At 64.2% G+C, this 57,671-nt stretch carries 41 protein-coding genes (1 of these 41 running past the window's edge); 18 read left to right on the plus strand and 23 right to left on the minus strand.

The window, feature by feature from the left end; genetic code table 11:
• The 4 genes from RTI28_RS22945 to RTI28_RS22960 all read right to left on the minus strand — a co-directional run.
• Nucleotides 1-248 (minus strand): hypothetical protein (locus RTI28_RS22945; protein ID WP_316922574.1); only part of this gene is annotated, 248 nt, incomplete at its 3' end.
• A 125-nt stretch (nucleotides 249-373) separates the two neighbouring features.
• Nucleotides 374-1,003 (minus strand): nuclear transport factor 2 family protein, encoded by a 630-nt coding sequence (locus tag RTI28_RS22950; RefSeq protein WP_316922732.1) that lies wholly within the window; start codon nucleotides 1,001-1,003, stop codon nucleotides 374-376.
• Nucleotides 1,004-1,008: 5 nt separating this feature from the next.
• Nucleotides 1,009-1,782, minus strand: coding sequence for an SDR family NAD(P)-dependent oxidoreductase (locus RTI28_RS22955; protein WP_316922575.1), 774 nt, complete (start codon nucleotides 1,780-1,782; stop codon nucleotides 1,009-1,011).
• 9 nt (nucleotides 1,783-1,791) lie between these two features.
• The gene (locus RTI28_RS22960; RefSeq protein ID WP_316922576.1) at nucleotides 1,792-2,526 is read right to left on the minus strand and encodes a 3-oxoacyl-ACP reductase family protein; all 735 of its coding nucleotides are present in this window, start codon (nucleotides 2,524-2,526) and stop codon (nucleotides 1,792-1,794) included.
• 237 nt (nucleotides 2,527-2,763) lie between these two features.
• On the opposite strand from RTI28_RS22960, the gene RTI28_RS22965 reads away from it, so the two are divergent.
• The 3 genes from RTI28_RS22965 (at nucleotide 2,764) to RTI28_RS22975 (ending at nucleotide 6,352) form a co-directional block, all read left to right on the plus strand.
• A complete protein-coding gene (locus tag RTI28_RS22965) occupies nucleotides 2,764-3,597 on the plus strand; it encodes an alpha/beta hydrolase (RefSeq protein WP_316922577.1) in 834 nt (277 codons plus the stop codon).
• A gap of 97 nt (nucleotides 3,598-3,694) precedes the next feature.
• Nucleotides 3,695-5,221, plus strand: coding sequence for a hypothetical protein (locus tag RTI28_RS22970; RefSeq protein WP_316922578.1), 1,527 nt, complete (start codon nucleotides 3,695-3,697; stop codon nucleotides 5,219-5,221).
• 150 nt (nucleotides 5,222-5,371) lie between these two features.
• Nucleotides 5,372-6,352 carry a ribonuclease T2 family protein gene (locus tag RTI28_RS22975; protein WP_316922579.1) on the plus strand — a complete coding sequence of 327 codons (981 nt, stop codon included), beginning with the start codon at nucleotides 5,372-5,374 and terminating at the stop codon, nucleotides 6,350-6,352.
• 311 nt (nucleotides 6,353-6,663) lie between these two features.
• Here RTI28_RS22975 and RTI28_RS22980 read toward each other — a convergent pair whose 3' ends face one another.
• The 8 genes from RTI28_RS22980 to RTI28_RS23015 form a co-directional block, all read right to left on the minus strand.
• Complete coding sequence (locus RTI28_RS22980; protein ID WP_316922580.1) at nucleotides 6,664-7,074, minus strand: hypothetical protein; 411 nt, start codon at nucleotides 7,072-7,074, stop codon at nucleotides 6,664-6,666.
• Nucleotides 7,071-8,492, minus strand: a complete 1,422-nt coding sequence (locus tag RTI28_RS22985; RefSeq protein ID WP_316922581.1) for a PAAR domain-containing protein — start codon at nucleotides 8,490-8,492, stop codon at nucleotides 7,071-7,073. Before RTI28_RS22985 ends, RTI28_RS22980 begins: the two co-directional genes overlap by 4 nt.
• Before the next feature lie 452 nt (nucleotides 8,493-8,944).
• Entirely contained in the window at nucleotides 8,945-9,301 is a 357-nt protein-coding gene (locus tag RTI28_RS22990; protein ID WP_316922582.1) for a hypothetical protein, read from the minus strand.
• A gap of 543 nt (nucleotides 9,302-9,844) precedes the next feature.
• Nucleotides 9,845-11,068 (minus strand): NADH:flavin oxidoreductase, encoded by a 1,224-nt coding sequence (locus RTI28_RS22995; protein WP_316922583.1) that lies wholly within the window; start codon nucleotides 11,066-11,068, stop codon nucleotides 9,845-9,847.
• 60 nt (nucleotides 11,069-11,128) lie between these two features.
• Nucleotides 11,129-12,772 carry a DUF1302 domain-containing protein gene (locus RTI28_RS23000; RefSeq protein ID WP_316922584.1) on the minus strand — a complete coding sequence of 548 codons (1,644 nt, stop codon included), beginning with the start codon at nucleotides 12,770-12,772 and terminating at the stop codon, nucleotides 11,129-11,131.
• An 86-nt stretch (nucleotides 12,773-12,858) separates the two neighbouring features.
• A complete protein-coding gene (locus RTI28_RS23005) occupies nucleotides 12,859-14,469 on the minus strand; it encodes a FadD3 family acyl-CoA ligase (RefSeq protein ID WP_316922585.1) in 1,611 nt (536 codons plus the stop codon).
• A gap of 11 nt (nucleotides 14,470-14,480) precedes the next feature.
• Nucleotides 14,481-15,503, minus strand: a complete 1,023-nt coding sequence (locus RTI28_RS23010; RefSeq protein ID WP_316922586.1) for a ferredoxin--NADP reductase — start codon at nucleotides 15,501-15,503, stop codon at nucleotides 14,481-14,483.
• Nucleotides 15,504-15,554: 51 nt separating this feature from the next.
• The gene (locus RTI28_RS23015) at nucleotides 15,555-16,742 is read right to left on the minus strand and encodes an acyl-CoA dehydrogenase family protein (RefSeq protein WP_316922587.1); all 1,188 of its coding nucleotides are present in this window, start codon (nucleotides 16,740-16,742) and stop codon (nucleotides 15,555-15,557) included.
• Nucleotides 16,743-17,265: 523 nt separating this feature from the next.
• Here RTI28_RS23015 and RTI28_RS23020 point away from each other — a divergent pair.
• The 4 genes from RTI28_RS23020 to dmpG all read left to right on the plus strand — a co-directional run bounded on the left by RTI28_RS23020 (nucleotide 17,266) and on the right by dmpG (nucleotide 20,908).
• The gene (locus tag RTI28_RS23020) at nucleotides 17,266-18,039 is read left to right on the plus strand and encodes a glucose 1-dehydrogenase (RefSeq protein WP_316922588.1); all 774 of its coding nucleotides are present in this window, start codon (nucleotides 17,266-17,268) and stop codon (nucleotides 18,037-18,039) included.
• A gap of 81 nt (nucleotides 18,040-18,120) precedes the next feature.
• On the plus strand, nucleotides 18,121-18,912 hold the full coding sequence (locus RTI28_RS23025) for a fumarylacetoacetate hydrolase family protein (protein ID WP_316922589.1): 792 nt from the start codon (nucleotides 18,121-18,123) through the stop codon (nucleotides 18,910-18,912).
• 27 nt (nucleotides 18,913-18,939) lie between these two features.
• Nucleotides 18,940-19,869 (plus strand): acetaldehyde dehydrogenase (acetylating), encoded by a 930-nt coding sequence (locus tag RTI28_RS23030; RefSeq protein ID WP_316922590.1) that lies wholly within the window; start codon nucleotides 18,940-18,942, stop codon nucleotides 19,867-19,869.
• Between the two features lie 10 nt (nucleotides 19,870-19,879).
• Nucleotides 19,880-20,908, plus strand: coding sequence for a 4-hydroxy-2-oxovalerate aldolase (gene dmpG / locus RTI28_RS23035; RefSeq protein ID WP_316922591.1), 1,029 nt, complete (start codon nucleotides 19,880-19,882; stop codon nucleotides 20,906-20,908).
• Between the two features lie 44 nt (nucleotides 20,909-20,952).
• Here dmpG and RTI28_RS23040 read toward each other — a convergent pair whose 3' ends face one another.
• From RTI28_RS23040 to pedF, 9 genes are all read right to left on the minus strand, one after another.
• Complete coding sequence (locus RTI28_RS23040) at nucleotides 20,953-27,990, minus strand: RHS repeat-associated core domain-containing protein (protein WP_316922592.1); 7,038 nt, start codon at nucleotides 27,988-27,990, stop codon at nucleotides 20,953-20,955.
• Nucleotides 27,991-28,158: 168 nt separating this feature from the next.
• Nucleotides 28,159-35,109: an RHS repeat-associated core domain-containing protein gene (locus RTI28_RS23045; protein ID WP_316922593.1), complete on the minus strand. Its 6,951-nt coding sequence runs from the start codon at nucleotides 35,107-35,109 to the stop codon at nucleotides 28,159-28,161.
• Between the two features lie 124 nt (nucleotides 35,110-35,233).
• A complete protein-coding gene (locus RTI28_RS23050) occupies nucleotides 35,234-36,070 on the minus strand; it encodes an SDR family oxidoreductase (RefSeq protein ID WP_316922594.1) in 837 nt (278 codons plus the stop codon).
• A gap of 9 nt (nucleotides 36,071-36,079) precedes the next feature.
• On the minus strand, nucleotides 36,080-36,847 hold the full coding sequence (locus RTI28_RS23055) for an SDR family oxidoreductase (protein WP_316922595.1): 768 nt from the start codon (nucleotides 36,845-36,847) through the stop codon (nucleotides 36,080-36,082).
• Between the two features lie 179 nt (nucleotides 36,848-37,026).
• Nucleotides 37,027-38,262, minus strand: coding sequence for a helix-turn-helix transcriptional regulator (locus tag RTI28_RS23060; protein WP_316922596.1), 1,236 nt, complete (start codon nucleotides 38,260-38,262; stop codon nucleotides 37,027-37,029).
• Nucleotides 38,263-38,409: 147 nt separating this feature from the next.
• Nucleotides 38,410-40,833 carry an efflux RND transporter permease subunit gene (locus tag RTI28_RS23065; protein ID WP_316922597.1) on the minus strand — a complete coding sequence of 808 codons (2,424 nt, stop codon included), beginning with the start codon at nucleotides 40,831-40,833 and terminating at the stop codon, nucleotides 38,410-38,412.
• 234 nt (nucleotides 40,834-41,067) lie between these two features.
• The gene (locus RTI28_RS23070) at nucleotides 41,068-41,994 is read right to left on the minus strand and encodes a quinoprotein relay system zinc metallohydrolase 1 (protein ID WP_316922598.1); all 927 of its coding nucleotides are present in this window, start codon (nucleotides 41,992-41,994) and stop codon (nucleotides 41,068-41,070) included.
• Between the two features lie 8 nt (nucleotides 41,995-42,002).
• On the minus strand, nucleotides 42,003-42,758 hold the full coding sequence (locus RTI28_RS23075) for a quinoprotein dehydrogenase-associated SoxYZ-like carrier (RefSeq protein WP_316922599.1): 756 nt from the start codon (nucleotides 42,756-42,758) through the stop codon (nucleotides 42,003-42,005).
• 4 nt (nucleotides 42,759-42,762) lie between these two features.
• Nucleotides 42,763-43,200, minus strand: coding sequence for a cytochrome c-550 PedF (gene pedF, locus RTI28_RS23080; protein ID WP_316922600.1), 438 nt, complete (start codon nucleotides 43,198-43,200; stop codon nucleotides 42,763-42,765).
• 316 nt (nucleotides 43,201-43,516) lie between these two features.
• Here pedF and exaA point away from each other — a divergent pair, with 316 nt between their 5' ends.
• Complete coding sequence (gene exaA / locus RTI28_RS23085; protein WP_316922733.1) at nucleotides 43,517-45,346, plus strand: quinoprotein ethanol dehydrogenase; 1,830 nt, start codon at nucleotides 43,517-43,519, stop codon at nucleotides 45,344-45,346.
• 133 nt (nucleotides 45,347-45,479) lie between these two features.
• Nucleotides 45,480-46,139 (plus strand): pentapeptide repeat-containing protein, encoded by a 660-nt coding sequence (locus RTI28_RS23090; RefSeq protein WP_316922601.1) that lies wholly within the window; start codon nucleotides 45,480-45,482, stop codon nucleotides 46,137-46,139.
• 156 nt (nucleotides 46,140-46,295) lie between these two features.
• On the opposite strand, the gene RTI28_RS23095 is transcribed toward RTI28_RS23090, so the two are convergent.
• On the minus strand, nucleotides 46,296-46,928 hold the full coding sequence (locus RTI28_RS23095; protein WP_316922602.1) for a response regulator transcription factor: 633 nt from the start codon (nucleotides 46,926-46,928) through the stop codon (nucleotides 46,296-46,298).
• Between the two features lie 166 nt (nucleotides 46,929-47,094).
• On the opposite strand from RTI28_RS23095, the gene RTI28_RS23100 reads away from it, so the two are divergent.
• The 3 genes from RTI28_RS23100 to RTI28_RS23110 all read left to right on the plus strand — a co-directional run bounded on the left by RTI28_RS23100 (nucleotide 47,095) and on the right by RTI28_RS23110 (nucleotide 49,949).
• On the plus strand, nucleotides 47,095-47,637 hold the full coding sequence (locus RTI28_RS23100) for a PQQ-dependent catabolism-associated CXXCW motif protein (protein ID WP_316922603.1): 543 nt from the start codon (nucleotides 47,095-47,097) through the stop codon (nucleotides 47,635-47,637).
• 41 nt (nucleotides 47,638-47,678) lie between these two features.
• Nucleotides 47,679-48,344, plus strand: a complete 666-nt coding sequence (locus RTI28_RS23105; protein WP_316922604.1) for a response regulator transcription factor — start codon at nucleotides 47,679-47,681, stop codon at nucleotides 48,342-48,344.
• A gap of 534 nt (nucleotides 48,345-48,878) precedes the next feature.
• A complete protein-coding gene (locus RTI28_RS23110; protein WP_316922605.1) occupies nucleotides 48,879-49,949 on the plus strand; it encodes a 3-deoxy-7-phosphoheptulonate synthase in 1,071 nt (356 codons plus the stop codon).
• Between the two features lie 84 nt (nucleotides 49,950-50,033).
• Here the strand turns inward: RTI28_RS23110 and RTI28_RS23115 are convergent, their stop codons facing one another.
• Nucleotides 50,034-51,338 (minus strand): hypothetical protein, encoded by a 1,305-nt coding sequence (locus RTI28_RS23115; RefSeq protein ID WP_316922606.1) that lies wholly within the window; start codon nucleotides 51,336-51,338, stop codon nucleotides 50,034-50,036.
• A gap of 168 nt (nucleotides 51,339-51,506) precedes the next feature.
• On the opposite strand from RTI28_RS23115, the gene RTI28_RS23120 reads away from it, so the two are divergent.
• From RTI28_RS23120 to RTI28_RS23145, 6 genes are all read left to right on the plus strand, one after another.
• Nucleotides 51,507-51,788, plus strand: coding sequence for a peptidylprolyl isomerase (locus RTI28_RS23120; RefSeq protein ID WP_316922607.1), 282 nt, complete (start codon nucleotides 51,507-51,509; stop codon nucleotides 51,786-51,788).
• 84 nt (nucleotides 51,789-51,872) lie between these two features.
• Nucleotides 51,873-53,693, plus strand: a complete 1,821-nt coding sequence (locus RTI28_RS23125) for an extracellular solute-binding protein (protein ID WP_316922608.1) — start codon at nucleotides 51,873-51,875, stop codon at nucleotides 53,691-53,693.
• On the plus strand, nucleotides 53,690-54,742 hold the full coding sequence (locus RTI28_RS23130; protein WP_316922609.1) for a microcin C ABC transporter permease YejB: 1,053 nt from the start codon (nucleotides 53,690-53,692) through the stop codon (nucleotides 54,740-54,742). The genes RTI28_RS23125 and RTI28_RS23130 overlap by 4 nt, the downstream gene beginning before the upstream one ends.
• Nucleotides 54,742-55,764, plus strand: coding sequence for an ABC transporter permease (locus RTI28_RS23135; RefSeq protein ID WP_316922610.1), 1,023 nt, complete (start codon nucleotides 54,742-54,744; stop codon nucleotides 55,762-55,764). Before RTI28_RS23130 ends, RTI28_RS23135 begins: the two co-directional genes overlap by 1 nt.
• A gap of 13 nt (nucleotides 55,765-55,777) precedes the next feature.
• Nucleotides 55,778-57,169 (plus strand): sigma-54 interaction domain-containing protein, encoded by a 1,392-nt coding sequence (locus RTI28_RS23140; protein ID WP_316922611.1) that lies wholly within the window; start codon nucleotides 55,778-55,780, stop codon nucleotides 57,167-57,169.
• Between the two features lie 243 nt (nucleotides 57,170-57,412).
• A protein-coding gene (locus RTI28_RS23145) for a GntP family permease (RefSeq protein WP_316922612.1) crosses the window boundary here: on the plus strand, nucleotides 57,413-57,671 show its 5' end (the start). 1,133 nt of this gene lie beyond the right edge of the window; the window shows 259 of its 1,392 coding nt (coding positions 1-259); its start codon is at nucleotides 57,413-57,415; its stop codon lies beyond the right edge, outside the window.

Raw genomic sequence — 57,671 nt, forward strand, 5'->3', positions numbered from 1 at the left:
CCGCTGCCTGAAAAAGCACCAGGACTGAAATATTGAGCGGGGTTTTCGCCAGCAACACCGGAGAGCTGTGTTGCTGGCGAAGCTATGTCTGGAGGAATCGTTTTTAAAAAAGTCCTCGAAGACAGTTGCTCCCACATTTGTTGCAACGCGCCATGGCCTGTTGGATTTGAGTTGTCAGCCTTTGTTTTTTCGGCGATGCATCGCGGGGAGGCTGTTGGGCTCGACTCGGTATCGAGTCGAACCAACAAGGCGGTCAACCATGGCCTGACAGACATAGGTACGTTGCAACAAATGTGGGAGCGGGCGTAGCCCGCGATGCGCCGCGCGGGCGGCGCTCGATCTCAAGGGCGCCGCAAGCCCCAAGCCAGTCGCCTCAACGCACCCGAATCTTCGGATCCCCCGCCCCACCCCGCATGGCTTTCAAAAACCCTTCCAGCGGCGCCGGCTCGGCGACCTGCGGCAGTTGGTCCTTGTCCGGCCGCTTGGCCCAGAACCCATCCCACGACGGAAACAGCTCATGAAAGGTCCCGGCATAGGGCTCGCGCCCCGGCCAGCGCATCTTCAAGCCACCGATGGGTGGTTTGTTCAGGTCCGTGGCGTACCAGTAGCACGGCAGGCGCCGGCGGAAGTACCAGCGCCCGTCGATACGCTCGTAGTCGTCCCAGTAGAGCATCTGCATGATCACCCACTCGGGGCCGGTCTCGTGCTCGTTCTTCGAATAGACCACGCCAGTGGCATGCTCCGCGTCGCTGAACTCGATGATGTGCTGGCCCAGGTGATGCGAGGTGCCGTGGAACTGCTTGCGCATGGTCTCGTCGAGCCACGCCTTGAGGTGCGCACGGCCGCTCTGCTCGCGACCGACGCGCACGTCGGCTGCAAAGCAGTTGGCCATGGCGTCCATGTCGCGCATGTCCAGGGCCAGGGCGTACTTGCCGGCAAGCTGGCGGATGGCGTCGAGGGACTCCAGGCGGTCGATGCGCTGCAACAGCGAAACGTCGTCCATGCTCATCAGTCCAGCACCGTGTACAGGTCGGAACTGCGCCCGCCATCGACACTGAGGCTGGCCCCGGTGACATAGGAGGCTTCATCGCTGGCGAGGAACAGGATGGCGTTGGCCAGTTCCACCGGCAGGCCGACACGCTTCATCGGAATGACCTTCTCGGTGTTCTCGCGAGCCCTGGCATCACCGAGCATGCCGGCGGTGGCCGGGGTATCGACCACCCCGGGAATCACCACGTTGCAGCGCACCCTGTGCGGCGCGCCTTCGCTGGCCGCGGCCCGGCTGAAGTTGATCACCGCCGCCTTGGCCGCCGAATAGCCGGCCATCCACGCAGTGCCGAACAGGCCGCAGATCGAGGCGATATTGACGATGGCGCCGCCGCCGTTGCCCTGCATCAGGCGCATGGCGGTACGGGTGCCCCAGAAGGTGCCGTCCACCGTGGTGCTGAAGTTGGCGTGCCAGTCGGCGGTGCTCATGCTGTCGATGCCGCCCCAGGTGTAGGCCATGGCGTTGTTGACCAGGATATCGAGGCGACCGTGGCGCCTGGCCGTGTTTTCCAGGGCGGCGACGTAGCCCTGCTCGTCGCTGACATCGGCCACGGCGATTTCCGCCTGGCCGCCCTGGGCCAGGATCTTCTCGCGCACCTGCTGCAGCGGCTCGGGCCGACGGCCGCAGAGCACCACCACGGCGCCCTCCTCGGCGAAACGCAGGGCGGTGGCTTCACCGATGCCGGAGCCGGCACCGGTGACGAAGGCGATCTTTCCTTGCAGACGCTTGCTCATGTCGACTCCTCAGATAAAGGCCATGCCGCCGTTGACGGCGATGTTCTGCCCGGTCATGAAGCTGGCGTCCTCGCTGGCGAGGAACACCGCGACCCGGGCGATCTCGTCGGTTTCGCACATGCGCCCCAGGGGCACGTTCTTCAGCAGGGCCTGCATGTGTTCGTCGGGGATGCCGGCCATCATCGGCGTGTTGGTCGGCCCGGGGACCAGGGTGTTGACGCGGATGCCGCTGGCCGCCAGTTCACGGGCGATGGAGCGGGTCAGGCCCATCACCGCGGCCTTCGACGCGCAGTAGTGGCTGGGGCCTTCGCCGGTCAGGGCGGCGGTGCTGGAGAGGTTGATGATCGCGCCCCGGCGCTGGCCCTTGAGCATCAGCCGCGCGCCTTCGCGGGCGCAGAGGAAGGTGCCGCCGAGGTTGACCCCGATCACCCGCGCCCAACTCTCGTCCGGGGTGTCGAGGAAGCTGTCGAGGGCGCCGACTCCGGCGTTGTTGACCACGATATCCAGGCCGCCGAAATGCGCCTCGACCAGGCCCATGGCGTCGGCCACCGAAGCGCTGTCGGCGACGTTGCAGGCCAGGGCCAGCACCTGCTCGCCGAGGTCGGCGAGGCTCTCGGCCAGCGCTTCGCGGTGCAGATCGACCGCGACCACCCGCGCCCCTTCGGCGACGAAACGGCGCACGATGGCCTGGCCCATGCCCTGCCCGGCGCCGGTGACGAAGGCCACCTTGTTGTGCAACTTCATAGCGTTCTCCTTGGATGTACGACACGGCCCGCGGACAACGGGCCCTCCCCGGCATGATTGGGCGCGCCCGGACGGCGAACATCGTCCAACAGGACTAGTGGTCTGAACGGACGATGCCGCGCGCCCAGGCAAGGCCGAGCATGCCCGGGTGCATTCCGTGCCGGGCGTGGCTTACCCCTTCGCTCATCCACCGCGCCCGGCCGGTCTGCGCGCCCCTTCCCGGACCAGGAGAATCCAATGAACCAATCCGTAGACCTGCCCTTGCCCGTCGGCCAGTACCAGACCCTGCCCAGCGGCCTGCGCCTGCATTACCTCGACGAAGGCCAGGGTCCCGTGGTCCTGTGGCTGCACGGCAGCGGGCCGGGGGCCAGCGGGTTCAGCAACTTCAAGGGCAACTACCCGGAGTTCGTCGCCGCCGGCTACCGCAACATCCTCCTCGACCTGCCCGGCTTCGGCCGCTCGGACAAACCCGAGGACGTGCAGTACAACCTGGCGTTCTTCATCGAGTGCGTCGCCGCCTTCCTCGGCCAGATCGGCGTCGAGCGCTGCACCCTGCTCGGCAACTCCCTGGGCGGCGCCATCGCCCTGGGCCTGGCGCTGCACCAGCCAGCCCTGGCGCAGCGGCTGATCCTGCTCGCCCCCGGCGGCGTGGAAGAACGGGAAACCTACTTCCAGATGTCCGGCATCCTGCGCATGGTCAGCCTGTTCAACGCCGGCCCCATCGGCATGGCCGAGATGCGCAGCATGATGAGCCTGCAACTGTTCGACCCGTCGATCCTTCCGGAAGACCTGCTGCAGGAGCGCGTGGCGGTGGCCGTGACCCAGCCGAAGAACCTGTTCAGCACGATGATGGTGCCGAACATGGAAAGCCGCCTCGGCGAAATCCACTGCCCGATCCTCGGTTTCTGGGGCAGCAACGACAACTTCAACCCGGTCGGCGGTGCGCAGCGCATCATCGACGGCGCGAAGCAGGCGCGCTTCATCGTGCTCAACCAGTGCGGGCACTGGGTGCAGGTGGAGCACCGCGAGCTGTTCAATCGCAGTTGCCTGGAGTTCCTGCGCTTCGGTTGAACCGGCGCCCTGCCCGGCGTCGCGGCGTCCGTATTGCGCTTGCCTGAAAGCAAAGGGCCATCTATACCCTCTGGCAAGTCAACGAGGGAGGTGTGCGATGGGGGAGCAACTGCGGTTTGCCGTGGCCGGGAACGTCTTCGTGCGCGACGCACCGGAGCGCAAGGGCAAGCGTATCCAGCAACTGCTGTGGGGCGACGAGATCCGCCTGCTGGATGCGCCACCGAGCGGCGACTGGCTGCAGGTCATCGGCCGTCGCGAAAAAGGCTGGCTGCACAAGGACGAAGTGAGCGAAGAGCGCCTGCTGGAGATCAACTTCGTCGATGTCGGCCAGGGCGACGGCGCCTTTCTGGTCACCCCCGACAATCAGCTGGCGCTGGTCGATGCCGGGGCTTCGAGCAACATGCGGCGGTTCCTCTCCTGGCGCTTCAACCTGCGCCTGGACCGCCCGCTGCTCGCAGCCGCAACCACGCCGGGCACGGTGAATTTCGAGTTCGCCCTGATCAGCCACGGCGACAAGGACCACTTCGGCGGCTTCAAGTACCTGTTCGAAAGCCAGCACCTGCAATTCAAGCGGATCTACCACAACACCCTGGTGGAACGTAAGGCCGCCAGCGCCGCGGACGAACTGGGGGCCCGCGGCAAGATCGGCGGGGTGACCTGCTACCTCGACCTGATTGAATCCGGCGAGCAGCTGACGGCATTGCTCGCGCAACACCCGGACTCGCAGAAGACCTACCTCAACCTGCTGGGCGCCGCGGCCCAGCGCTTCGGCCCCGACAGCGTCCGCGGCATCACCAGCGAACAGCGTTACCTGGAAGGCTTCGACGAACAGCACCAGACCCTCGGCGGCAAGCCCCTGAGCATCGAGGTCCTCGGTCCCGTGCCGCTGGCCGGCGACGGCCAGCGCGGCCTACCCAAGCTGGGCAGCGACACCGGTATCAGCAAGAACGGCCATTCGGTGGTCCTGCTGCTGCGTTATGGCAGCCTGCGCTTCCTCCTGGGCGGCGACCTGAACGTCCCCGCCGAGTTGCACCTGCTGCGCCAGAAAACCCAGCGCGAGGCCCCCGCCGCCAGCGACGCCGCCGCACAGTGGGACGCCTACCTGCAGGAGGCGCGCAGGCATTTCGGCGCGGACATCGCCAAGTCCTGCCACCATGGCTCGGCCGACTTCTCCACCACCTTCCTGCGCGCCATCGACGCCACCGCCACGGTCATTTCCAGCGGCGACGAGGAGCCCTACTGCCATCCACGGCCCGAAACCCTGGGCGCGCTCGGCCGCTACGGGCGTGGCGAGCGGCCGTGCATCTTCTCCACCGAGCTCATGCGGTCCTCGCCGGAGTTCAAGTCCTTCAACCTGCGCAGTAGCGAACAGGCCAAGGCGCTGATCGCCGAACTGGAGACTGCCAGTGATCAGCGCAAGCCACAGATCGCCAGGGAGATCGACAGCCTGCTCTCGGCCAAGGAGCGAATCGTCGCCACCTACGGCATGATCACCCTGCGCAGCAACGGCGAACGGGTGCTGATTGCGCAGAAGCTGGAGCGTCCGGGCGGTGCCGGGGTGGAGTTCGACATGCACTGGTTCTCGCGCAAGGACGGCGTGCTGACCCTGGATGATCAGGGCTGATCGCCAAGGCGCGGTTTTCCGCGCCATCCGGCCACGACCCAGGTAATATCCCGCGCCAACGCATGCAGGCCCGATGAACGGTGTCCCGGTTCCAGTGACCCGGAGCGCTCCCGACACTACAGGCCCCCTCCATCACCGAAGGACATCACCATGGGCCGTCTGGCCGCATTTTCCCTGGCAGGCGCAATCGCGCTGCTGAACATCGACACCACGCTGGCCGCGGACGCCAGCGCCGGTACCTTCACCCTCACCCAGCGCTGCGAAGCCTTTCAGTCGTTCAAGAACCAGACCAACCCGGGCGAGCGCTCGGTCCAGCCGGGCCAGACGCTGCGCATCGTCGAGGTCAACCGCGAGCGCTACCAGTGGGTCCGGGTCGACCTGGGCGGCAAGGACCTGCGCTGGGTTTCCGCTGCCTGTGGCCGGGTCGAGGGCCTGCAGATCGCCGAGACCGGCACCCAGGCCTGTCGTATCCCCGACCAGTACGACAGCCACGTGCTGGCGGTGACCTGGCAGCCCGGCTTCTGCGAACGCGACAAAGGCGGACCGGCCAAGCCTGAATGCCAGGCGATGAAGGAAGGCGAACTCAAGGTCGACCACTTCACCCTGCACGGGCTGTGGCCGAACAAGCAGGCCTGCGGCATCGACTACGGCAAATGCGCCGGCCCCGAGCTGGACCTGAGCGAGGCCACCGTCGAGTACATCAGGCCGTGGATGCCCAACTTCAATTACGGCACCCAGTTCGGCAATCACGAATGGAAGAAACACGGGGTGTGCCAGACGGCACTGAGTGATGACGAGTACTTCCGCCTGGCCGTCGACCTGGTGAAGTCGTTCAACGACTCCAGCGCCGGCGCGTACGTGCGCGGCAATGCCGGAGGCGAGATGTCCAAAGCGCAGTTCTATTCGAAACTGACCGATGACTTCGGCAACCAGGCCGTGCAGAACAACGTGCAACTGATCTGCAGCGGCGACTACCTGAAGGAAGTCCGGGTAGCGTTGCCGAAGGACTTCCAGGGCGAGCGCTCGCTCAAGGGCGCGATCGGCCAGGCCTTCCTCTCCGCTCGCGGCAGCGATCGCAATGAGTGTCGTGATGACAGGATTCGTATCGAGGCCAGTGGGCCGGGGGCCTGATTGTTGGGACTGCCCCTGAGCCCTGCGGGAAACCTGCCTTTACCTGGATGAAACAGGATCGGCATCTTCGGTTTTCCGCGGGGCCTCATGGGGCATAGGTCTCTACACATTTTTATCGCTTCTGCTTTTCTTGCGCAGAACGTTCAGGCGCCGCCAACGCGGCCCCTCACAACTCTCGTAGCGAAATGAACAGGGCTATCCAAACCATAGAGAATGTGATGAGTAACTTTTCGAGACTCATTAGTTTTCCGATGTGGGTTGGTAGTTTGAGGATACCCCTCACAGTTGAAGGGGCATCATCTGGTGCGGGACTAAAATGGACTTTCACTCTTCAGCGTTGACAAGACCCCGACCAAGATCATCCAGGTCAGTGTTGTGATTGAAAAGAAGAATTCGAATCTTATGATCCGTTCCAGTCTCTTGGGGAAAACGTTCATATCACCCTTGTCAAGATCTCCGTTATGCATGAAGGTTTTTTTGAATACGATGAGTCCGGCGATCAGGCTGAAAACCAGGGATTTTGAAACAAGGCCATTTGTATTTATATTTCTAGCAAGGGACTGCGCGTACAAGCTATTTGGCAAGGCCCCCAGCAAAGAAGAAAAATACCTGTGGCTTACGAATAGCTTTATGCCGATATTGATAAATGCAACAAAAAACCCACCGCCTACAAACAGGAGTGCAATATTGTATGGCCATGAGTTCATGTCACTGAGAGTCATATGAAGTCGCCTTTGTAAATCAACTCACCCAGGTGTTCACCGCCCCGCCCGCCAAGTTCGCCTCCTCCCCACGCTCCCGCACCTATTCCTATACCCGCACATAAGGTTCTACCGACTGGGTTGAATCCTATTACGGCACACAGTCTTGGAGCCAGTTGGCCGCCCACCGCTCCGGCTAGATAACCGATAGAGGTAGACCCAATGAATTTCCCTCCTTCTGTCATCGCGATTCTTTCGCACTTATCTGTAAATCCTTCAGTGCATACTTCCAGAATATCCGAAAGCGATGAAACAAAACCAAGGCCAATCGCTACATATCCCCCGCGCTTCATGTATTGGGTGGCCTTTGCCATTGCATCTATGTGCCTGGCATATCCAGGTATGTCTCCAACGCCCACCTTTTTCCAGTGGTGAGCGAGGCTTTTTGTGGAAATACCCAAGGCTTTTTTCAGCGTTGGATGATCCCCTAAAGTAGTCAGGTTTCGTATTTTTCTCGAATTGAATAACTGGCCATCAAGTTCTGAAATCCATCTGTTACGGGCGGTTGTGTATTCCACGCCTTTAAATTTCTTATCTCCTCGAATAAAGGCATCCTGGACGATGCGTTGACCATCTCTCATTGTATTGGTCAACTTGTCCAAGTGCTTTTCCATCACTGTCATGGTGACGCCCGCCCATGTCGACGTGCTGCCGAGAAAGGAGGCGATGTCGCCGTGATACTTGCTCATGAAATCCGCATCTTCCGGCGTCAGGTCAGCCAACGCCACACCTACCTCTTCCGCCCCCCCCATCAGATGCGCTTCTTCTCGCATGCACATGTAGTTGCGCGGATCCGCGAGCACCACCAACTGCCCCGCCTTGACGATACCGTCGCCCAGGCTGCCATTCAGGCCATTGAACTTGCGCATCACCTCCGATGAAGGCGCATCGCCGAACAGCTCGGCGACCAACTGCTGGCGGGAGATGGATTGCGGCACGATATAGAAGCCTGGCTCGGCGGGCTCGTCGTCCTGTTCCGTCGAGAAGGGCGAGGCTGGTGCGATGGGGAATGCTGTGGGGTCAGGCGGAGTGGGTGGTGTTGTCCGGGCAGTAGCGGCTACTGCAGCCGGGCTGGCCATCCGGGTGGAACGCGCCGGCGGGTCCTGGGCGATCAGTCGATTGCTGCCAGCGGGACAACCACATTGCACCTGAGCACCATGCAGTGCAGTCGGCGCGCCATGCCACTTGAACCCTGCCCAACCCTCGACGATCGAGCCCTGCTGGCCACAGCGCGGGCATTTGCTGGTCTTGTCGCCGACCCGCAGTACGCCGCGGTTGCCTTGAGTCGAGTTGGGCAGGCTGCTGTAGCAGACAGCGCCGGTGGTGGTTTCGTCGCCGTGCAGGCCCTGGCCGAGGCCGTTGAATGTCGAACGGGTCATGGCTCAGTCCTCGCTCTTGCCGAGACGCACGTTGCTCGAAAGGCCTTCGTCGGGAATTCGTTGGGTAAGGCATTGCATGGCATGGCTCCTTGCTCATAAGCACCGCCTGTTTCTTCGGAATGAAAATGCAGCGGTGCGTGTCGGTTGGGAACCTGCAACCCTGAAAGCTTGAGGCTGGGAAAAACATCGGATGCGTCTGACAGGCATGTAGGGATTTTTTGAGAGGGGATGGACATAAATCGTGTGAGGACCCTGGTGGCCTCATCGCTGCATAGGTATCTACAGATATTTTCCGTTTCTGCCTTTCTTGCGTAGAACGTTCAGTCGATACCTCCACTCGGCCGGCTGACGGGCCTATTTGGCGGCGTTCAGGCGACTTGTGAAAGAAGAGCAGAGCCGGGAATCAAAGAGGTGTAGATACCTATGCTCATGGAGCATTGCGGTTGTGCCTTTCAGGCTTTTCGAAAGTGCAGAAAAACAGCGGCAACCAGGCAAGAAAACCCGAACACGACAAAGACACCGCACGAGAGCATGAGCGATCTGTTCTCCACCTGGCGAACATAGGCCCGCAGGAGGGGATCGAAGAGCTGGATGCCTTGCAGAGAGCGAACTCGCTGGACAATCACCTTGCCGTCGACATATTCGATATCCACCAGCACCTTGCTGCCCTTTTTCACCTGGGCCAAGGCGTAAGGTCGTTTCGCTGAGTATGCCGGTGCTCTGTCACGCATCCCTTCAGGCACCACATAGCGCACGGCAAAGTAAAACAGCGAACGGTCTTCCGACCATGGTTCCGGCTCGGTACTCACGTATCCGCTCACGGCTATCCACTGACTTTCCGATGACGGAACGGGTTTCTGCCAGAAAGCAGACATGAATACGATTGCCAATCCCGTCAATCCAAAGCCGGTGGCCCACAAGACCCTCAGTCTCAATGGGGGTGGGAGCCCCATGACCAACTTTATCCAGGCGAACATTCAACTCGACCCTTCCGTTCAGCAATATCCGTCTTGCGCTCCGTTACGATCGGCGTTGGTTTCAGGCATCCCTGTCGACGCAAGAGCGGCGAGTTCCGTCTGCGATTGGCCGTTAAGTGACTCGATACTGATTTCCACCTGTGCAGCTTATTTTCAGGCCGACTATCGAAGCGCTGCGAGAGCCAATTTGAATTCAGGAAGCAGGGAGATAGAAATAAGACGCATCCGCTCTTTGCGAGGGATGACAATAGATTTCTGGAATTACAGTTCCGACAGATTCGTAGAGTTTTTCCTACGAGAAGAAATAAATCGAGCAGCACGGTGAGTCCGTGGCCAAGACCCGGACCCACCGCACAATCATCCTCCCTCGGCCAGTCACCCCGCCGCCGGTACTCGATTCAATTCCGCATCCCCCGGCTGGCCCAGCACGCACGACGTCCCGCCCGGGGTATACATCATCGCCACGCAGCGATTGCACGCCGTGCAGCGGTTGCTGCGCCCTTCGCCGTTGGCCAGCTTGTTCACGTAGCCCGGTTCGGCGATCAGCGCGCGGCCCATGGCGACCAGGTCGAAGCCTTCGCTCATGACCTGCTCGATGCTGCTCAGGCTTTTCGCCCCGCCCAGGTAGGCCAGCGGCATCTTCACCGCGGCGCGGACCTTGCGCGCGTGCTCCAGCAGGTACAGCTCGCGAAACTCCACCACCGGGTCGGTCATGCGCTGGATAGCCATGGCCAGGGCGATCACCGGGTTCTTCTGCTGCACGCGGTTTTCCTTGGGGAAGGACGAACCGAACATGGTGGTGATCGACTCGGCGTTCATCCCGGCGCTGAGCACCAGCAGGTGCGCGCCCTCTTCTTCCAGCATGCGCGCGATCTTCGCGCCGTCCTCGGCGCTGTTGCCGGCGCGGGTGCCCTCGGTGATGCTGTATTTGCAGATCACCGCCATCTCCCGACCCACCGCATCGAGCACCGCGCGCAGCACCCGGCGCGGGAAGCGCAGGCGGTTTTCCAGGCTGCCGCCGTACTGGTCGCGGCGCTTGTTGTAGAGCGGCGAGATGAACTGGCTGAGCAGGTAGCCGTGGCCCATGTGGATCTCCACCGCATCGAAGCCGGCCTCGCGGGCCAGGCGCGCACCCTGGGCGAAATCGGCGACCACCTGCTGCATGTCGGCCTCGGTCATGGCCTGCTTGAGGAACATGCCGCTCATCATGCCGATCTTGTTGAAACCACCGCTGGCCGACAACGGCCGCCGGGTCGCGCGCTCGCGGATGAAGGTGAAGCAGCCGCCATGGGTGATCTGCGCGCTGGCCAGGCCGCCGTTGGCGTGCACGGCATCGGTCAGGGCACGGAAGTGCGGCAGGCTGGCCGGTTCCAGGATCAACTGGTTGGGCAAGGTGCGGCCATCCCGGCTGACTGCGCAATAGGCGACGGTCGTCAGGGCCACACCGCCACCCGCCAGGTTGGCATGCAACAGCGCCAGTTGCCTGGACGGCACGCCGCCTGCGCTCATGCCTTCGTTGGTGGCAGCCTTGATAAAGCGGTTTTTCAGGGTCAGCGGGCCAATGGTGAGCGGGCTGAACGGCGATTGCGTGGATTTCATGACGGGCCTCGACGGTTGGGCAAAGCAGTCGGCCACGTCGCGAGGACGTGGCCGCTGGCCTCAGAAGGTGTATTTGGCGTTGAACGACAGGTAGTCACGGTCGGCCATCAGGCGGCCCTGGGCGACATCCGGCGAGCTGAGGTAGGCGACATAGGTCAGGCCGACCTGGAAGTTGCCCAGGTACTTGAAGTCGCCACCGACGGTCAGGCGTTTCTCGTCGCGGCCCAGGCCCTGGTAGGCGCTGCCGTCGACGTTCTGCGTCCAGACTACCTTGGTGGTCAGGTCCAGGCCGTTGGCGATGGACGGGTAGTCCATGTAGGCGCCGATCCCCAGCAGGGTCGAGCCGCGGGTCTGGGATTTCGATTCGAACTCATCGTAGACCCCATCCACACCGGGCCCACCCCCACTCACCACCAACGTGTCGACATCCTCGATGCGCTGGTGCACCACTTCGCCCATGAAGGTGGTCTGCTGGGCGAGGAAGCTCGGGCCGAGGATGTACGAGGCATTGAGGTTGCCCTGCCAGATCCGCCCGGTGGTCGGCGCGCCGTTGTTCAGGTACACCGAGGCACCGTCGCGCAGGCTCAGGTCGCCGGCGTACTGCACCGAGTCGCCGACCTTGGAACTGAAGCTGATGCCGGTCAGCTTGACGTCCTCGAAGTAGCCGAGGCGGTACTGCGGCGCCGCGTCCGCGGTGCTGTGCCGGGCCAGGCGCGGCAGCGAGGAGTACTGGGTGTGCCCGCTGAAGTCGAAGAACAGCGAGCCGATCCGCTCGTGGTAGCGGTAGTGGAACAGGCCGACCTCGGTGTTCTCGGTGATCCGGTAGCGCACGCCGAGGCCCCACTGGCCGCTGTCCCGCGGCTTCAGCTCGCCGGCATAGTTGACCGCGGTGAAGCTCTGGTCCGGCAGGTTGGCGATCACGCCCGGGGCCAGCCGGTAGAACTCGGCACCAGGGCCGAAGGTGTCGCTGCCGAAGTAGTCGCCGACCGGGTTGAGCTGGGTCTTTTCCCATTCGTACTGGTAGTAGCCGACCAGGGCCAGGTCCTCGTTCAGCGACCACGATGCGGAGATCTGCCCCACCGGCAGGTAGGAGTCCTTGGCCTCGGTGCCGGGCACGTTGAACTTGGTCGCGTCCACCGGCGCCTGGCCCTGGCTGATGTTGGCCCAGAACAGGCTCTCGCCCCAGGCCACCAGGTGGCGGCCGGCCTTGACCGACAGGTACTGGGTTTCGCCGACGTCGAAGTTGCCGTAGACATAGGCATCCAGCAGGCGCGCCTTGCTGCCGCTGAGGCGCCGGGTGTCCTCGCCGAAGCCGTCGGCGCGACCGACCTTGTTCACCGTGGCCGGCGAGTCGTTGTCGTTGCGCTGGTGATAGACGTCATCGTAGAAGTGGCTGCCGCGCAGCACCGCGCCGAGATTGTCGTGCTTGAGCATCAGCTCGCCGAACAGGCTGACACGGTTGTTGATCAGCGCGCCACGCTTGAAGTTGCGCGTGCCGTCGTCGTTGTTGAGGTCGTTGAGGTACTCGTGGGCCGGCTTGGCGGTGCGCATCGAGGCGGTGTAGTTGACCGTCAGCGACGACTCCAGGGTGGTGTTCTCCCCCAGTTCGAAGCTCGGCCCGGCGCTGACCGTGCCGCTGCCCAGGGCGACGGCCAGGGCCAGCAGGCCACGCGGGGTACGGGCGATCCGGTGATGCAAAGACATGCTCCTCTCCTTTCTTGTTGTTGTTCGGACTTGCCAGCGCAGGGTGGAACAGCGCCGGCAAGGGCACATCGTCCGTTTGGTGAAACTCAGGCGCTGGCCACCAGGGCACGCAGTTCGTTCTTCGCCACCTTGCTCGACGCATTCAGCGGCAAGGCCGTGAATACCCGCACCTGGCGCGGCACCTTGTAATTGGCCATGCGCTCGCGGCTCCAGGCGATCAGCTCGGCTTCGGCCAGCGCCCGGCCCTCGCGCAGCACCACGCAGGCGCAGCCCACCTCGCCCATGCGCGGGTCGGGAATGCCGATCACCGCGACCTGGGCGATGGCCGGATGGGCGATCAGCGCCGCCTCGATTTCCGCCGGGTAGCAGTTGAAGCCGCCGACGATGTACATGTCCTTGAGGCGGTCGGTGATCACCAGGTTGCCCTGCGGGTCGAGGCGCCCGACGTCGCCGGTGTGCAGCCAGCCATCGGCGTCGATGGCTTCGGCGGTGGCCGCGGGGTTCTCGAAATAGCCCTGCATGATGTGGAAGCCGCGCAGGCAGATTTCCCCGGTCTCGCCGCCGGGCAGCGCCTGGTTCTGCGGGTCGCGGATGCTCACTTCGGTGCCCTTGAGCGCGCGCCCGCTGGTGCCGGCGATGGTCTGCGCCGAGTCGTTCGGGTCGCAGAGGGTCGCCAGGCCGCCGCACTCGGTGAGGCCGTAGGCGGTGGTCACCACGCTGAAGCCCAGCTCGTTGCGCATGCGCTCGATCAGGCTCGGCGGGATGCTCGCCGAGCCGGTGACGGCGATACGCAGGCTGGACAGGTCGGTCTCGGCCAGGCGCGGATGGGCCAGCAGCGACAGGTACAGGGTCGGCGCCCCCGGCAGCACGCTGATGCGTTCGCGGGCGATGCGCTGGAACACCGCGTCGGCATCGAACACCGCGTGGGGCAGGATGGTCGCCCCGGCGATCAGGCAGGTCAGCCAGCCGGCCTTGTAGCCGAAGGCGTGGAAGAACGGATTGACGATCAGGTAGCGGTCGCCGGGGACCAGGCCGATGACTCGCACGTATTCGCTGAAGGCTCGCAGGTTCTGGCCATGGGCGCTCATCACGCCCTTCGGCTTGCCGGTGGTGCCGGAGGTGAACAGCAGGTCGCACATGGCCTCGGGGCCGATGGACAGGGCGCGGCGTTCGGCGGTGAGTTTCTCGATGGTCAGGGCGCCGGTGAGGAATTGGCGGTAGCCGAGGTCGCGGCGGTCGCTCGCGCTGTCGGCATCGAGGATCACCTGGTGTTCCAGGCTGGCCGGGCGGTGCGGTGCGAGCAGTTCGAGGTAGTCGACATCGAGGAAGCAGCGCTGCACGAACAGCACCCGGCAGCCGCTGCGCTCCAGAATATCGGCGGCCTCGACGCCCTTCATCCGCGTGTTGACCGGCACCAGCACCGCGCCGGCGCAATGGATACCCAGGGCAGCGAGGATCCACTGGCGACTGTTCGGCGCCCACACGGCGACCCGGTCGCCAGCCTGGATGCCCAGGGCCATCAGGCCGCGGGTGATGGTCATGACCTGCTCGGGCAGGTCGGCGTAGTCCAGACGCTCGCCGTGTTCTTCGATGGCGGCGTACCCGGCGAAACGCCGGGCGCTGGCGAACAGCAGCCGGGCGATGCTGCTGGGCGCCTCGGTGGCGGTGACGGCGGGATTCAGGCTCGGATCGGTCATGGGCTCGTTCATCATTCGGGGAAGCGGATACGCAATTGCGCGCTGGTGGGCACGGCCTGGCAGGCGAGGATCCAGCCGTCGGCCAGTTCGTCGGCGTCCAGGGCGTCGTTGATCAGCAGCTCGACCTCACCGCTTTCCAGGGTGCACATGCACGACGCACAGCCGCCGACACGGCAGGCGCTGGGCGGGTTGAGGCCGGCGCGGCGCATGGCGTCGAGCACGGTTTCGCCGCTGTCCACGGCCAGGCTGTGGTCCTCGCCGTCGAGGCGCACCGCCAGTTGCGCGGCCATCGCCGCTGTGCTCGCCACCTGGGGCAGTTCCTCGCCTTCGCCGGGCAGCGAGACGAAGCGTTCGACATGCACCCGGCCGTTGGGCATGCCCAGGCTTTTCAAGGCCTCCACTGCGGCGTCCATGAACGGCCCCGGCCCGCAGATGAAGGCCTGGGCATCGACGAAGGGACGTGCCAGCTCGGCCAGTTGCGCGCTGGCCGGCACACCCTGGATCGAGTCCAGCCAGTGGACGATCTGCAGGCGCTGCGGATGGGCGCTGGCCAGTTGGCGCAGCTCGTCGCGGAAGATCACCGAGGCTTCGTCGCGGTTGGCGTAGACCAGCAGGATCCGCCCTCGCCCGCCCAGCAGCGCCGAGCGCAGGATCGACAGCACCGGGGTGACCCCGCTGCCACCGCCGAACAGCAGCAGGTCGTCGTCCAGCGAGCGCGGGACGAACACCCCCGCCGGCGGCAGGACCTCCAGCTGCTGGCCTTCCTGCAGCGCTTCGCACAGCCAGTTGGAGGCCCGGCCGTCGCGCACGCGCTTGACCGTCACCCGCAGCGGTTCATCCAGCAGCGGCGTGCTCGACAGTGAATAGCAGCGCGGCAGCCAGCCCCCCGCGAAGGGCACGCGCAGGGTCAGGAACTGGCCCGGTCGATAGCGGAAGCGCTCAACAAGATGCTCGGGTACCTCGAACACCAGCGAACGGGCATCGGCGGTTTCCTCGATCACCCGCGCCACGCGCAGGGCAAGATAGTCAGTCATGGTTCGGTACTCGGTGCGGCCTGCCCGTGGGCCACGGGCAGGCGGAGGGGCTCAGACGAACGGATCCGGGTTGGGCAGGCCCAGTTGCACCGCGCCGAAGCTGCGCCCGTAGGCCATGAAGTTGTTGGCGATATGCCCGCGGGCCTGGTGCAGGTCGCGGAAGATCCGCGCCACCGGGTTGCTGTTGTACAGGCCCGAGGCGGCCATGCTGCGCAGCAGGTCGTCGACCCGGTCGGCGCAGACGTTGGTCACGTAGGACGACTGGTAGCGGTACAGCAGGCGGGTTTCGGTGTCCGGGTACTCGCCGTTGCGGGCCAGGTCCATCAGGTGCGCGTAGTTGCGCTCCAGCACCAGCTTGAGGGCATCGACGGTGATCGCCGCCTCGGCCACGGCGATCTGCGCCACCGGGTCGTCGGCGGTGCGTGCGCCGTGCTTGCCGATATGCGCGGCGGCATTGGCGCGGAATTCGTTGATCGCCCCCTGCAGCGCGCCGATCGCCGAGGTCGACACGGCCCGGGAGAACACCTGGGCGAAGGGAATGGCGTAGATCGGGTTGTTGTTGACCAGGCGGCCGGGGGTGGCTTCGATGCGCCAGTTGTTGGTGCGCTGCACGCGATGGGCCGGCACGAACACGTCCTCGACCACGATATCGTGGCTGCCGGTGCCGCGCAGGCCGAGCACGTCCCAGTTGCGTTCGATGCGGTAGTCGGCGCGGGGCAGCAGGAAGGTGCCGTGTTCGCTGGCGAAATCGCCGTCGGCCGGGAGAATGCCGCCGAGGAACACCCACTGGCAGTGCTCGCTGCCGCTGGAGAAGCCCCAGCGCCCGCTGATGCGATAGCCGCCCTCGACCACGCTGACCTTGGCCGCCGGCATGTAGGTCGAGGAAATCAGCGCGCCGTGGTCGTCGGCCCAGACTTCGCGCTGTGCCTCGATCGGGTAGCGCGCCAGCTGCCAGGGATGGACGCCCATCACGCCGTAGATCCAGGCCGTGGACATGCAGCCTTCGGCGAGGATCATCTGGATCTCGAAGAAGGTCCGCGGGTCCACTTCGTAGCCGCCGAAGGCGCGCGGTTGCAGGGCGCGCAGCAGGCCCGCGGCCTGCAGTTCGATGATGCTCTCGTCCGGCACCCGCAGATCGCGCTCGGCCTGGGCGGCGCGCTCCTTGAGCAGGGGCACCAGGCGGCGTGCCCGTTCGATCAGCTCGATTTCTTCTTCGTTCTTGTCACGTGTGCTGTACATCGTTCGACTCTCCGGATTCGGTTGCGGGCTGGGGAGAATCATCGGGTTGGGGATGAGGGGGAATCATCGTCAAAGCGGACTAGGCGGGGGTTTCGGGATGCATGCCTTGGGTTGTTGTGGCGCCCTCAAGATCCAGCGCCGCCCGCGCGGCGCATCGCGGATGAATCCGCTCCCACATCGGTTGCAACGTGCCATGGCCTGTTGGATTTGGGTTGTCAGCCTTTGTTTTTTCGGCGATGCATCGCGGGGAGGCTGTTGAGCCCGACTCGATATCGAGTCGAACACACAAGGCGGTCAACTATGGCCTGTCAGACATAGGTACGTTGCAACAAATGTGGGAGCGGATTCATCCGCGATGCGCCGCGCGGGCGGCGCTCGATCTCAAGAACACTGACACTCTCAAGACAAGCGCCTGAAGGCCTCCCTACCTTTTCCCGCTAGTCCATTGAGACGATGCCCCACCCCGCCCCGCCCGCCATAGTCCTTCCATCGCCCCAATGGCAACCGGAAAAAGGACACCCCCATGAGCATCCTCAATCGCTTCCGCCTCGACGGCAGTGTCGCCCTGGTCACCGGCAGCGGCCGCGGTATCGGCCGTGCCATCGCCCTGGCCTATGCCGAAGCCGGCGCCGATGTGGTCTGTTCGGCCCGCTCGCAGGCCGAAGTCGAGGCGGTCGCCGAGGAGGTCCGCGCCCTCGGTCGGCGCGCCCTGGCCATCACCTGCGACGTCAACGACAGCCAGCAACGCCAGGCCCTGGTCGCCCGCAGCCACGAGTACATGGGCCGCCTCACCCATCTGGTCAACAACGTCGGCGGCGGCGGGCCCAACGATCCGTTGCAGATGCCCCCGGAGCAGTTCGACGAGATCCTGCGCTTCAACGTCTCCACCGCCTACGCCTTCTGCCAGCTCTGCGTACCGCTGATGCGCGAGGCCGGCGGCGGCACTATCGTCAATGTCAGCTCGGTGGCGGCGCGCTATTCGCAGCGCCATTTCAGCGCCTACGGCAGCGCCAAGGCCGCCCTGAGCCACCTCACCCGCCTGCTGGCCCAGGACTTCGCCCCGCAGGTACGGGTCAACGCGGTCGCCCCCGGCCCGACCCTGACCGACGCCCTCGCCGGGGTAATGCCGGCCGCCATGCGCCAGAGCATGGAAGCCAATACCCCGCTGCAATGCCTGGGCAGCCCAGAAGACATCGCCGCCGCCGCCCTGTACCTGGCCAGCCCGGCCTCGGCCTGGGTCACCGGCAAGATCATCGATGTCGACGGCGGCGCCGACTCCACGGTGTGGGTCGGCTGAACCCTCTTCCCCCTTTGGCCGGCACCTGGTGAACCCGTTGGGACCGGCCTTTTTTTCTTCCCAGCACAACGAGCCCCTCCCATGGACGCCCCCCTGATCGATGCCCTCGGCGCCGAGCTGTTCCACGCCCTGCGCAGCCGCAAGACCCTCGCCCCGCTCAGCGAGCGCTACCCGCACATCACCCTCGACGACGCCTACCGCATCTCCCTGCGCTTCCTGCAGCGCCGCGAAGCCCTCGGCGAGCGCGTGATCGGCAAGAAGATCGGTGTGACCAGCCGCGCCGTGCAGGAAATGCTCGACGTGCACCAACCGGACTTCGGCTTCCTCACCGACGCCATGCAGGTGGCCGACGCCAGCGAGGTCAGCCTGGCCCGCTACCACCTGATCCAGCCCCGCGCCGAGGGCGAGATCGCCTTCATCCTCGGCGAAGACCTGCAAGGCCCCGGCATCACCGCCAACGATGTGCTGGCCGCCACCGAGGCGGTGGTGCCCTGCTTCGAGATCGTCGACTCGCGGATCGACGCCTGGCAGATCCGCATCCAGGACACCGTGGCCGACAACGCCTCCTGCGGCGTGTTCGCCCTCGGCACCCAGCGCATCGACCCGCGCGAGCTGGACCTGGCCCGAGTCGAAATGCACCTGCTGAAGAACGGCCAGCCCGCCGGCAGCGGCCTAGGTTCGGCGGTCCAGGGCCACCCGTGCGCGGCGGTGGCCTGGCTGGCCAATACCCTGGGCGAGCTGGGCATCCCCTTCCGTCGCGGCGAAATCATCCTCTCCGGCGCCCTCGCCCCGCTGGTACCGGTGGGCCCGGGCGATCGCATCAGCCTTTCCATGAGCGGGCTGGGCCAGTCCAGCCTGCGTTTCGTGCCCTGAGCACTGCCTTTTCCGGAGTAATCGACCATGAACAAGAAGATCCGCTGTGCGCTGATCGGGCCGGGCAACATCGGCACCGACCTGCTCTACAAGCTCAAGCGCAGCGAGGTGCTGGAGCCGGTGTGGATGGTCGGCATCGACGCCACCTCCGAGGGCCTGGCGCGGGCCCGCGAGCTGGGCCTGAAGACCACCGCCGAGGGCGTTGACGGCCTGCTGCCGCATGTCCTCGACGACGGTATCCAGATCGCCTTCGACGCCACCTCGGCCTACGTCCACGCCGAGAACAGCCGCAAGCTCAACGAACTGGGGGTGCTGATGATCGACCTGACCCCGGCGGCCATCGGCCCCTACTGCGTGCCGCCGGTGAACCTTGCGGCCAACCTCGGCCTGGGCGTGATGAACGTCAACATGGTCACCTGCGGCGGCCAGGCCACCATCCCGCTGGTGGCCGCGGTGGCCAGCGTGCAGGCGGTGGACTACGCCGAGATCATCGCCACCGCCGCCTCGAAATCCGTGGGCCCGGGCACGCGCAAGAACATCGACGAATTCACCCGCACCACCGCCAGCGCCATCGAGAAGGTCGGCGGCGCCAGGCAAGGCAAGGCGATCATCGTCATCAATCCCGCCGAGCCGCCGCTGATCATGCGCGACACGGTGCACTGCCTGACCGCCGACGAACCGGACCAGGATGCCATCCGCGCCGCCCTCGACGCGATGATCGCCCAGGTGCAGCGCTACGTACCCGGCTACAAGCTGGTCAACGGCCCGGTGTTCGACGGCAACCGGGTGTCGATCTTCATGGAGGTGGAAGGCCTCGGCGACTACCTGCCGAAATACGCCGGCAACCTCGACATCATGACCGCCGCCGCGGCACGTACCGCCGAGATGTACGCCGAAGCCATCCTCAAGGGCGCGCTGCAACTGCGCCCGACCACCGCCCAGCCCGCCCACGTCTAAGGAGCCGACCATGGATCTTCACGGCAAACGCATCACCGTGCACGACATGTGCCTGCGCGACGGCATGCACCCCAAGCGTCACCAGATCACCCTGCAGCAGATGAAGGACATCGCCAGCGGCCTCGACGCCGCCGGCGTGCCGCTGATCGAGGTCACCCACGGCGATGGCCTCGGCGGCAGCTCGGTGAACTACGGTTTCCCGGCGCACAGCGACGAGCAGTACCTGTCGGCAGTGATCCCGCTGATGAAGCAGGCGAAGGTCTCGGCCCTGCTGCTGCCCGGCATCGGCACCGTCGAGCACCTGCAGATGGCCCACGAACTGGGGGTCTCGACCATCCGCGTGGCCACCCACTGCACCGAGGCCGATGTCAGCGAGCAGCACATCGCCCATGCGCGCAAGCTGGGCATGGACACCGTCGGCTTCCTGATGATGGCCCACATGAACAGCCCGGAAGGCCTGGCGAAACAGGGCAAGCTGATGGAAAGCTACGGCGCCAACTGCATCTACCTGACCGACTCCTCCGGCTACCTGCTGCCGGAAGACGTCGGCGCCCGGGTCGCCACCCTGCGGGCGGCGCTGAACCCCGAGACCGAGATCGGTTTCCACGGCCACCACAACCTGTCCATGGGCGTGGCCAACTCCATCGCCGCCATCGCCGCCGGCGCCACGCGCATCGATGCCGCCTGTGCCGGGCTGGGCGCGGGCGCCGGCAACACGCCGATGGAGGTGCTGGTAGCCGTGTGCGAGCGCATGGGCATCGAGACCGGGGTCAACCTGTTCCAGATCCAGGACGTCGCCGAGGACCTGGTGGTGCCGATCATGGACTTCCCCATCCGCAGCGACCGCGATGCCCTGACCATGGGCTTCGCCGGGGTCTACGGCTCGTTCCTGCTGTTCGCCAAGCGCGCGGAGAAGAAATACGGCGTGTCGGCCAGGGAGATTCTCGTGGAAATGGGCCGGCGCGGCATGGTCGGCGGCCAGGAGGACATGATCGAGGACACGGCGATGACCCTGGCGCGACAGCGCCGGCAGGCGTAGCGGCGACGCCGCGAGGGCCGAGCGAGGGCCCTCGCGGCGTGGTGTCACGGGAACAGCTTTTCCCGCCCGGCGATGGGGCCGGCGACGATCGAGACGATGGTGGTTGCGCCGGGATGTGGCTCGACGAATTTCTGCACCAGGGTGTTCGGGCCAGCGTGGAGGTCCAGCAAGGTCCCGAACGCATCCGCCATCGAGTCATCGAACTGGGTGACGATCCCGGTGACCAGGTTCTTCGCGGTATTGCCAGCGCGCTGGGTCAGCCGCACTCCGTTGCTACCCGCAGGCACCACCGAATTCACCGATGTCACTTCGGGGTGGAAGTACTTCGCCTTGAACACATCGTAGGTGCCCGCGGCCTTGGCCTCTTCCGCACCGCGGATCAGCCCGGACAGTGCCTTGGAGCGAACCTGCTGGGCATGGCGCAGCTCGGCGGGCGTTCTCAGCAGCTTGGTCGGCGTTGCGGTGGGCAGGCCGCCGCGCATCTTCAACATGTTGTTCGGTATGCCCTTGATGCCATTCAGCGTCATTGCGAGCCCCGCCGCCGCACCGGCGATCGCAAAGACCTGGCCCCAGGTTTCCAGGGTGCGGGCCAGTTCCGGATCGCTTTCCGAAACGATGATCGAGGCCACGTCGAAGGCGAATGAAACAGCCGCCAGCGCCGTGGTAGCGATAGCCAGCAAGACCGAGGTTCCTGCAGTAAAAGGTGACAGCACTACGCCGATGGCGCCCACCACGATACGGAAGGCCGTGGTCTGGACCAGAGGCATGGTCCCCCAGCGCTCGTACTGGGCGACGAGCTGGTGGCCGCTGGGGTCGTGGTTGTTGACCGGGTCACCGCTGCAGAACACGTAGCTCGCCGCGCCGCCGGCACCGAAGGGGCTCCAGCTGTCACGCGTGAGGAAGCGTCCCCATTCGGGATCATATGGTCGATAACCGTTGCCCAGATAGTAGAACCCCATACGGTGCAGCGGCTCACCCTTGAAGCCCAGCCAGTTTTGCGACTTGGTCCCGGTGAGTCGTTTGCCGTACGCGGTATAGCGGAAGTAGGTAATTGTCTTGGTTGTAAGATCAATGCTCGCGAATACCGTACCGCTGGCATCCCGCAATTCGAAAGACCGGCTGTTGTTCTTGCCATCTGTGTCGACGATGGCGTCCTGGTAAAGACACGCCCTGCTCTCGTTGCGTAGTACGAGGGTGCGATTACCGAACCCCTCGCTCTTGTCTCCATCGCTCTGGACCAGCGCATAGACGCAGTTGCCACGATAGTGGTAGGTATCGGTCTTCTTGCCGAGCGTACCACCACGCATCCGCCCTTCGGCGTCGTAGTTGAAGGTGTAGATGATGGAGTCGTCTTCATTCGACCAGGTCTTGAGTTGGCCATTGCCGTGGTAGCTCAGTTTCCGTCCCGTGCTACTTGTCAGGCGACCATGATCGTCATGAGTGGTAGTGACGGTCCCCTTGTCGACCAGTAAAAATTCCTTCGCATGACGGACCTGCTCAACATTCGTATCGTGATAGAAGAACGAGTGATAGCCCGCTCTGAGCAGATTGCCCAAGGCGTCATATCGATACAGGTATTCCCCCGAGTCCCCGCTAGCCGCCGCGCTCAAACGCCTCGAATCGTCATACGCGTAGATTTCAACGAATACGTCCGTCTCTGTAACCTTCGCTTTCTCCTTTTTTGCGGCTTTCAGCGTTGTGCCGGCCAGTCTTCCATCAGTGAGCAGAGTTCGCTCGAGAGTCAATGTATCGACACCCTCACAAGCAAAGGTTCGGCTTGTTTCCTGACCCAATTCATCGTAGCTGTAGGCGACCTTCATGGTCATGCTGGTCGCTTTTACTGCCTTGATTACTTCGCTCATGAGCAAGCCATTGTCGGCGTAAGTGAAAGTGCACTCACAATGCTCGTTAACGGAGCGTGTTACCCGATTGAAGAAGTCGTATTCATACTTTGTCGTCGCACCAGTCAAGTCGGTAAACGACAACAGGCGTCCGCTGGTACTGAAATCCAGCACCGAAGCTTGTTCCACCTTGCCCATGGTCACGACTTGGGTATGGGTGTTCCCGTCGACCTTACTGCTGCAACCGGTCAGTGTGGTTGGCCTTGTTCCTGGGGTTTTCAGCGCCGACACCGTCGACCCGCCTTCGTAGCTGAATACGATGGTTGACTCGCCTATGCGCTGGCTGACAACTCGTCCCAGCATGTCGACGCTCTGCGTTCCCAGGGTATGGGTGACATCGCCACTGCTGACGCGGCTCTCGCTTGCCACCGGTGCGAGGCTGACCGCAGGGTAGATATTGCTAAGGTCGACGTTGTCACGGCGGGTCCTGAGCAGCCGCCCGGCGCTATCGTAGGTCAATGAAGAAGCTGCGCCCAACGTTGGACTGGCCTTGCTCAACTGCCCATAGCTGTCGTACTCGTAGCTGATCTTGTCGTGCTCGGTTTCCTTGCCGGATTTGTCAACCATCAAGTAGCGAACCGATTGCAGCAGTCCGTCATCAGCAACCGAGCGCTCGATCTTGCAACTGTTGCCCGAGCCGTTCCTGTAGTGCTCGATGACGCACTTGCGGTTGGGGTTGAATTGCCGGTCCACGCTGAACGTACCCTGGGTGAAGGTTTCACCGCGGACATTCGGGGAAAGCGTCTGGGACGTCTTCTTCAACTCCTTGCCGGCGCCGTCCTTGAGCACATTGCTGATCGAGACCTTGCCGTTCAGCTCGTCGTAGGACCAGCTGACGTGGCGCTCCGAGACCTTCTTGTTGTCCTTTCCATAGTCCGTCTCGACGCTCTTGCTCGTGCGCCCGACCTTGTCATATTCCCAGCGCTGGACCTCCAGGAAACTGGTCGCGCCGGAGGGCTTGAGCAACAGTGTTTTCCGGCGCCCGTGCACATCCTTGACCAGCCGGGAGGTGGCCCCGCCTTCGACCAGGTCGAACTGCGATTCCAGCTTGGCCAGTAACGCATACGTGGTCTTGCGCTGTTCGGTACCGCCCTTGCTCACCGTCTCGCTGGCCAGGTTGCCTTCGGGGTCATAGGTATAGATGGTCTTTATGCCCTCGCTGTCGACGCTTTCATAGAGCCTGCCGGTCAACCGCGAGCGGGTCTGGCTGGAGACGACATCGGTCTCGCCGGTACGGGAGACGGTCGCCTTGATGACCAGGCGGCTGGCATCGGAAGCATCCTGGGTGTAGCCGAACGTGGTGGTCCTGGCCGAGTTGGCGACGATCTTGCCATCCTCGGATAGCAGCTCGGTCTTGATCGACTTGACCGTGCCGAAGCCCGGCTTGGTGGCATCGGTGTGGTACTCGAAGGTTTCCACGGACATCGAGGCGGCTTTCCAGGTATTGAGCCTGTAGCCTTCCTTGTTTTCCCGGCTCTGTGCCGTGAGGCTCTTCAGCAAGGCCGCCTTGGTCTGCTCGTAGCCTTTCTTTTCATCGCCGGAAGCCCCTGCGGCCTGCTTGTCCAGGCTCTCCAGGAAGGCCTTGGCAGCGGCCTTGGCGGTCTCCATCTGCTCCTTTTCCACATCGACCTTGATCGAGTCCGGCTGCAGGACCGTGAGTTTCTTCGTCACCCGGACGCGCTCGTTGACCATGGCATAACCGAAGTAGGTCAGCCGCTGGGCGTATTCCGCACCATTGACCTTGCGCGTCACAAGTTCCGATTCGACATCACCGGAAAACGTGCCATCACTGCCGCAGTGGACAATGTCCACCGGCAGTTTGAAGGCTTTCTTCGCATAGTCGTTCTTGGCCGGCACCATGTTTACAGTGGTCTTGATATAGGTGCCCCAGGTCATGCCGCCAGAACCACTGGCCAGAAAACCCCAACCAACTGGATTGAGATAGTCGAAAGAGCCGAACAAGATGCCGAACAACCCCCTGTCCTGCACCTTCTCCTTGATTTCCGTGACCTCGAACTGCTGGTAGTTGTTGTAGTAGGTGTAATAGCGGTTTTCGCCATTGTCGCTACGACTGATCGGGTTGCCGATACCGTCGATGCTCATGCTCTGGTCTTCGACCAGGACATCGCCTTCCCAGACCTTGGTTCGGGATACCAGGCACTTGTTCTTTTCATCGAAGTCATGGCTGAGCTTGCGGCAGATCGGCACCTTGCTGCTGCCGTAGTCCTCCAGGCTGGAATGCTGCCCGTCGAAGCGATGGTAGCGCTCGAAAGCGGTACGCGGTGCCAGGGTGCGGAAATATCCGGTCAACCGGGAGACGTCATTGGCATAGGTCCATTCGTGCACAAGGTCGTCGACACCCGCGCCTGGGCAGATGTCATGGCGCTTGACCCTGCCGTCGCTCGCATACTGCAGGGTTTCCTTGTAAAGGGCTTTATCGAGCGTCGTGGCCTTGCCTGTAGTGACGGCGTGCTGGCGCTCGACTTCGACGGCCGTCAGCTTGCGGGTGCTGTCCTCACTGACGAGGTAACAGGTCTTGCCTGCGGTTGCGAAGCCACTGACCTCGAATTTTGTCGTCACATCCTTGGTGGACTTCTGCGTGAAGCTCCATGTTCTTTTTTCAGTTGTGCTTTCCGGAAAGACAACAATGGATTTCAGCATTACCGGATTCCAACTGGAATCCGTCATTTTGTCCCCACTGTCCATCGTTACAATTGAACCATGGAACCATTCAACTTTAACAAGTGTCTGCGCCCCCTTATTAATGGCCTTCAAACAATAACCATCATAAACAAGATCTAGGCAGTTTCCGGATGGCAACTGGTATTTCACCAGATTCACCCTCGCACCTTTATGGTCATGAGACTCGATCATGAATGAGTCAGAACAGCCATCCTTGTACCTCACGGTGAATCCAACCACCATTATTGAAGGTCCATAGCTTTCCGTAAGGCTGGAAATCGTGAAATCTCCCCCATTGATGCTCTCGGACATGCCCAGATCGGCTTTGACCTTTCTGCCATCTCGCAACATCAATATATATTCGCTGGTGCCCCAACCTTTGGGCAGCGCGAATCTTTGACTGGTATTCCCCAGTTTCAGGTAAATCCCTTCGTCATACGCCAGGCTCAACTTCAATGAGTCACTCAAGCCATCATCCGCAAACAACTCCGCCACCGGAATCTGCAACGTCGGCAACCCCGTCCGCGCATCCACGGTAATAAGCCTGCGCGCCTCGGCATACTGGTCGAACAGCTGCCTGGCCTCGCTGGTCATCCCCGGCAGCACCTGGGCGATCCCTGAAATGATCTCCAGCTCCACCTTCAGCCCCGACCCCTTGGGCGTCCACAGATGGTTGCCATCCATGCTGAACGCCGGCTCCATGAGGAACAGCTCCGGCTTTTCTTCTCCAGCCCGGATGAACTTGCTGCGTGCATTGATTTCCTTCGCCAAGTCCTGGGTCCATGACTGCAGGCCATAACGCCCCGCCGTGGGCCAGAAAACCATGCTTTCGAAAATACGTCCGCTCTTGCTGCCCCGCACCCGCACGATCACCTGCTCGTTGACCTTCAGGTCGCGCTTGCCCAACTGCACATCCTTGTCCCAATTGGCCAAGGTCAGCAGTGTCGTGAACGCACGCACATTCTTGTGACAGGCATGGATCTCGTTTTCCTTGTCCCAGGTCGGGTCAGGCGGGGCATCACCGCTCGTGTACCCGGCCGCTACCAGTTGCGTCTGGGCATTGATGCGCAGTGCCAGGTCCTTGGGACCGAGGTTGCTGCCGTTTCTCTTGCTGGCCGGGACGAAGCCGATGTCGCGCAGGATGTCCTCCGTGGTGTCGTCCAGCACATAGACCCTGCAGGCCTCGCCCTCCTTCATGTCGCGCTGCATCTTCAGCGAAACCAGCCTGGTCGGTGCATGCATCTTGTAGGTCACGCTCAATTTAGAGCCCTTGGGCACCCAGATCACGTTGGTATCCGCCGTCTCCTGGGGGACGATGGTCTTCTTCGCGGTATCCTTGACACCCACCTTGAGGTAGAGACTGTGCTGGTTGATATAGGCTGCCAGATCCTTGGCCCACTGCGCCGCCTTGAGTCGCGCCGGGTCGGGGGCGAAGGTCAGGGCCTCGCAGAAATTGCCCTTGTCACTGGTCGATACGGTGACCGTCATCCGCCACTTGGCCAGCAGGTCGTAGCGCGCGGTGAGCGTTTTGCCCTCCTCCCAGTTGTCCAGGTGCAGGGCCGTGGTGAAGGTGCGCAACTCGGCGTAGCGATGGCTGATGACGTTCTCGCTGGCGCTGTCCTTAGGGGTGAAGGTGGTCCCCGAACGCACGCCCGCCCCCGCATGCCCCGACGAGGCATTGATCTGCCTGGCCAGGTCTGCGGGCCACTGGGCCTTGCCCAGGCGTTTCTTGCTGGCGCTGGCGGTCAGGGTGATACGGTCCAAGGGCTTGTCGGCGATATCGTCGAAGGCGAAGAACGAGATGCGCTCGCCGTCCAGCGCATCGCGGTCCGCTTCGATCTTGCCCGCATCACTGAGGGTGTCCTTCGACCAGGTGACCTTGAGGAATTCACCATTGCACGGCAGCCAGATCCAGTTCGTGTTGTCTTCCCAGTGAGGCTCCAGGGTGTGGTTGTTCTGGCGCCCGGCCCTCACGTAATGGCTTGTGTTGTTGATCTGGATGCAGAAGTCCTTGGTCCACAGGCCCGAGGTCAGGCGCTTGGGGTCCGAGGCGGTGAAGGACACGGTTTCCAGCAGATGCCCGGCGCTGGTGCGCACGTTCATCCGCAGCCTCGTGCCCAATGTCAGCTTCTCGGTGGAGTGCATCGCCACCCGTCGTGAAGTATTCCAGTTGTTGTTGCGCGGCACCGTGGTCAGCACCACCAGGTCGCGGGAGGTGATGTTCCAGTACTTGTTGCGGTAGCCGCTTTCGAGGATGTCCCATTCGCCGCTGTCATCCTCGATCCCGGCGCGAATCAGCGCCGAGCGGTCATTGATCTGCCGGCAGAAGTCCACGACCCAGACCATCTGCGGCCGATGTTCGTCGCGCTCGGGACGAAAGCTGATCTGTTCGAGCAGCACCTCCAGCTCCCTATCGAACACGCTCACCGTGACCCGTTCGCCTTCCAGCAGGTCACGCCCCGACCAGACTTCGCCCAAATCCTTCCAGTTGCGTTTCATCCGTGCGCTCCTTCGGCCGTATCGGTCGACGAGGTACACTGGCATCGTCGAGTCGACGCAACAGCCGCATGGTTGAGAGTGGATACGTCAACAACGGTAAAGAGCGGCGGCAGTCCGCACAACTGACAGAAATATCAGGTGCCCGTGACTGCCGCCCCCTGCCGGGATCTACAACTTCGCCCGCTCCGGCAACGGCGCGGCGACGATCGCAATGCCCTCGGTCTCGGTCGTCGTAGCGGGCCGGAACTTCTGCACCAGCGTGTTCGGTCCGGTATGAAGATCCAGGGTGAAGCCGAGGAAATCCCACATCGAGTCGTCGACCTGGCTAATGGTGCCGGTGAACAGGCTCTTCGTCGTGTTGCCGATGCGTTGCGTGAAGGACGTGCCGACGGTGCTACCCGCATCGACGCTACCGGCAACACTGCCTTCGGGATGCAGGTTGGCGGCCTTGAAGGCCTCGTAGGTGCCCGCCGCCTTGGCCTTGTTCGACGCCTCGACCAGATCGGACAACGCCTTGGCCCGAGCCTGCTGGGCCAGGCGCAGTTCGTTGGGGGTCTTGATCCACTTGACCGGCGTGCGCACCGGAGGCCCGCCGCGGACACGGAACATATTGCGCGGTATGCCCTTGATCCCGTGCAGGGTCATGGCAGCGCCGGCCGCCGCGCTCATGATGCCGAACACCTGCCCCCAGGCCTCCAGGGTGCGGGACAGCTGCGGATCGCTCTCGGAAATGATCAGCGCGGCCATGTCGAAGGCGAAGGATATTGCCGAAAGCGCCGTGGTGGCGATGGCCAGCAAGGCCGACATCCCGGCGGTGAACGGAGCGATCAGCACGCCCAGCGCCCCCACCGCGATGCGGAACGCCGTGCTGTGGATCACCGGGGCATTGCTCCAGCGCGAATATTGCGCGATGACCTGGTGGCCGCTGGGGTCGTGGTGATTGACCGGGTCGGCATTGCCGAACACGTAGGCCGCGGCCCCGCCGGCCCCAAACGGACTCCAGCTGTCCGGGGAGAGGAAGCGTCCCCAGTCCGGGTCGTAGAGGCGATAGCCGTTGCCCAGGTGATACAGCCCCACGCGGTTCAGCGGCTCGCCCTTGAAGCCCAGCCAGGTCTGCGCCTTGCTGCCCGCATAGCGCTTGCCGTAGGGCTCGTAGCGAAACAGGGTGATGGCCTTGCTGCCCAGGTCGATGCTGGCGAACAGCGTGCCATTGGCATCGCGCAGTTCGAAGGAGCGGCTGTCCTTGTCGTCGGTGATGGCGTCCTGCAGCAGGCAGGCGCGGCTGTCGTTGCGCAGCACCAGGGTGCGCTTGGCGAAGCCGTCGCTCTTGTCGCCGTCGCTCTGCACCAGGGCATACACGCACTCGCCACGGTAGTGGTAGGTGTCGCTCTTCTTGCCGAGGGTTCCGCCACGCACCCGCCCTTCTGCGTCGTAGGTGAAGCTGTATTTGGACTTGTCTCCGTCCGTAGAGAAGGTGCTGACCTGGCCGTTGCCGTGATAAGCCAGCCTGCGCTCGCCATCGATGGTCAGGCGGCCGACGGCGTCGTGGCTTCGCTCCGTGCCGCTGCCATCGTCCGGGCGCGACTGCCCGGCCTTGCGCTCGTTGACCAGACTCACCTGGCCAGGCTTGCTCTCGTGGTAGTAGAACCAGCGACCGCCGCCGGCGGTGATATCGCCCAGAGCGTCGTGACTGAAGGTGTCGGACTTGCTGCCCGAGGCCGTCCACTTGCTCAGGCGCAACGAGTTGTCGTACTCGTAGCTGTCGGCATGTACCTCCTTGTCGGCCTTCTTCAGGGTACTGCGGGCCAGTCGTCCATCGGCCAGCAGGGTACGTTCCAGGCTCAGCGTATCGACGCCGGCGCAGGTGAAGGTACGCCGGGTTTCCTGGCCGAACTCGTCGTAGACGTAGGCCACCTTCATGGTCAGGCCGGCCTTCACCGACTTGATGCTTTCGCTGCTCAGCAGGCCGTTGTCGGCATAGCTGAACTCGGCCTCGCAATGCTCGCTGCTGGAACGGATGACGCGGTTGAAGAAATCATATTCGTAACGGGTGATCGCACCAGTCAGGTCGGTGAAGCTCAGCACCCGCCCTGCCGTGCTGAACTCCAGGGTCGAGGTGCGGGTCTCCTTGCCGTCCTTGACGCTCTGGACATGGGTGCGGGTGGTCTTGTCCAGACTCGCGGTACAGCCGTCCAGCGCCGTCGGGGCGGTACCGGGACTCGTCAGCGTGGCCAGCCTGGAACTGCCGGTGTAGGTGAATCCGCTGTCGTGGCCGTTGACCTTGCGATTGGTGACTCGGCCAAGCAGGTCTTCCGACTGCGTGCCAAGAGATTGCTTGCCGGCGTCGGTGCTGATGTGGCTCTCGCCCGAAACCGCGGCCAGGGTGTCGGGATGATAGCTGTTGTGCAGCGTGATGCCGTCGCGGCTGCTGGTGAGCAGACGGCCGCTGTGGTCATAGACGAAGGACGACGCGGCGCCCAGCTTGGGCGTGATTTTGCTCAGTTCCGCGTGTGCGTTGTAGGTGAAGTCGATTCGGTCGTGCTCGCTTTCCTTGCCGGCCTTGTCGATCTTCAGGTAGCGGATCCACTTCATCAGCCCCTCGGCGGACAGCCCGCGCTCGATCTTGCAGGCCGTGCCACCCGACATCGCGTGATGCTCGGTGAAGGTGCCCTTGCTGGTGTTGTATTGCCGGTCCAGGCTGAACTTGCCCTGGCTGAAACGCTCGCCCTTGACCGCCGGGGTGCGGGTTTGCGTGGTTCTCTTCAGCTCCTTGCCGGCCCCGTCCCTGAGCACGAGGCCGATATCGATCCTTCCGCTCGTTTCGTCGTAGGTCCAGGTGGTGTGGCGCTGGGCGACCTTCTTGTTGTCCTTGCCATAGTCGCTCTCGACGCTGCTGGCGAGCCGGCCGATGGCGTCGTAGGTCCAGGTCTGCGCCTGGACGAAGGCCGTGGCGCCAGGCGGCTTGAGCCACAGTGCCTGCTGGCGACCGAGCACGTCCTTCTCGATCCGCGTGGTCCCGCCGTCCTCGACCCGGTCGTACTGGCCGACAAGCTGGCGCACCAGGGTGTGGCTGGTCTTGTGCAGTTCCTTGCCGTCCTTGCTCACCGTCTCGCTCATCAGGTTGCCCTGGGGATCGTAGGTATAGACCGTCCGGACCTGCTCGCTGTCGACGCTTTCCAGCAGGCGCCCGGTATTGCGCGAACGGGTCTGGCTGGAAACGATGTCGGTCTGGTCCTTTTGCGAAACGGTGGTGGTGATGGTCAGGCGGTTGCTGTCGTCCTTGTCGCAGGTGTAGGCGAAACTGGTCGTCCTGGCCTGGCTCTCGCGTACCTCGCCATCGGCCAGTACCAGCGCGGTCTTGACCGACTTGACCATGCCATAGCCGGGCTGCTTCGCATCGGTGTGGTATTCGAAGGTCTCCAGGTACATGGACGCGGCATTCCAGCTGTTCAGCCGGTAGCCTTCGCGATTGGCTTCGCTCTGCGCCTTGAGGCTCTTGTTCAGATCGGCCAGGACCTGCTCGTAGGATTTCTTGGCCTCGCCGCTGGCGCCGGCGATCTGTTTCTTCAGGCTGTCGATGAAGGGCTTCGCCGCTGCGGTGGCGACCACCAGTTGCTCGGTGGCGACATCGACCTTGCTGCAGTCGGGTTGCAGGATGGTCAGCTTCTTCGTCTGCCGGATGCGTCCGTCGACCTTGCCGTAGCCATAGAACGTCAAGCGCTGGGCCTGTTCCTTGCCATTGACCTTCTGGCAGACCAGCTCGGACTCCACGTCACCGCAGAACGGTCTGTCGCTGCCGGAATGGCCGATAGCCAGCGGCAGGTGGAAGGCCTTTTGCGCATAGTCGTTGCTGGCCGGCAGCATCTCCACGGTGGAGTCGATACGGGTGCCCCAGGTCATGCCGCCGGAGCCGCCGATGGCGAAGCCGACGCCCACCGGGTTGATGTAGTCGAGGCCCTTGAACAGGCAGCCGAACAGGCTCCAGTCCTCGACGCGGGTTTCTTTCTCCGTAACGCGGAACTGCTGGTAGTTGTTGTAGTAGGTGTAATACGTGGTGCGGTGGTTTTCCCTTCGGCTGACCGGATTACCGATTGCATCGACGACCAGGCCGGTTTCGTCAACGACGACATCGCCCTCCCAGACCTTGGCTTGCGATGCCAGTTGCTTCTTGCTCTTGTCGAGACTGTGGCTGCGTTTGGTGCAGATCGGCACCGCGTCGCTACCATATTCCTCGAGGAATGATTGCTCACCGGAAAAACGGTAGCAGCGCACGAATGCTGTTCTGGGGTTGCTCGCCTTGAAGTAGCCCGTGAGACGGGTGACGTCGGTGGTGTAGTCGTAGTCGTGGATCAACTCGTCCATGCCACCACCAGGCGCAATGACATGACGATTGACTTTACCGTCCAAGGTATATTCCAGCGTTTCCTGATAGAGCGATTTGTCAGTTTCCGTCTTCTTGTCGACAGCGAATGAATACCTTTTCTCGACATCGATGGATATCAGTTTCCCATCGCTGTCATGAACGACGCTGTAGCAGGTTTTTCCAGCGGCTGCGAAGCCATCCACTTCAAAAACAGTTCGCGAATCGACTTCCTCTTTTTGTTTAAACTTCCACGTCAGCTTTTCCTTTTCGCAATTTGGAAACAATACGACCTTGAAGCCCCCAACCTCTTCAGAATCATCATCAATGTTTTCCACCTCGAGCACCGCGACCCCGTCTCGCGAGATCTTCTTGACCCTCCCTTCTGCGTAAGAGACCACAAGACTTTTTCCAGAGGAGACTGCATAGCTGGAAAGTTTGACCTGCTGACTATCCTTGTCGAACGAGGGGGTCAAGAAAGTATCAACTCCCCCATCCTTGTAGGTCACCGTGAATTTTGTAGGGACGTTTTTGAATTTGCTCGGAACAACAGATCCTTGTAGCAGAGCAGGCTCAAAAACGAGCCCAACTTTAAAATCCCCTCCATTTATTTCCGTCTTCATATTGACTGGTGTGGAGCGACCATCTCTTAAAACAAAGAGAAACTCACCATTTGTAGCATCCTGCTTCCTCGGAAAGTTTTTGCCCAGCCCGCCCAGCCGGATATGCACTCCCTGTTCTGCACTGTAGGCCAGACATACTTTCAACGGATCCTTGAAACTGTCATCCGCATACAAATCCGCCAGCGGAATCTGCAAGCTCGGCTGTCCCGTTTTTGCATCGACAGTGATATGCCGACGCGCCTCGGCATACTGGTCGAACAACTGCTTCGCCTCGCTGGTCATCCCCGGCCACACCAGCGGAATGCCGGAAAGAATGATCATCTCCACCACCAGCCCCGACTGCTTCGGAATCCAGAACGCATTCACCTCCCAGCCCGACGCCGGCTCCATCAGGAACAGCTTGGCGTTCTCCTGCCCCGCCCGGATGAAGCGGCTCTCGGCATTGATCCGCGCCGCCAGGTCCTTGGGCCACAGCGAGCGGCCATAGCGTCCTGGATTGGGAATGAAGGACAGGGCTTCGAAGATCCGCCCGCTCTTCTCGCCCTTGACCAGCACGATCACCTGCTCGTCCTCGACCAGGTCGCGCCCGCCGATGACCTTGCCCTTGTCGAAGTTCTTCAGGCTCAGCAAGGTGCTGAAGGCACGCACATCCTTCGCGCAGCCCCACAGCACGTTGCGATAGCCGCTGTCGATGGGCTTGGGCTGCTCGTTGGCGGTCTTCTCCCCCGCCGCGATCAGTTGCGTCTGGCCGTTGATGCGGGTCGCCAGGTCCTTGGCCGCGAGGTAGCGTCCGTTGCGCTTGTCACTGGGGGTGAAGGTGATGTCCCGCAGGATCTCGTCGGTGGCATCGTCCAGTACGTAGACCCGGCAGCCCTCGTTGACCCGCAGGTCGCGCTCCAGGGAGAGGTAGCCCACCTCCCTCAGCGTGGTCTTCTCCCAGCTGACCTTCAGCGCCGAGTCCTTGGGCAGCCAGATGAGATTGGTCTTGGCGTTCTCCTGCGCCACGATGGTTTTCTTCGTGGTGTCCTTGACCCCGGCCTTGAGGTAGCGACTGGAGCTGTTGATGTACCCCGCCAGGTCCTTGGCCCACTGCACCGCCTTCAGCCGCGCCGGGTCCGGGGTGAAGGTCAGCGCCTCGCAGAAATTGCCCCTGCCTGCCGTGGCCACGGTGACCACGATGCGCTCCGCCGCCGTGAGGTCGGCCTTGGCCTCGATGGTGTCGCCCTGCAGCCAGTTGTCCAGGTGCAGCGCGGTGGTGAAAGTGCGCAGTTCGCCCTGGCGGTGCTGGATCGTGTTGTCGGTGATCCTGACATGGGCCGAAGAGGCATTGACCTGCTTGGCCAGGTCCGCCGGCCACTGCGCCTTGCCCAGGCGCCCGGCCTTGGCGCTCAGGGTGATGCGGTCGAGCAGGCGCTCGGCAATGCTGTCGAAGACCAACAGCGACACCTGCTCGCCGGCCACGGCATCGCGGTCGGCTTCGATCTTGCCGGCATCCTTGGGCTCGTCGAACCACCAGTCCACCAGGAAATCACCATTGAACGGCGTCCAGATGAAGTTCGAGGCCTTCTCGGCATAGGGTTCGATGGTCTGTTCGTTCAAGCGGCCCGCGCGTACGTACAGGCTGGTGGCATTGATCTGGGTCGCCAGGTCCTTGGTCCACAGGCCGGGCGTGAGGCGCTTGGCGTCCGGGGTGAAGGTCAGGGTTTCCAGCAGCTGGCCGTTGGCGTTGCGCACGTTGACCCGCATCCGGGTGCCGGCGGCCAGGGTTTTGTCGGAGTGGATCTTGATCTGCTTCCCGTCTTCCCAGTTGTCCTTGCGCGGCACTGTGGTCACCACCAGCAGCTCCCGCGCCTGGTAGGTCCAGTAGTGGTTCTTGTAGCCGCTTTCGAGGATGACCCAGTCGCCAGCATCGTTCTCCACCCCGGCGCGCACCAGCGCCAGGTGGCTGTTGATGTGCCGGCAGAAGTCGGCGACCCACACGTACTGGGGTCGATGCTCTGCCTTGTCGGTGGTGAAGGTGGTCTGTTCGACCAGGGTCTTGAGGACCTTGTCGAACACGCTGATGGTGACCCGCTCGCCCTTGGCCAGGTCGCGCCCCGACCAGACTTTGCCCAAATCCGTCCAGTTGCGTTTCATACGTGCACGCCTCCGCCGCAAAGACCATCAGGTTTGCAAGGTGCTACGCAGGGAACGGTAAAGAGCGGCGGCGACCCGCACAACTGACAGAAATATCAGGTGGCGGGCCGTTGCAAAGCGTGCTTCAGCGCTGCGCCGGCGCCCACAGGCCCATCTCCCGGGCCAGGCTCTGGGCGGCGATGGTGCGTTTCTGATAGGCCGGCGCACGTTCGTCGGTGGCCAGCCAGAGCATCACCGCCGCCGGTACCTCGGGAGGGGCACTGCCGGCGCGCAGGGCGATCACACCCTGCTCGCCGATGGTCGCCTTGAGCGCGTCGGTGGTGACCACACCAGGGTTGAGGGTGTAGGCCTGGATGCCGGCGTCGCCCAGTTCGGTGGCGACGATCCCGGACAGCCGCGACACCGCCGCCTTGCCCGCGCCATAGGCATAGCCCCAGCCACCTTTCTCCGCAGCCACCGGTGGATCGCTCTCACCGGCGCCGGAGGTGATGTTGATCACCACCCCACCGCCCTGCTCCAGCATGATTTCAGCCACCGCCCGGGTGAGCAGGAACGGCGTGAGGATATAGCCCTGGAACATGCGCTCGAGCGTCTCGGGCTGCAGCGCCATGAAGCCGGCGTTGAGATCGCTGCCCTGGTAGATGGCGTTGTTGATCAGCACATCGATACGACCGAACTCAGCGAGCACCGTCCTGCACGCGGCCAGGGCCGAGGCACTGTCGAGCAGGTCCATCGGCACCACCAGTGCCTTGCGGCCAAGGCCGCGGATGGCTGCGGCGGTGGCGTTGAGACTGCCGGGCAACGGCGCGCCACTGGCGTCGCGCAACGCATGCGGATGCTGCTCGCCCTCGTCGAGGGTGCGGGCGCTGATCGCCACGTCGAAACCGGCGCGGGCGAACGCCAGGGCCGCCGCGCGACCGATACCCCGGCTCGCGCCGGTGATGAAGGCAACCTTGTTCATGGCGACTCCTCAGACCTGACCGGGACGCACCATGGCGTCCATACCGCCGTCGATGTACATCACGCTGCCATGGATGAAGCCGGCCTGTTCCGACTGCAGGAAGGCGATCAGCGTGGCGATTTCCTCGGGATGGCCGTTGCGCCCCAGCGGCGCGACGAAGTCCCGCACCGCCTGGCCGAAGCGCGGGTCGTTGCGCGAGGCATCGTGCAGCGGGGTTTCCACGGCGCCCGGGGCGACCACATTGAGGCGGATGCCCTTGGGGCCCCAGGCCGAGGCCAGGCGCCGGGCATGATGGGTGATGGCGTATTTCGAGCAGGCGTAGGCGATCTGCGGTTCGGCGAGGCTGTCGGCAAGGGCGCGGGCGCGGGCTTCGTCGTCGGCGAGCATGGCCTGGGTCATGGTTTCCTGGTCGGCGCCGGGACGGATCGCGGCGACCGAGCCAATCACCACGGCGGCGGGGTTGCTGCCCTTGCTCAGGGCGGGTTCCAGGCCGGCGAGCAGTTGGCTGACGCCGAAATGGTTGATCGCCACGATCAGCCCGCAGGACGGCGCGGTGACGCCGACGCCGGCGCAGCAGACCAGGCCGTCGAGGCGGCCGTCGCTGAGTTCGAGGACCTGGGCGATGGCCTGTTCGCGGCCTTGTGCGGTGGAAAGGTCGGCGGTGATCTCGGCATTGTTGCGGTCGATGCCGATGATGCGGTGGCCGGCGGCGCGCAGGGCGCTGGCGACGGCGGCACCGATGCCGGAGGCGGAGCCGGTGATGGCGGTGGTGGGCATGTTGTTGTTTTCCGTGGTGGGTTCGGGGACCGCTTCAGCGGTCCTTCGCGGGCAAGCCACGCTCCTACAGAATGGTCGCGATAACTCTGTAGGAGCGTGGCTTGCCCGCGAAGGGCTGCGCAGCAGCCCCATCATCGAAGGCTCGACCCATCAAAACATCGTCCACCCAGACTAAAAAACTACGCCCGCCTGGCCATCGGCACCGCCAGCTGCGGCGGCGGCACCTTGACCTTTCCCGGCGCTTTCAGCGGCATCTTCGGCTTGCCCAGGGCCACCACGCTGTTCAGGAGGATCCGCACCAGCTCGGTCTGCCGGCGCACGCCGGTCTTGGAGAAGATCGAACGCAGGTGCGCCCGCGCCGTATTGCGACGGATATTCAGCTCTTCCGCCGCCTCCTCCAGCGACAAGCCGTTGGCCAGTTCCATGGCCAGCGCCGTCTCGGCCTTGGTCAGGTTGAACAACTGCTTGGTCACCAGCTCGCTGGCCAGCGACTTGCTCGCGGCATCGCGGATGTACACCAGCGCCGCCGGCTTGCCCTTCTCTTCCGCCCAGTCCAGCGACGGAATCGGCTCCACCACCAGGCCCAGGTTGACCTGCCCGGACGGCCGGGTCACCGACATGGCCTCGGCGCTCTTCGGCGCGTCCGGGGAGAACGCGGCGCGGATCAGCCGTTGCAGTTCGCGGTTGTCGCTCGGATAGGTCGCCTCCAGGCGCCCGCCCACCAGCTTCAGGCCGTCGGCCTGGGCCAGCAGGTCCTGGGCCACCGGGTTGACCCGCAGCACGCTGCCGCTTTCATCGAGGATCAGGGTCGCCACCGAGAGCCGGCTGATCGCCTGGGAATACAGCTCGCTGAGGGATTCGCTGCGGTCCAGCAGGTTGTGCACCTGCATGCCGCGGCGCAGGTGCGGCAGGAACATCGCGCACAGGGCCCGATCATGCCGGCTGAATGCCGGCGCGCGCTTGGGCCGGGTGATGCGCAGGCGCAGCTTGCCGCCATCCGGGGTGGAGATGTCCGCGCCCATTACGTGATAGACGTCCTGCGGACCGCAGAACATCTTGAAGTAGGCACAGTGCTCCCACTGCTCCGGGCTGAGCACGTCGTCGACGGTGAACACGTAGTCCTGGGGAAGATTGGTGAAGGGGGTCTGGGTCTGCGGGTAGGTCATGTAGCTGACTTCGCCGGCGCCTTCGATATCGCCGACGATGATCATCAGGCCCATGTCCGGCTGGTCCGGCACGCGCAGGATCAGGGTGACGTAGTTGGCGCCGTAGAGATCGCGGAAACTGGTGAGGGCCTTGGCCATGCGCCGCGGATCGATGGCACCGTCGTAGACCTCGCTGACCAGGCGATCGTAATGGGCCAGGTCGAGACCCAGCGCGTCCAGGCCTTCCTGGGTGAGTACAGGATTCTCCACAGTCTTCTCCTCGCTCGGGTCAGGCCGTGGCCTCCCCTTGTTGTTTTTATGAGTTCGGCTGCTGCACGTGTTGCAAGGCGGGGCTCCAGGAGAGCCGCGCCACAGTCTCGCTGTCTCGCGGTGCGCCCACAATAGGGCGCGCCCCTATTATTCGACGACGGGGGCGGCCGGCTGTCGTTTCGGCCGGAATTCGCCCCGCAGGACCTCGATGGAATGCGCCTCGCGGGCCACCAGCGGCCGCCCGCGATTGAACCAGGCGGCCAGGGCCGGCAGGAGGAAAATGGCGCCAAGCACGTTGACCAGGAACATGAACGACAGCAGCACGCCCATGTCGGCCTGGAACTTCAGCGGCGCGAAGGCCCAGGTGCAGACGCCGATGGACATGGTCAGGGCGGTGAACACCGCCGCCGTGCCCCGTTGACACATGGCCTGGTAGAAGGCCTCGCGCAAGTCGGCACCGGCGGCCATCTCGTGCTGGATGCGCTCGTACAGGTAGATCCCGTAGTCCACCCCGACCCCCACGCCCAGGGCCATCACCGGCAGGGTCGCGACTTTCAGGCCGATGCCGAGCATGGCCATCAGCGCGTTGCAGAGGATCGCCACGATCGCCAGCGGCACCAGGATGCACAGCACGGCGCGCATGGACAGGAAGGTCAGCCAGCAGAACAGCGCCACCGAGCCGAACAGCGCGGCGAGCATGATCACTTCGGCGCGCTTGACCGCCTCGTTGGAGGCCGCCATCACCCCGACGTTGCCACCGGCCAGGAGGAATTCGACATGGGCCGTGGAGACATCGGCAATGATCCGCCTGGCTTCGTTGAGCACATGGCTGATGGTCGCGCCTTCGTGGTCGGCGAGGAACACCAGGATCTGCATCTGCTGGCAGCCGTCGGTGACCAGGCCGTCGTCCGGCATGTAAGCGCGGGCGCCCTGGCTGAGGCCACGGGCCGAACCGGGAATCGCCGCCCAGCGCGGGTTGCCCTCGTTGTTGCCGGCGATCACCCGCTTGCCCATGCCGGCCACGCTCTGCACCGACTGCACGCCCTGCACGGCGCGCATGCGGAAATCGAAGCCTTCCACGGCGCGCATGACTTCCGGATTCAGGCAGCCCTCCTCGACGTTGTGGGCCTGGACGAACACCGCCAGCACATCCAGACCGATGGAGTAGCTGCCGATGATCCGCGCGTTGTCCTGGTTGTAGCGCGAGTCGGCGCGCAGCTCCGGAGCGCCGGCGCCGATATCGCCCACCGCCAGCTCGCGGGCCTTCCAGGCACCGGCGGCGAGCAGCAGCAGGCTCAGGGCGAACACCGCCAGCGCCGGTCGCGGCTCGGCCAGTGCCGACAGGCGCCACCACAGGGCATGGCGGCTGTTGGCGTCGGCCTGCGCCTTGCGCAGCAGGCGCTTTTCCAGCGGCAGCCAGGAAATGATGATCGGCAGCATCAGCTTGTTGGTGACGATCATCAGCATCACACCGATGCAGGCGGTCACCCCCAGTTCGTGGACGATGGGAATGTCGATAAGCATGATCACGGCGAAGCCCAGGGCGTTCATCAGCAGCGCCAGGGAGCCGGGGATGAAGATCTTGCAGAACGCCGTGCGCGCCGCCTGCAGCGAGGTGGCGCCGGCCACCACGTCCTGCTTCCAGGCATTGGTCATCTGCACCGCGTGGGACACGCCGATGGAGAAGATCAGGAACGGCACCAGGATCGACATCGGGTCGATGCCCAGGCCCAGCAGTGGCAGCAGGCCAAGCAGCCAGACCACCGGCAGCAGCGCCACCAGCAGCGCCACCACGGTCAGGCGCAGCGAGCGCGAGTACAGCCACAGCAGCAGGCCGGTGATGACGAAGGCGATGGCGAAGAAGCCGATCACCGTGGTCAGGCCTTCCACCACATCGCCGACCAGCTTGGCGAAGCCGACGATATTGATCTCGATCTGCTCGCTGGAATACTTCTGCCGCACCTCTTCCAGGCGCTGTGCGATCTGCGCGTAGTCCACCGGCTTGCCGCTGCGCGGGTCGAGGTCCTGCAGGTCGGCGCGGACCATGGCGGACTTCAGGTCGTTGGCGATCAGCCGGCCGACCTGGCCGGAGGCGGCGGCGTTGCTGCGCACCTGTGCCAGGTCCTCGGGGGTGCCGCTGAAGCGTGGCGGCACCACAACGTCACCGAAGAAGCCTTCCTCGGTGATCTCGATGTAGCGCACGTTGGCGGTGAACAGCGAGGTCACGCTGGGCCGGCTGACCCCGGAGATGAAGAACACATCGTCGGTGACCTTGCGCAGGGTCTCGAGGAATTGCGGGTTGTAGATATCGCCCTCGCCTTTCCAGCGCACGCTGACCAGGAAGCGGTTGGCGCCGGTGAAGTACTGGCTGAACTTGAGGAAGTTGACCATGTAGGCATGGCGCACCGGGATCTGCTTGTTGAAGCCCGGGTCCAGCTGCGTATTGAGGGCGCTGTAGCCCAGTCCCAGGCTGAGCAGCACGAACAGCGCCAGCAGCCCCTTGCGCCAGGCCATCAGCCAGTCCGCGATCACCTCGACGCAGTGCGCCACCCATTGTTTGACCTGATTCATCACCCGTCTCTCGTTGGCCTTTGACCGGATAGTCGGGCTGGAGGGGGTTGGGGGCATCGTCCAAATGGGTTAGGTGGCAAGAGGCCTGCGTCTGCCCCGTAGGAGCGAGGCTTGTCGTGTGACGAACCACCGCGAAGGACCGCGGAGCGGTCCCCATTACGGTGTTATCGGGGACCGCTCCGCGGTCCTTCGCGGGCAAGCCTCGCTCCTACGAGGGTGCGCGATCCGTAATGATCATTGCTCGACCCGCGCCATCGCTGCCTGCTCATAGCGCGGATACAGATGGGTCACGCTGCGGATCAGCTCGTACTTGCTCAGGTTGACCGAGGCGAACCGCTCAGGGACAGGCGTGGCGATCACCTCGTTCATGTCCAGCCCGTTGGCCGCGCTGTCGCGCAGCAGATCGTCCAGCCAGCCGAGGTAATCCACCATCTGATCGAACGGCCCGCGGTCGCTGCTCACCGGACCGTGCCCCGGCACCAGCACTTTCCATGGCAGCGCCTGCAACTGCTGCAGGTCATCCACCCACTGCGCCAGCCCGGGGCTGTGCGGCGTGGTCAGGGCGCGCTGGTAGAACAGCAGGTCGCCGGCGAACAATACGCCGCTCTTCTCGTCCAGCACCGCCAGGTCCGCGCCGCTGTGCCCGCTGAACGCCAGCAGGCGCAACGGATGCGAGCCGAAGGTCTTCAGCCCCGGCTGCGCAGTCTGCTCCGGCAAGCGCACCTGGGTCCCGCGCATCCAGTCGCCGACCATGCGGTACAGGTTCTCCGCCAGGGCATCACCCTCCTTCGCCAGTTGCTCCCGGGTCCCCGGCAAGGCTGCGATCGGTACGTCGGCGAAGGCCTGGTTGCCCAGGGCATGGTCCGGGTGATGGTGAGTGATCAGCACCTGCACCACCGGCTTGTCGGTGACCGTGGCGATGGCCTGGCGCAGGGCCTGGCCGTAGCGCAGCGAAGGACCGCTGTCGATCACCACGACGCCGTCCTCGCTGACGATGAACCCGGTATTGACGATATTGCCCCCGTTGTCCCGGGAGAAATTCTCGGTGCTGCCTTCCAGCACCCAGGTGTCGGCCGCCACCTGGCGCGGCTGCAGGTGGTAGTCCAGCTCGGCCAGGCTCGGCAGGCTGACAAGACTCAACAGGCACAGCAAAGCACGCATCCGGGACCTCATTCGATGGCGGCGTCGAAGGCATTGCCGTTGTTGTCGCGCAGGCTCAGGCGTACCGGGCCCGGGCGGCGCAGGTCGAACGACAGGCTGGGGTTCTCGCTCACGGCCGGGAACAGTTCCAGGGTCGCCAGGGACTGGCCCTGGGCGTCGAACAGTTCGGCGTGCTCGATGAAGAATTCCGGAATCCCGGCCAGCAGGCCGTTATCCATGGGGTGCGAGACCGACAGGCGCAGGCGGCTGTAGTCCTCGCGCGGGTAGCGTCCACCGAGCACCTGGCCCAGCCGCTGCTCCCACCCCGGCTCACTGCGCACCACACTGGGCGCGGTACAGCCACCGCCGGCGGCATCGATCAGGGTCGAGCCGACATGCCAGACACCGTCTTCGGTCTGCACGGCGGCGCGCAGCGGGGTGGCCTGCTCGATGCGGATGCGCACCGCCAGCCACGGCAGGACCTCGGGCCCCGGGGTGAAGTCGACGATCCGCGGCAGCGGGTTGAGCTCGGCCCAGACCAGCATGCGCCTGACCTTGCCCGGCAACTCCCGGGCATCCACCTGCAGCGGCACCTGCCGGGCGTCCTCGGCGAACGGCGGCGCGACGACCTTGACCCGCTGATCGAAGCGGTACGGCTCGTCGCCAATCCATTGTTTACGGTAGAACTCCCACATCACCGAGGGCACCGGGTCGGGGCCCGGTTCCAGGGCGTATGCCGGGGCGCCAAGCCACAGCGTCATCAGCAACAGCGGCACCCGGCCCATGGCATCACTCCGTGACGTGAACACTGTCCAGGTAGGTACGGATGGCCCAGAGCGCTTCCTGGCTCAGGAAATCGGCCATCTTCGGCATGTACACGCGACCGTCGCGCACCGAACCGTGGCGTACCCGTTCGACGAACCATTCGTCACCGGCGGCGCCCTCGTCGAGCATGCGCAGGTCGGGCGCGATACCGCCGGACTTGGCTTCCAGGCCATGGCAGGCGGCGCAGTTCATGTTGTAGGCCGAGGTGCCGATGGCCAGCGCCTCGTCGTGGTCCTTGCCGTTGCGGTACGGGTTTTCCGTCCGCCATTCGTCACCCAGCTTCTCCAGGTTGCCGGTGTTCACTGCGGTCGGCGTCACGTTGCCGTGGGCCATGACCGCTCCGGTGCTGATCAGGCCGGCCATGAACACGGTGCCCAGCAAGGCGTTCTTAACTCTTGTCATTGTTTTGCCCTCGACTACTCAGGTTGCACGATTTGCACGCGAAAACCTCTCTGGCGAAAGGTTCTGCCGGCCATCTTAGGAAGCGCCCGAGAGCCTCCCCATGCTGCTTTGGTGGTCGCGCTCTACTCCGTTGGTAGTAGAGCTTGTGGGGCAGTGCCAAATCATGCCCGGACCGGGAAGTTTTCCCGGCAAGGGCGGGAGTTTTTCCGTATCTCGGGAGGGCCTGGCGTTCCAGTCTATGCAGGCCAAAACCTCCATTTGGGAACACACCAACATGACAATAAGATCGTTACCCGCCGCCCTCTCTCCCCTGTCCATGGCAGTCCAGGCCGTGCTGCTGGTCAGCACCCTGGCCATGGCCCCGGCCAGCCAGGCCAAGCCCGTGACCTGGGAAGACATCGCCGACGACCACAAGACCACCACCAACGTGCTGCAATACGGCATGGGCACCAACGCCCAGCGCTGGAGCCCGCTGGCGATGGTCAACGACAAGAACGTGTTCAAGCTGACTCCGGCCTGGTCGTTCTCCTTCGGTGATGAGAAGCAGCGTGGACAGGAGTCGCAAGCGATCATCAACGATGGCGTCATCTATGTGACCGGCTCCTACTCGCGGGTCTTCGCCCTCGACGCCAAGACCGGCAAACGCCTGTGGACCTACAACCACCGCCTGCCGGACGACATCCGCCCTTGCTGTGACGTGGTCAACCGCGGCGCGGCGATCTTCGGTGACAAGATCTTCTTCGGCACCCTCGACGCCCGCGTCATCGCCCTGAACAAGGACACCGGCAAGGTGGTCTGGAACAAGAAGTTCGGCGACCACTCCGCCGGCTACACCATGACCGGCGCACCGACCCTGATCAAGGATGGCAAGACTGGCAAGGTCCTGCTGATCCACGGCAGCTCCGGTGACGAATTCGGTGTGGTCGGCCAGCTCTACGCCCGCGATCCGGATACCGGCGAGGAAGTGTGGATGCGTCCGTTCGTCGAAGGCCACATGGGCCGCCTGAACGGCAAGGACAGCACCCCGACCGGCGACGTCAAGGCGCCGTCCTGGCCGGATGATCCGACCACCGAGACCGGCAAGGTCGAGGCCTGGAGCCACGGCGGCGGTGCCCCATGGCAGAGCGCGAGCTTCGACGCCGAGACCAACACCATCATCGTCGGTGCCGGCAACCCTGGCCCGTGGAACACCTGGGCACGCACCTCGAAAGACGGCAACCCGCACGACTACGACAGCCTGTACACCTCCGGCCAGGTCGGCGTAGACCCGAGCACCGGTGAAGTGAAGTGGTTCTACCAGCACACCCCGAACGATGCCTGGGACTTCTCCGGCAACAACGAACTGGTGCTGTTCGACTACAAGGACAAGGACGGCAAGCAGTACAAGGCCACCGCCCACGCCGACCGCAACGGCTTCTTCTATGTGGTCGACCGCACCAACGGCAAGCTGAAGAACGCCTTCCCGTTCGCCGACAACATCACCTGGGCCAGCCATATCGATCTCAAGACCGGTCGCCCGGTGGAGAACGAAGGCCAGCGTCCGCCGAAGCCCGAGCCAGGCCAGACCAAAGGCAAGCCAGTCGAAGTCTCGCCACCCTTCCTCGGCGGCAAGAACTGGAACCCGATGGCCTACAGCCAGGACACCGGCCTGTTCTACGTACCGTCCAACCAGTGGAAAGAGGAATACTGGACCGAGCAGGTCAACTACAAGAAAGGCTCGGCGTACCTGGGCATGGGCTTCCGCATCAAGCGCATGTACGAAGACCACGTAGGCTCGCTGCGCGCCATGGACCCGACCACCGGCAAGATGGTCTGGGAACACAAGGAGCGCCTGCCACTCTGGGCCGGCGTGCTGGCAACCAAGGGCAACCTGGTGTTCACCGGTACCGGCGACGGTTACTTCAAGGCCTTCAACGCCAAGACCGGCGAAGAGCTGTGGAAATTCCAGACCGGTAGCGGCGTGGTTTCGCCACCCATCACCTGGGAGCAGGACGGCGAGCAGTACATCGGCGTGACCGTCGGCTACGGCGGTGCTGTTCCGCTGTGGGGCGGCGACATGGCCGAGCTGACCAAGCCGGTGGCACAGGGCGGTTCGTTCTGGGTGTTCAAGATCCCGAGCTGGGACACCAAGACCGCACAGCGCTGATCCGCATCACGCGAAGGGGGCCTGACAGCCCCCTTCGCACTTGCTGCGTCCCCTTGTAGGAGCTGGCTTGCCTGCGAAGGACCGCAACGCGGTCCCCTTCCCTGGCAGCCATACATGAAGCCCAGGAGCCACCATGAAATACCTCCCGCTACTCCTCACCCTTGCGATCTCCCCCGCCTTCGCCGTCATCGCCGACGACAGCGACAGCGAAGACCAGCCTCTGGTCGTCAATGGCTGCGTGATCAAGCCGGAAAGCCAGTGCCCCAACGCCAACCTCGAAGGCGCCGACCTGAACAACCAGGACATGCGCAAGATGAACCTGGCTGGCGCCAACCTGAAGAATGCCAACCTGCGCCATGCCAACCTCGACCTGGCCAACCTGGAAAAGGCCCAGTTGCAGGGCGCCGTGCTCAGCCGCGCGAGCCTGCAACAGGCCAACCTGCGCATCGCCGACCTCACCGGCGCCAACCTGGTCGCCGCCCAGGCCTGGGGCATGTTCGCCCAGGGCGCGAAGTTCAACGATGCCAACCTCAGTGCTGCCTATCTGGAGTTCGCCAAGTTGTCCGGGGCCAAGCTGCATAACAGCAACCTGCAGGCCGCGGACCTGGAAATGACCTGGCTGAGCCGCGCCGACCTGCTGGGCGCGAACCTGGCCGATGCCAACCTGCAGGAAGCCAAGTTCGGCGAAAGCAATCTGGAAAATGCCGATCTGCGCGGAACCCGCAAGCATTATGCGAATTTCCAGGATGCCAACATGGAAGGCTGCCAGGGTTGTCCGAAGACCTGGGACTAACCGCCCATCGTGTTCCTGCGTCCCGCGTAGGAGCGCGGCTTGCCCGCGAAAGGACCGCAAAGCGGTCCCCATGCTCACTCGTGTCGGGTAACGGGGACCGCTCTGCGGTCCTTTCGCGGGCAAGCCACGCTCCTACGGAGGTGTAGCGAAGTGATTTCAGGCCGCTATGCGCAGCAACCCCGTCTCGATCGCCAGATGCACCAGCTCGGCATGGGAACTGACCTGCAGCTTGCTCTTGAGCAGCGTCAGGTAGTTGGACACGGTCTTCCCGCTCAGGCACAGATGCTCGGCGATCATGCGCATCGAGGTGCCCTTGGCCAGCATCAGGAAGATCTCGGTCTCGCGCTGGGTCAGGCCGGTGAGCCGGGCGTCCTTGTCCTCGGCGCGGTGCGGCTGGGTCGCCAGTTGCGTGGCCAGGGCCTGCTCGATATAGGCATGCCCGGCCAGTACCCGGCGCACCGCTTCGAGCAGCGTCGACGCCGCCACCGCCTTGGACAGAAAGCCACAGGCCCCGGCATCCAGCGCCTGGCGCACCAGGCCCAGCTCGGTGTGCTCGCTGAAGAACAGCACGCGCAACTGCGGCAGGCGCTGACGCAACCGGCGGGTGGTCTCCAGGCCGCTGATGCCGGGCAGGTCGAAGTCCATCAGGACCAGCCCGGGCACCTGCTCCTGAACCCGCTGCAAGGCTTCCTCGCCGCTGGCGGCTTCGCGTACTGGAAGTTCAGCGCCCAGGGCCGCACTCAGGCCCAGGCGCATCATGGGGTGGTCGTCGACCAGCAGAATATCCATCGGCGTCGTTCTCATTGTTATCGATGTAATCGCCATGCCCCATGCTAGAGCGCTCGCTGGCCGCCCCGCCTACTACTTTGGTAGCGCTTTTGCTGTCGATGGTCGCATTCACAAAGCCGTGCGACTGACCTGTAATAACGGCATAACAAAAATGAGACTGCCGATCATGCTGCCTCGTGCCCTGCCCGTCCTCCTCGGCCTGACCCTGTCCGGCCTGCTCGCCCCTACTGCCCAGGCCGATAGCGCGCTGTTCTCCGCCGACGGCTACCGCGCCACGCTGTACCGCAGCCCCACCCCGGCCAGCGCCGAGGTGGCCCAGACCGTCGATACCGCCCAGGTCCAGGCCCTGGCCAAGGACCAGGCGCTGCTGATCGACGTGTACAAGCGCCCCTGGCTCAACGGCCAGTTCATCGACAGCGAAGCCCACGCCAACCTGCCCGGCAGCCACTGGCTGCCGAACACCGGCGATGGCCAGCTGGACGCGCAGTGGGCCGGCTATTTCAGCCGCCATCTCGAACGCCTCAGCGGCGGCGACCACCAGCGTGCCATCGTCTTCTACTGCCGTTCCGACTGCTGGCTGAGCTGGAACGCCGTGCGCCGTGCCACCGCGCTGGGCTATACCCGGTTGTACTGGTACCGTGATGGCCTGGATGCCTGGGAGGCCGCCGGCCTGCCCGTGGTCGCCGCCAGCCCCGAGGTGTTTCCCTGATTTCCCTGTGGTCACCGCCAAAAACAATAAGGTGCAAAGCCATGTACAAGATTCTGATCGCCGACGACCATCCGCTGTTTCGCGAAGCCATCCACAACGTCATCAGCGATGGATTCCCGGGCAGCGAAGTGATGGAGACCGCCGACCTCGACAGCGCCCTGGCGCTGACCGGCGAGCACGACGACCTCGACCTGATCCTGCTCGATCTGAACATGCCCGGCATGCACGGCCTCGGCGGCCTGATCAACTTGCGCAACGAGGCACCGACCATCCCGGTGGTGATCGTTTCCGCCGAGCAGGACAAGCAGATCGTCCTGCAGGCCATCACCTACGGCGCGGTGGGCTTCATCACCAAGTCCTCGCCGCGTTCGCAGATGACCGAGGCCATCGAGCAGATCCTCAATGGCAACGTCTACCTGCCGCCGGACATCATCCGCACCCAGAAGAGCGGCAGCCGGCGCAGCCAGAGCGAGCCCCAGGGCTTCGCCCCGGAACTGCTGCAGGCCCTCACCCGCAAGCAGTTGCTGGTGCTCGAACGGATGACCAAGGGCGAGTCCAACAAGCAGATCGCCTACAACCTCGACATCGCCGAAACCACGGTCAAGGCCCACGTCTCGGCGATCCTGCGCAAGCTCAACGTGCACAACCGCGTGCAGGCGATCCTCAGCGCCGGGGACATCGATTTCACCGCCTACCTGCGTCGATAGGGCGAATCGATCGTTACGATTGAAATCAATCCTTGAAACAGATCGTTACGCTGAAGTAAGCTCGAACGCATTCGACTGGAGCACGCCATGCAACACGCCACCCACATCCACGCACAACGCACCGCACGCCTCGCGCGCGCCGTGGCCGGCGTGACTGTGCGCGGCGCAAGCGCTCCATATTACTTCGGGTATTGGTTTAGCCACAGGCGCCGCTGATACCCACACCGGCGCCCACAAACAGGGCCGCCGTACACGAGAACTCTCGAACCCCCGGACGGCCCAGCCCTCCGGGGGTTTTGTTTTTCCGGCCCGTTGCCACTGACATCACTGAGGAATCGACCCATGAACTACGCCACCTATTACCGCTACCAACCCTCTGCCTGGCGATTTAGCCACTGCCTGTCGGGCCAGCCTGCCGCCTCCGACCGGTCCGCAGCAGGTGGCGCTCAAACACTCACACGTATCTGTCGAACACATCGATAGGGCCGAAGGCGCGGGACCGAAAACCCGCCTTCCGCCCAGGGAATCCCGAACATGCAAGCGACCACCCAGGCACTGCCACTGAACACCACCGCCGCGGCCAACACCTCCGTCAGCCTGCGTCTGCCCAGCCCCGTGCAACTCAAGCAGCAGTTGCCGCTTTCCACCGCCCTTGCCACTCAAGTCCAGCAGCACCGCCAGGCGGTGAAGCACATTCTCGACGGTCACGACCCGCGCCTGCTGGTCATCGTCGGCCCCTGTTCCCTGCACGATCCGCGTTCCGCCCTGGAATACGCCGAGCGCCTCGCCGAGCTGTCGCGCCAGGTCGGCGATCAACTGTTGCTGGTGATGCGCGCCTACGTCGAGAAGCCGCGCACCACCGTCGGCTGGAAAGGCCTGGCCTACGACCCGCACCTGGACGGCAGCGACGACATGCACGGCGGCCTGCGCCTGTCCCGGCAACTGATGCTGGACATGCTGCGCCTCGGCCTGCCGGTGGCCACCGAGCTGCTGCAACCCATGGCCGCCGGCTACTTCGACGACCTGCTGAGCTGGGCAGCGATCGGTGCGCGGACCACCGAGTCGCAGATTCACCGTGAGATGGTCAGCGGCCTGGGCCTGCCGGTGGGCTTCAAGAACGGCACCGACGGCGGTGTCGGCATCGCCTGCGACGCGATCCGCAGCGCCGCCCACCCGCACCGCCACTTCGGCCTCGATGCCCAGGGCCATCCGGCCATCGTCGAGACCCTCGGCAACCCGGACACCCACCTGGTCCTGCGCGGCGGCCACCAGGGCCCGAACCATGACGCGGCCAGTGTCGAGCTGGCCCGCCAGGGCCTGGCCAAGGGCGGCATCCCGGCGCGGATCATGGTCGACTGCAGCCATGCCAACAGCGGCAAGGACCCGCTCAGGCAGCCGGCGGTACTGCGCGATGTGATCGAACAGCGTGTCGGCGGCGACCGCTCGCTGATGGGGGTGATGATCGAGAGCCACCTGTTCGACGGCTGCCAGGCCCTGGGCAAGGGCGCGCTGAAATACGGCGTGTCGATCACCGATGGCTGCCTGGGCTGGACGGGCACCGAGGCGATGCTGGTGGAGGCGGCGCAGGCCCTGCGCGACGCATGACGTGACGGTGTCGCGATCTGATCCCTTACAGGCAGTGACGCCACCGGCCCCTGCCCCCCGAAGAATCGGCTCAGCGTGGGGCACTCAGTCGATGTGCTGTTGCTCGGGCAGGTAGTTGAACACCTTGCCATCGGCGGCATTGGCGCGGACCGCCATGATCGGTATGTAGCGCCGGTCCGTCTGGTAATAGTCCTGCTGGAAACGCCTGGCGCCCGCCTCGCCGGGCGCTGTCGAGCCATGCATGAAGGCTTCCAGCGCCAGGCGCCGGCCGATGCCCGTAGGCCACGCCGCGATGATCAGTTCGGACCAGGCGTACTGGTCCTGCGCGCCGGACTGGTTGCGGACATCCAGGGCCAGCTGGAACTCGCCCGACGAGGCATCGAAGAAGCAGCTTTGGTAGGGGCTGTTCAGATAGCGCGCCTTCCAGGCCGCCACCGTAGTGATATTGAGGCTGGCGCAGGACGGTCGGAAATTGCAGTAGTCCGCCGCACCACCGGTCCAGCCATCGTAGGGAAAGATGCAGCGCAGGGTCAGCGGATAATCCGCCGGATGGTCCAGCTCACGGAAAACGAAGCCCTGGGCCTTGTACAGGCCGGTCTTGATATCGGCACGAAAGTACATGAAGGACACGCCGTTGCCCTTGATCGACGCCGGGCTGGGGTCCCATGCATGGAAAGCGCCGACATCCGTCGTGCGCCCGAGGACACCGTTGCAGCGATAGGCGCCAGCGCCATCGGCGCAGGTCGTCGCGGTCCTGGCGTAGCGCTGGTTCAGTCGGTCCGCGACCTGATAGCCGTGGTACAGCTGCTCCTGCAGGGCGAAGCCGAAGGTCAGGGCCGGCCCCGCGGCCAGGCGTATCAGCGGCAGCCAGTCGCCGGTGGCGTTGAAATACTCGAGCTGGCCGCGCTGGGCGCGAAACAGGGCGTCGGGATCAGCGGGGTCGTAGTACAGCGCCTGGATCGCCACGCGGCCCGGCTGCTCCGGCGCCCAGTTGCGCACCAGCACCTCGCCCGGGCCGGCACTGCCGTCGTCGACCACTTCATAGGCCTTGCCCTGCCCCGTGGCGCTGAACAGGTCCTGCAGCAGGTAGCCGACCTTGCCGGGCGACAGTGCCGGATCGGCGTCGCTGCGCAGCAACAGAAAACGCTCCGAGCCCCGCGCCTGCGCTTCGCTGGTGTGATGCCAGAAAGGCCGTGGATGATCCGCGGCCATGGGCAGCGCCAGCACCCCGCTGCAGGCATAGGGCGGCTTGCCGCCGATGCACTGCGCTGGCGTCGCCGCCCAGCGCTGGTTGAGTTGCTGCGCGGTTTCCGGTCCACTCAGGGCCCAGCCCTGAGCGGCCGTCAGGCACAACAGCAGGAGGGATAGACGCAGCAGCAGGCGAAGCATGATGGCTTCCTCGATCGGCCTGAAGGCTCAGGGCGAATTGAAGAGCCGCGAGGCCGCCTCGCACAACTGGCAGAAATATCAGGTAGCGGCAGTCTGCCTACGGATTTTGAGGAGAATTCCCCAGGCAATTACGGTAGTCTCTGGCTTTTCTAACCTAGGAGTTTCCCCATGGCCCGAGCCACCGCCCGCCACATCCTCGTCAGCAGCGAAGAGAAGTGCAACGAACTGAAGGCGCAGATCGAAGCCGGTGCCGACTTCGCCGAAGTCGCCAAAGCCAACTCCACCTGCCCATCCAGCCGCCAGGGCGGCGACCTCGGCTCGTTCGGCCCGGGCCAGATGGTCAAGGAATTCGACACCGTGGTGTTCAGCGCGCCGATCAATGTGGTGCAGGGTCCGGTGAAGACCCAGTTCGGTTATCACCTGCTGGAAGTGACCAGCCGTCAGGACTGATCGTTTTTGAGCCGTAAGGTCGCAATGGCCTTGGGGGACCGCTTTGCGGTCCTTCGCAGGCAAGCCAGCTCCTGCAGGGCCGGCATGCTGCTATTGGCGGCGATGGCTTCTCACAGCGCCCACGCTGCTCCCACCCACGCCCTCACCGTCTACGGCGAAGCCCCGCGCTATCCCGCCAGCTTCCAGCACTTCCAGTACACCAACCCCGACGCCCCCAAGGGCGGCAGCCTGCGCCGCTCGGCCATCGAGATCGGCCAGTTCGACCATGTCCTGCCCTATATCGACAAGGGCATCGGCGTCAGCGAGATCGACGGCTGGCTGTATTCGCCCCTCGCCGTGCGCTCGCTGGACGAGCCCTACACCGTCTACGGCCTGGTGGCCCGGCGCATGGAGCGGGCCGACGACGGCCTGTGGCTGCGCTTCTACCTCGACCCGAACGCGCGCTTCGCCGACGGCAAGCCGATCCGCGCCGAGGACGTGCGCTTCACCTATGACCTGCTGCTGCGCGACGGCAACCTGAAATACCGTACCCAGTTCGCCGATGTCGCCGATGTGGTAGTGGAGTCGCCGACCCAGGTGCGCTTCGACTTCAAGACCAACCAGAACCGTACCCTGGCCCTGGACCTCGCCTCGCTGCCGGTACTCCCCGAACACTGGTGGCAAGGCCGCGACTTCGCCAACGGCGGCGGCTTCGAGGCGCCGCTGGGCAGCGGCCCGTACCGCGTGGCACGGATCGACAACGGCCGCAGCATCACCTTCGAGCGCAACCGCGACTGGTGGGGCAAGGACCTGGCGGTCAACCGCGGCCGCTACAACTTCGACCAGTTGCGCATCGAGTACTTCGGCGACACCGACGTGGCCCGCCAGGTCCTGCGCGGTGGCGGCTACGACTACAACCGCGAGTTCTCTGCCACCGGCTACACCATCGGCTACGCCGGCCCGGCCCTGGACGACGGCCGCCTGCAACGTGCCCACCTGGCCCGCGAAGCGCCGCAGAACGCCCAGGGCTATGTGTTCAACCTGCAACGCCCGGTGTTCCAGGACCGCCGCGTGCGCCAGGCCATCGCCCTGCTCTGGGACTTCGAATGGAGCAACCGGCGGATGATGCGCGATATGTACATCCGCCAGCAGAGCTACTTCGCCAACAGCCCGCTGGCCGCCCGCGCGCTGCCCGATGCCGAGGAGCTGAAACTGCTGGAGCCGCTGCGCGGGCAGATCCCCGACGAGGTCTTCAGCCAGGTGTTCCAGGCGCCGCGCACCGATGGCTCGGGGATCATCCGCGACAAGCAGCTGCAAGCCCTGGCCCTGCTCCAGGAGGCCGGCTGGCAGGCGCAGGGCGATCGCCTGGTGAATGCCCAGGGCGAGCCGCTGAGCTTCACCTTCCTCAACGGCCAGAACGGCATGGAGCGCCTGCTCCTGCCGTGGAAGCGCACCCTGGCGCAGATCGGCATCGACATGCAGATCCGCCGGGTCGACTCGGCGCAGTACGTCAACCGCCTGATGGCCCGCGACTACGACATGATCGTCACCGGCTACCCGGTCACCACCTCGCCGGGGCTGGAGCTGTACAGCTACTTCGGCTCGGCTGCGGCCAACGACCCCGGCTCGAACAACTTCATGGTCCTGAAGAACCCGGCCGTGGATACCCTGATCGACGGCCTGGTCCGCGCCGCCACCCAGGCTGACATGCAGCGCCATGCCCATGCGCTCGACCGGGTGCTGCAGTGGAACTACTACTGGATTCCCAACTACTACCCGCCGGGCACCTCCAGCGTGTGGTGGAACCGCTTCGGCCTGCCGAAGGTACCCGCGGCCAACGACCCGGCGCTGGATACCTGGTGGGAAGTCAGCCCGACCGCCCTGACCAACGCCGAGATGGCCGCCCGCCAAGGACGCCAACCGTGACCGCCTATATCCTGCGGCGCCTGCTGCTGATCGTACCGACCCTGCTGGTGATCCTGCTGGTCAACTTCGTCATCGTCCAGGCCGCCCCCGGCGGGCCGGTGGAACAGGCGGTGGCGCGCCTGCAGGGCATCGGCGGCGGTGCGCCGGGCGCTGCTTCCGTGCAGCTGGACTCGCGGGCCAGTCGCGGCCTCGATCCGGCCCTGCTGGAAACCATCAAGAAGCAGTACGGCTTCGACAAGACCGCGCCGGAACGCCTGTGGCTGATGCTCGGCAACTACGCCCGGCTGGATTTCGGCGAGAGTTTCTTCCGCGGCGCCAAGGTCACCGAGCTGATTCTCGACAAGCTGCCGGTGACCCTGTCCCTCGGTTTCTGGGCGACCCTGATCACCTACCTGGTGTCGATTCCCCTGGGCATCCGCAAGGCGGTGCGCCACGGCAGCCTGTTCGACGCCTGGACCAGCAGCCTGATCGTGATCGGCTATGCCCTGCCCTCGTTCCTCTTCGCCCTGCTGCTGATCGTGCTGTTCGCCGGTGGCACCTCGCTGAACTGGTTCCCGGTGCGCGGACTGGTCTCGGAAAACTTCACCGAACTGAGCCTGATCGGCAAGGTCGCCGATTACTTCTGGCACCTGGTGCTGCCGGTGGGCGCGCTGGTGATCGGCGGCTTCGCCACCCTGACCCTGCTGACCAAGAACGCCTTCCTCAACGAGATCTCCCGCCAGTACGTGGTCACCGCCCGGGCCAAGGGCCTGAGTGAAAAGCGCGTGCTCTACGGCCATGTGTTCCGCAACGCGATCCTGCTGGTGGTGGCCGGGCTGCCGCAGGCGCTGATCACCGTGTTCTTCGCCGGCTCCTTGATGATCGAGGTGATCTTCTCCCTCGACGGCCTCGGGCGCATGAGCTACGACGCCGCGGTGAGCCGCGATTACCCGGTGGTGTTCGGTTCGCTGTTCATCTTCACCCTGTTCGGTCTGCTGATCCGCCTGGTCGGGGACATTTGCTACACCTTCGTCGATCCGCGCATCGACTTCAGCGCGAGGGCGCACTGATGTTTCGCCTGTCGCCCATCAGCCAGCGCCGCTGGCAACGCTTTCGCAGGAATCGCCGCGGCTGGTTCTCGCTGTGGGCCTTCGCCGCGCTGCTGACCCTGAGCCTGGGCGCCGAGCTGATCGCCAACGACAAGCCGCTGCTGCTGAGCTACAAGAACAGCCTGTATTTCCCCGCCTTCAAGCGCTACACCGAGCAGCAGTTCGGCGGGCAGTTGCCGTTCCAGCCGGACTACCGCAGCCAGTACGTGCGCCAGTTGATCGAGGGCAGTGGCGGCTGGATGCTGTTCCCGCCGGTGCCGTTCAGCGCCGACACGCCCAATTACGACCTGCAGGTGCCGGCGCCCAGCCCGCCGACGGCGAGCAACTGGCTGGGCACCGACGACCAGGCCCGCGACGTGCTGGCGCGGGTGCTGTACGGCACGCGGGTGTCGATCCTCTTCGCCCTGGCCCTGACCCTGATCAGCACCGTGATCGGCGTCGCCGCCGGGGCCCTGCAGGGCTATCACGGCGGCTGGATCGACCTGCTCGGCCAGCGCCTGCTGGAAGTCTGGTCGGGGCTGCCGGTGCTCTACCTGCTGATCATCCTCAGCGGTTTCGTCGAGCCGAATTTCTGGTGGCTGCTGGGGATCATGGCGCTGTTTTCCTGGCTGGCCCTGGTCGATGTGGTGCGCGCCGAGTTCCTCCGCGGGCGCAACCTGGAGTATGTACAGGCTGCGCGCGCCCTCGGCCTGCCAGACCGCCTGGTGATCGTCCGGCATATCCTGCCCAACGCGATGAACGCCACCCTCACCTACCTGCCGTTCATTCTCACCGGGGCGATCTCGACCCTGACCGCCCTCGACTTCCTCGGTTTCGGCATGCCCGCCGGCAGCGCCTCGCTGGGCGAGCTGGTCAACCAGGGCAAGCAGAACCTGCAGGCGCCATGGCTGGGCTTCACCGCCTTCTTCGCCCTGGCGCTGATCCTCTCTTTGCTGGTGTTCATCGGCGACGCCCTGCGCGAAGCCTTCGACCCGCGCGCCTGACCACGGACTTCCCATGCACGACAGCGACAACCTCAAGGACTACCAGCGGGTACGCCGCCTGGCGATCAAATCGCTGTTCGAGATCATCGAGCAATCCAGCGAGGGTACGGTAATCGTCGACCGCGACGCGCGCATCGTCTGGATGAACGAACGCTATGCCCGGCGTTTCGGCCTCAGCGACGCCAGCGCCGCGATCGGCCAGCCCTGCGAACAGGTGATTCCCGGCAGCCTGATGCGCGAGGTGGTGACCCAGGGTCGCCCGGCCCTGCTGGACATGCTCGACACGCCCAAGGAACCGCTGGTGGTCATGCGCCTGCCGATCCACGACGCCGGCGGCGAGGTGATCGGCGCCATCGGCTTCGCCCTGTTCGACGAGTTGCGCAGCCTGTCGCCGCTGCTCAAGCGCTATTCCAGCATGCAGCAGGAACTGGCCTCGACCCGTTCGCTGCTGCGCGCGCGCCAGGCCAAGTACAGTTTCAACCAGTTCATCGGCACCAGCGCGGCGAGCCTGGAAGTCAAGCGCCGTGCCCGGCGCGCGGCGAGCAGCGAGGCTCCGGTGCTGCTGCTCGGCGAAACCGGCACCGGCAAGGAGCTCCTGGCCCACGCCATCCATGCCGCCTCGCCGCGGGCGCACAAGGCCTTCGTCAGCATCAACAGCGCAGCGATTCCGGAAACCCTGCTGGAAGCCGAATTCTTCGGCACCGCCCCGGGTGCCTTCACCGGTGCCGAGCGCAAGGGCCGCGCCGGCAAGCTGCAGTTGGCCGAAGGCGGCACGCTGTTCCTCGACGAGATCGGCGACATGCCGCTGCCGTTGCAGAGCAAGCTGCTGCGAGTGCTGCAGGAAAAGGAATACGAGCCGGTGGGGTCGAACCAGATGCTGCACAGCGATGTGCGGGTGATCGCCGCCACCTCCCGCGACCTGCAGGCCGCCATGGCCCGTGGCGAGTTTCGCGCCGACCTGTATTACCGGCTGAACGTGCTGCCCATCGAGGTGCCGGCGCTGCGCGAGCGGATCGAAGACCTGCCGGCGTTGAGCGAGGCGATCCTGGAGGACCTGGGCAGTCGCCATGAACTGGAGGACGACGCCCTCGGTTTGCTCGGCAGGCATGCCTGGCCGGGGAATATCCGCGAGCTGCGCAATGTGCTGGAGCGGGCGACCTTGCTGTCCGAGCGGACGCTGCTGGGCGTGGCGGATATCCACTCGGCGCTGGGCAAGCTGATGCCGCGGGCGTTGGATGAACCGGTGCAGGATTACCGCCAGGCGTGCGAGGCATTCGAGCGGGAGTTGCTGCAGAAGGCCCTGGCCCGCTGTGCCGGGAATGTGCCAGAGGCCGCGAAACAGCTGGGGTTGGGGCGCTCGACCTTGTACAAGAAGCTGGTGGCGCTGGGGATTCAGTCTCAATAGAGAGATATTAGTCTCCAAAAAGAGATAGCAGTTATCTGATGCGAATTCCGTGATCTGACGCGAACCCCGTGATCTAACGCTCCTACACACGTCCTGCGCAGCAAGCCAGCTGTCTACGTTCAGAGACAACGGCGGTATGAAAAAAGAATTTCCCTATATAAAACAATAAGTTAAGCAGTTGGCACGATTCCCGCTACTCCCGTCTCCACCAACAAAAACAAGATTCACCAAGGAGACACCCCGATGAGCGTGATCATCGCCCTGGCAGCCCTGGCGCTGCTGATGCTGGCAGCCTACCGCGGTTACAGCGTCATCCTCTGCGCCCCCATCGCCGCCCTCGGCGCGGTACTGCTCACCGACCCGTCCGCCGTCGCCCCCGCCTTCGCCGGGGTGTTCATGGAAAAGATGGTCGGTTTCATCAAGCTCTACTTCCCGGTGTTCCTGCTCGGCGCGGTGTTCGGCAAGCTGATCGAGCTGTCCGGCTTCTCCCGTTCCATCGTCG

This window comes from Pseudomonas sp. zfem002 (assembly GCF_032621685.1).
In the GTDB taxonomy this organism is placed as follows: Bacteria; Pseudomonadota; Gammaproteobacteria; order Pseudomonadales; family Pseudomonadaceae; genus Aquipseudomonas; species Aquipseudomonas japonica.

Excerpts from the sequence above, each read along its gene's own strand:
- RTI28_RS22950 (WP_316922732.1), bottom strand. The coding sequence starts at position 1,003 with ATGGACGACGTTTCGCTGTTGCAGCGCATCGACCGCCTGGAGTCCCTC.
- RTI28_RS22955 (WP_316922575.1), bottom strand. The coding sequence starts at position 1,782 with ATGAGCAAGCGTCTGCAAGGAAAGATCGCCTTCGTCACCGGTGCCGGC.
- RTI28_RS22960 (WP_316922576.1), bottom strand. The coding sequence starts at position 2,526 with ATGAAGTTGCACAACAAGGTGGCCTTCGTCACCGGCGCCGGGCAGGGC.
- RTI28_RS22965 (WP_316922577.1), top strand. The coding sequence starts at position 2,764 with ATGAACCAATCCGTAGACCTGCCCTTGCCCGTCGGCCAGTACCAGACC.
- RTI28_RS22970 (WP_316922578.1), top strand. The coding sequence starts at position 3,695 with ATGGGGGAGCAACTGCGGTTTGCCGTGGCCGGGAACGTCTTCGTGCGC.
- RTI28_RS22975 (WP_316922579.1), top strand. The coding sequence starts at position 5,372 with ATGGGCCGTCTGGCCGCATTTTCCCTGGCAGGCGCAATCGCGCTGCTG.
- RTI28_RS22980 (WP_316922580.1), bottom strand. The coding sequence starts at position 7,074 with ATGACTCTCAGTGACATGAACTCATGGCCATACAATATTGCACTCCTG.
- RTI28_RS22985 (WP_316922581.1), bottom strand. The coding sequence starts at position 8,492 with ATGACCCGTTCGACATTCAACGGCCTCGGCCAGGGCCTGCACGGCGAC.
- RTI28_RS22995 (WP_316922583.1), bottom strand. The coding sequence starts at position 11,068 with ATGAAATCCACGCAATCGCCGTTCAGCCCGCTCACCATTGGCCCGCTG.
- RTI28_RS23000 (WP_316922584.1), bottom strand. The coding sequence starts at position 12,772 with ATGTCTTTGCATCACCGGATCGCCCGTACCCCGCGTGGCCTGCTGGCC.
- RTI28_RS23005 (WP_316922585.1), bottom strand. The coding sequence starts at position 14,469 with ATGACCGATCCGAGCCTGAATCCCGCCGTCACCGCCACCGAGGCGCCC.
- RTI28_RS23010 (WP_316922586.1), bottom strand. The coding sequence starts at position 15,503 with ATGACTGACTATCTTGCCCTGCGCGTGGCGCGGGTGATCGAGGAAACC.
- RTI28_RS23015 (WP_316922587.1), bottom strand. The coding sequence starts at position 16,742 with ATGTACAGCACACGTGACAAGAACGAAGAAGAAATCGAGCTGATCGAA.
- RTI28_RS23020 (WP_316922588.1), top strand. The coding sequence starts at position 17,266 with ATGAGCATCCTCAATCGCTTCCGCCTCGACGGCAGTGTCGCCCTGGTC.
- RTI28_RS23025 (WP_316922589.1), top strand. The coding sequence starts at position 18,121 with ATGGACGCCCCCCTGATCGATGCCCTCGGCGCCGAGCTGTTCCACGCC.
- RTI28_RS23030 (WP_316922590.1), top strand. The coding sequence starts at position 18,940 with ATGAACAAGAAGATCCGCTGTGCGCTGATCGGGCCGGGCAACATCGGC.
- dmpG (WP_316922591.1), top strand. The coding sequence starts at position 19,880 with ATGGATCTTCACGGCAAACGCATCACCGTGCACGACATGTGCCTGCGC.
- RTI28_RS23040 (WP_316922592.1), bottom strand. The coding sequence starts at position 27,990 with ATGAAACGCAACTGGAAGGATTTGGGCGAAGTCTGGTCGGGGCGTGAC.
- RTI28_RS23045 (WP_316922593.1), bottom strand. The coding sequence starts at position 35,109 with ATGAAACGCAACTGGACGGATTTGGGCAAAGTCTGGTCGGGGCGCGAC.
- RTI28_RS23050 (WP_316922594.1), bottom strand. The coding sequence starts at position 36,070 with ATGAACAAGGTTGCCTTCATCACCGGCGCGAGCCGGGGTATCGGTCGC.
- RTI28_RS23055 (WP_316922595.1), bottom strand. The coding sequence starts at position 36,847 with ATGCCCACCACCGCCATCACCGGCTCCGCCTCCGGCATCGGTGCCGCC.
- RTI28_RS23065 (WP_316922597.1), bottom strand. The coding sequence starts at position 40,833 with ATGAATCAGGTCAAACAATGGGTGGCGCACTGCGTCGAGGTGATCGCG.
- RTI28_RS23070 (WP_316922598.1), bottom strand. The coding sequence starts at position 41,994 with ATGCGTGCTTTGCTGTGCCTGTTGAGTCTTGTCAGCCTGCCGAGCCTG.
- RTI28_RS23075 (WP_316922599.1), bottom strand. The coding sequence starts at position 42,758 with ATGGGCCGGGTGCCGCTGTTGCTGATGACGCTGTGGCTTGGCGCCCCG.
- pedF (WP_316922600.1), bottom strand. The coding sequence starts at position 43,200 with ATGACAAGAGTTAAGAACGCCTTGCTGGGCACCGTGTTCATGGCCGGC.
- exaA (WP_316922733.1), top strand. The coding sequence starts at position 43,517 with ATGGCAGTCCAGGCCGTGCTGCTGGTCAGCACCCTGGCCATGGCCCCG.
- RTI28_RS23090 (WP_316922601.1), top strand. The coding sequence starts at position 45,480 with ATGAAATACCTCCCGCTACTCCTCACCCTTGCGATCTCCCCCGCCTTC.
- RTI28_RS23095 (WP_316922602.1), bottom strand. The coding sequence starts at position 46,928 with ATGGATATTCTGCTGGTCGACGACCACCCCATGATGCGCCTGGGCCTG.
- RTI28_RS23100 (WP_316922603.1), top strand. The coding sequence starts at position 47,095 with ATGCTGCCTCGTGCCCTGCCCGTCCTCCTCGGCCTGACCCTGTCCGGC.
- RTI28_RS23105 (WP_316922604.1), top strand. The coding sequence starts at position 47,679 with ATGTACAAGATTCTGATCGCCGACGACCATCCGCTGTTTCGCGAAGCC.
- RTI28_RS23110 (WP_316922605.1), top strand. The coding sequence starts at position 48,879 with ATGCAAGCGACCACCCAGGCACTGCCACTGAACACCACCGCCGCGGCC.
- RTI28_RS23115 (WP_316922606.1), bottom strand. The coding sequence starts at position 51,338 with ATGCTTCGCCTGCTGCTGCGTCTATCCCTCCTGCTGTTGTGCCTGACG.
- RTI28_RS23120 (WP_316922607.1), top strand. The coding sequence starts at position 51,507 with ATGGCCCGAGCCACCGCCCGCCACATCCTCGTCAGCAGCGAAGAGAAG.
- RTI28_RS23125 (WP_316922608.1), top strand. The coding sequence starts at position 51,873 with ATGCTGCTATTGGCGGCGATGGCTTCTCACAGCGCCCACGCTGCTCCC.
- RTI28_RS23135 (WP_316922610.1), top strand. The coding sequence starts at position 54,742 with ATGTTTCGCCTGTCGCCCATCAGCCAGCGCCGCTGGCAACGCTTTCGC.
- RTI28_RS23140 (WP_316922611.1), top strand. The coding sequence starts at position 55,778 with ATGCACGACAGCGACAACCTCAAGGACTACCAGCGGGTACGCCGCCTG.